Annotated in this window: 57 protein-coding genes and 1 riboswitch (1 of these 58 only partly in view); of the genes, 44 read left to right on the top strand and 13 right to left on the bottom strand. The window is 50.2% G+C overall.

All coding sequences use genetic code 11. From position 1 onward, the window contains the following. Positions 1–143, bottom strand: partial view of a hypothetical protein gene (locus CLFS41_RS07145; protein WP_045091873.1) — the 5' portion only. It extends 400 nt beyond the left edge of the window; 143 of the gene's 543 nt are visible here — the first part of the coding sequence; its start codon is at positions 141–143; its stop codon lies beyond the left edge, outside the window. Between the two features lie 370 nt (positions 144–513). Between CLFS41_RS07145 and CLFS41_RS07140 the strand changes: the two genes are divergently transcribed. Then, the gene (locus tag CLFS41_RS07140) at positions 514–1350 is read left to right on the top strand and encodes an Mrp/NBP35 family ATP-binding protein (protein WP_007859850.1); all 837 of its coding nucleotides are present in this window, start codon (positions 514–516) and stop codon (positions 1348–1350) included. A gap of 62 nt (positions 1351–1412) precedes the next feature. Further along, complete coding sequence (locus tag CLFS41_RS07135) at positions 1413–2126, top strand: GTP pyrophosphokinase family protein (protein ID WP_040415560.1); 714 nt, start codon at positions 1413–1415, stop codon at positions 2124–2126. A gap of 10 nt (positions 2127–2136) precedes the next feature. Here the strand turns inward: CLFS41_RS07135 and CLFS41_RS07130 are convergent, their stop codons facing one another. After that, complete coding sequence (locus CLFS41_RS07130; RefSeq protein ID WP_045091872.1) at positions 2137–2958, bottom strand: N-acetyltransferase; 822 nt, start codon at positions 2956–2958, stop codon at positions 2137–2139. A gap of 186 nt (positions 2959–3144) precedes the next feature. Between CLFS41_RS07130 and CLFS41_RS07125 the strand changes: the two genes are divergently transcribed. The 4 genes from CLFS41_RS07125 (at position 3145) to CLFS41_RS07110 (ending at position 7538) form a co-directional block, all read left to right on the top strand. Then, complete coding sequence (locus CLFS41_RS07125) at positions 3145–3507, top strand: CidA/LrgA family protein (protein ID WP_007859844.1); 363 nt, start codon at positions 3145–3147, stop codon at positions 3505–3507. A 1-nt stretch (position 3508) separates the two neighbouring features. After that, complete coding sequence (locus tag CLFS41_RS07120; RefSeq protein WP_007859840.1) at positions 3509–4213, top strand: LrgB family protein; 705 nt, start codon at positions 3509–3511, stop codon at positions 4211–4213. Between the two features lie 67 nt (positions 4214–4280). Beyond that, a complete protein-coding gene (pepF, locus tag CLFS41_RS07115; RefSeq protein ID WP_045091871.1) occupies positions 4281–6071 on the top strand; it encodes an oligoendopeptidase F in 1791 nt (596 codons plus the stop codon). 75 nt (positions 6072–6146) lie between these two features. Continuing rightward, the gene (locus CLFS41_RS07110) at positions 6147–7538 is read left to right on the top strand and encodes an MATE family efflux transporter (RefSeq protein ID WP_045091870.1); all 1392 of its coding nucleotides are present in this window, start codon (positions 6147–6149) and stop codon (positions 7536–7538) included. A gap of 1 nt (position 7539) precedes the next feature. Here CLFS41_RS07110 and CLFS41_RS07105 read toward each other — a convergent pair whose 3' ends face one another. Beyond that, positions 7540–9024, bottom strand: a complete 1485-nt coding sequence (locus CLFS41_RS07105) for a phospholipase D family protein (protein ID WP_007859834.1) — start codon at positions 9022–9024, stop codon at positions 7540–7542. Positions 9025–9149: 125 nt separating this feature from the next. On the opposite strand from CLFS41_RS07105, the gene CLFS41_RS07100 reads away from it, so the two are divergent. Further along, a complete protein-coding gene (locus tag CLFS41_RS07100; RefSeq protein ID WP_007859831.1) occupies positions 9150–10790 on the top strand; it encodes an amidohydrolase in 1641 nt (546 codons plus the stop codon). Positions 10791–10891: 101 nt separating this feature from the next. On the opposite strand, the gene CLFS41_RS07095 is transcribed toward CLFS41_RS07100, so the two are convergent. The 3 genes from CLFS41_RS07095 to CLFS41_RS07085 form a co-directional block, all read right to left on the bottom strand. Further along, the gene (locus tag CLFS41_RS07095; protein WP_347467890.1) at positions 10892–11332 is read right to left on the bottom strand and encodes an Hsp20/alpha crystallin family protein; all 441 of its coding nucleotides are present in this window, start codon (positions 11330–11332) and stop codon (positions 10892–10894) included. A gap of 109 nt (positions 11333–11441) precedes the next feature. Continuing rightward, positions 11442–12260, bottom strand: a complete 819-nt coding sequence (locus CLFS41_RS07090; protein ID WP_007859826.1) for a nucleoside phosphorylase — start codon at positions 12258–12260, stop codon at positions 11442–11444. A gap of 3 nt (positions 12261–12263) precedes the next feature. Beyond that, positions 12264–12851: a TetR/AcrR family transcriptional regulator gene (locus CLFS41_RS07085; protein ID WP_252208099.1), complete on the bottom strand. Its 588-nt coding sequence runs from the start codon at positions 12849–12851 to the stop codon at positions 12264–12266. 276 nt (positions 12852–13127) lie between these two features. On the opposite strand from CLFS41_RS07085, the gene CLFS41_RS07080 reads away from it, so the two are divergent. The 5 genes from CLFS41_RS07080 (at position 13128) to CLFS41_RS07060 (ending at position 18248) form a co-directional block, all read left to right on the top strand. After that, on the top strand, positions 13128–14369 hold the full coding sequence (locus CLFS41_RS07080) for a molybdopterin-binding protein (RefSeq protein WP_052665655.1): 1242 nt from the start codon (positions 13128–13130) through the stop codon (positions 14367–14369). A 15-nt stretch (positions 14370–14384) separates the two neighbouring features. Further along, positions 14385–15035 carry a class I SAM-dependent methyltransferase gene (locus CLFS41_RS07075; protein ID WP_045091867.1) on the top strand — a complete coding sequence of 217 codons (651 nt, stop codon included), beginning with the start codon at positions 14385–14387 and terminating at the stop codon, positions 15033–15035. Positions 15036–15147: 112 nt separating this feature from the next. Beyond that, on the top strand, positions 15148–16173 hold the full coding sequence (locus CLFS41_RS07070) for an iron ABC transporter permease (RefSeq protein WP_045091866.1): 1026 nt from the start codon (positions 15148–15150) through the stop codon (positions 16171–16173). Further along, complete coding sequence (locus tag CLFS41_RS07065; protein WP_045091865.1) at positions 16170–16952, top strand: ABC transporter ATP-binding protein; 783 nt, start codon at positions 16170–16172, stop codon at positions 16950–16952. The genes CLFS41_RS07070 and CLFS41_RS07065 overlap by 4 nt, the downstream gene beginning before the upstream one ends. 84 nt (positions 16953–17036) lie before the next feature. Continuing rightward, positions 17037–18248: an ABC transporter substrate-binding protein gene (locus CLFS41_RS07060; protein ID WP_052665648.1), complete on the top strand. Its 1212-nt coding sequence runs from the start codon at positions 17037–17039 to the stop codon at positions 18246–18248. 83 nt (positions 18249–18331) lie between these two features. Here the strand turns inward: CLFS41_RS07060 and CLFS41_RS07055 are convergent, their stop codons facing one another. Then, positions 18332–19246, bottom strand: a complete 915-nt coding sequence (locus tag CLFS41_RS07055) for a class I SAM-dependent methyltransferase (protein ID WP_007859824.1) — start codon at positions 19244–19246, stop codon at positions 18332–18334. Between the two features lie 278 nt (positions 19247–19524). Between CLFS41_RS07055 and pyrF the strand changes: the two genes are divergently transcribed. The 8 genes from pyrF to CLFS41_RS07015 all read left to right on the top strand — a co-directional run bounded on the left by pyrF (position 19525) and on the right by CLFS41_RS07015 (position 26071). Next, a complete protein-coding gene (gene pyrF, locus CLFS41_RS07050) occupies positions 19525–20442 on the top strand; it encodes an orotidine-5'-phosphate decarboxylase (RefSeq protein ID WP_045091864.1) in 918 nt (305 codons plus the stop codon). A gap of 77 nt (positions 20443–20519) precedes the next feature. After that, positions 20520–21335: a dihydroorotate dehydrogenase electron transfer subunit gene (locus tag CLFS41_RS07045; protein ID WP_007859820.1), complete on the top strand. Its 816-nt coding sequence runs from the start codon at positions 20520–20522 to the stop codon at positions 21333–21335. Between the two features lie 15 nt (positions 21336–21350). Continuing rightward, positions 21351–22253 carry a dihydroorotate dehydrogenase gene (locus CLFS41_RS07040; RefSeq protein ID WP_007859818.1) on the top strand — a complete coding sequence of 301 codons (903 nt, stop codon included), beginning with the start codon at positions 21351–21353 and terminating at the stop codon, positions 22251–22253. Between the two features lie 24 nt (positions 22254–22277). Continuing rightward, on the top strand, positions 22278–22958 hold the full coding sequence (pyrE, locus tag CLFS41_RS07035; RefSeq protein WP_045091863.1) for an orotate phosphoribosyltransferase: 681 nt from the start codon (positions 22278–22280) through the stop codon (positions 22956–22958). 32 nt (positions 22959–22990) lie between these two features. Further along, entirely contained in the window at positions 22991–23140 is a 150-nt protein-coding gene (locus tag CLFS41_RS30400) for a hypothetical protein (protein ID WP_040415522.1), read from the top strand. 15 nt (positions 23141–23155) lie between these two features. Further along, positions 23156–23629: a VanZ family protein gene (locus tag CLFS41_RS07025; protein ID WP_007859473.1), complete on the top strand. Its 474-nt coding sequence runs from the start codon at positions 23156–23158 to the stop codon at positions 23627–23629. Further along, a complete protein-coding gene (locus CLFS41_RS07020; protein WP_007859471.1) occupies positions 23626–23949 on the top strand; it encodes a DUF6142 family protein in 324 nt (107 codons plus the stop codon). The genes CLFS41_RS07025 and CLFS41_RS07020 overlap by 4 nt, the downstream gene beginning before the upstream one ends. A gap of 16 nt (positions 23950–23965) precedes the next feature. Then, positions 23966–26071 (top strand): aminopeptidase, encoded by a 2106-nt coding sequence (locus tag CLFS41_RS07015; protein ID WP_007859469.1) that lies wholly within the window; start codon positions 23966–23968, stop codon positions 26069–26071. A gap of 30 nt (positions 26072–26101) precedes the next feature. Here CLFS41_RS07015 and CLFS41_RS07010 read toward each other — a convergent pair whose 3' ends face one another. Then, positions 26102–27064 (bottom strand): LysR family transcriptional regulator, encoded by a 963-nt coding sequence (locus CLFS41_RS07010; protein ID WP_007859467.1) that lies wholly within the window; start codon positions 27062–27064, stop codon positions 26102–26104. Positions 27065–27239: 175 nt separating this feature from the next. On the opposite strand from CLFS41_RS07010, the gene CLFS41_RS07005 reads away from it, so the two are divergent. The 7 genes from CLFS41_RS07005 to CLFS41_RS06970 all read left to right on the top strand — a co-directional run bounded on the left by CLFS41_RS07005 (position 27240) and on the right by CLFS41_RS06970 (position 35590). Next, positions 27240–28250: a uroporphyrinogen decarboxylase family protein gene (locus CLFS41_RS07005; RefSeq protein WP_152649021.1), complete on the top strand. Its 1011-nt coding sequence runs from the start codon at positions 27240–27242 to the stop codon at positions 28248–28250. A 44-nt stretch (positions 28251–28294) separates the two neighbouring features. Then, positions 28295–29479 carry a hypothetical protein gene (locus CLFS41_RS07000; RefSeq protein WP_045091950.1) on the top strand — a complete coding sequence of 395 codons (1185 nt, stop codon included), beginning with the start codon at positions 28295–28297 and terminating at the stop codon, positions 29477–29479. A 457-nt stretch (positions 29480–29936) separates the two neighbouring features. Then, positions 29937–30668, top strand: coding sequence for a sigma-70 family RNA polymerase sigma factor (locus CLFS41_RS06990; protein WP_045091862.1), 732 nt, complete (start codon positions 29937–29939; stop codon positions 30666–30668). Then, positions 30665–31651, top strand: a complete 987-nt coding sequence (locus CLFS41_RS06985) for a hypothetical protein (RefSeq protein WP_045091861.1) — start codon at positions 30665–30667, stop codon at positions 31649–31651. The genes CLFS41_RS06990 and CLFS41_RS06985 overlap by 4 nt, the downstream gene beginning before the upstream one ends. Before the next feature lie 345 nt (positions 31652–31996). Then, the gene (locus CLFS41_RS06980) at positions 31997–32836 is read left to right on the top strand and encodes a PepSY domain-containing protein (RefSeq protein ID WP_045091860.1); all 840 of its coding nucleotides are present in this window, start codon (positions 31997–31999) and stop codon (positions 32834–32836) included. Between the two features lie 358 nt (positions 32837–33194). Continuing rightward, the gene (locus CLFS41_RS06975) at positions 33195–34673 is read left to right on the top strand and encodes a hypothetical protein (protein ID WP_045091859.1); all 1479 of its coding nucleotides are present in this window, start codon (positions 33195–33197) and stop codon (positions 34671–34673) included. Then, positions 34670–35590, top strand: coding sequence for a DUF4261 domain-containing protein (locus CLFS41_RS06970; RefSeq protein WP_052665645.1), 921 nt, complete (start codon positions 34670–34672; stop codon positions 35588–35590). The genes CLFS41_RS06975 and CLFS41_RS06970 overlap by 4 nt, the downstream gene beginning before the upstream one ends. A 76-nt stretch (positions 35591–35666) precedes the next feature. Here the strand turns inward: CLFS41_RS06970 and CLFS41_RS06965 are convergent, their stop codons facing one another. The 4 genes from CLFS41_RS06965 to xdhA are packed head-to-tail and all read right to left on the bottom strand — an operon-like array spanning position 35667 to position 40848. Continuing rightward, positions 35667–37010, bottom strand: a complete 1344-nt coding sequence (locus CLFS41_RS06965; RefSeq protein WP_007859456.1) for a nucleobase:cation symporter-2 family protein — start codon at positions 37008–37010, stop codon at positions 35667–35669. A 23-nt stretch (positions 37011–37033) separates the two neighbouring features. Continuing rightward, positions 37034–37528, bottom strand: coding sequence for a xanthine dehydrogenase subunit XdhC (gene xdhC, locus CLFS41_RS06960; protein WP_007859455.1), 495 nt, complete (start codon positions 37526–37528; stop codon positions 37034–37036). Beyond that, a complete protein-coding gene (gene xdhB / locus CLFS41_RS06955) occupies positions 37521–38411 on the bottom strand; it encodes a xanthine dehydrogenase subunit XdhB (RefSeq protein ID WP_007859454.1) in 891 nt (296 codons plus the stop codon). Before xdhB ends, xdhC begins: the two co-directional genes overlap by 8 nt. A gap of 10 nt (positions 38412–38421) precedes the next feature. Beyond that, the gene (gene xdhA / locus CLFS41_RS06950) at positions 38422–40848 is read right to left on the bottom strand and encodes a xanthine dehydrogenase subunit XdhA (protein ID WP_045091858.1); all 2427 of its coding nucleotides are present in this window, start codon (positions 40846–40848) and stop codon (positions 38422–38424) included. Positions 40849–40939: 91 nt separating this feature from the next. Next, positions 40940–41036: riboswitch (purine riboswitch) on the bottom strand. 199 nt (positions 41037–41235) lie between these two features. Here xdhA and CLFS41_RS06945 point away from each other — a divergent pair. The 14 genes from CLFS41_RS06945 to purD all read left to right on the top strand — a co-directional run bounded on the left by CLFS41_RS06945 (position 41236) and on the right by purD (position 53882). After that, the gene (locus CLFS41_RS06945; RefSeq protein ID WP_007859452.1) at positions 41236–41664 is read left to right on the top strand and encodes a transcriptional repressor; all 429 of its coding nucleotides are present in this window, start codon (positions 41236–41238) and stop codon (positions 41662–41664) included. A gap of 73 nt (positions 41665–41737) precedes the next feature. Further along, positions 41738–42049: a hypothetical protein gene (locus CLFS41_RS06940; RefSeq protein ID WP_007859451.1), complete on the top strand. Its 312-nt coding sequence runs from the start codon at positions 41738–41740 to the stop codon at positions 42047–42049. A 204-nt stretch (positions 42050–42253) separates the two neighbouring features. Further along, entirely contained in the window at positions 42254–43213 is a 960-nt protein-coding gene (locus CLFS41_RS06935; RefSeq protein WP_045091857.1) for a metal ABC transporter substrate-binding protein, read from the top strand. 72 nt (positions 43214–43285) lie between these two features. Beyond that, complete coding sequence (locus tag CLFS41_RS06930) at positions 43286–43993, top strand: metal ABC transporter ATP-binding protein (protein WP_045091856.1); 708 nt, start codon at positions 43286–43288, stop codon at positions 43991–43993. Further along, complete coding sequence (locus CLFS41_RS06925; protein ID WP_045091855.1) at positions 43980–44789, top strand: metal ABC transporter permease; 810 nt, start codon at positions 43980–43982, stop codon at positions 44787–44789. The genes CLFS41_RS06930 and CLFS41_RS06925 overlap by 14 nt, the downstream gene beginning before the upstream one ends. Positions 44790–44836: 47 nt before the next feature. Then, positions 44837–45889: a GTP-binding protein gene (locus CLFS41_RS06920; RefSeq protein ID WP_045091948.1), complete on the top strand. Its 1053-nt coding sequence runs from the start codon at positions 44837–44839 to the stop codon at positions 45887–45889. Continuing rightward, on the top strand, positions 45816–47438 hold the full coding sequence (locus CLFS41_RS06915; protein ID WP_045091854.1) for a permease: 1623 nt from the start codon (positions 45816–45818) through the stop codon (positions 47436–47438). The genes CLFS41_RS06920 and CLFS41_RS06915 overlap by 74 nt, the downstream gene beginning before the upstream one ends. Continuing rightward, on the top strand, positions 47429–48223 hold the full coding sequence (locus CLFS41_RS06910; protein ID WP_045091853.1) for a TIGR03943 family protein: 795 nt from the start codon (positions 47429–47431) through the stop codon (positions 48221–48223). Before CLFS41_RS06915 ends, CLFS41_RS06910 begins: the two co-directional genes overlap by 10 nt. Before the next feature lie 142 nt (positions 48224–48365). Further along, positions 48366–49232, top strand: a complete 867-nt coding sequence (locus tag CLFS41_RS06905) for a DMT family transporter (protein ID WP_007859441.1) — start codon at positions 48366–48368, stop codon at positions 49230–49232. A gap of 111 nt (positions 49233–49343) precedes the next feature. Continuing rightward, entirely contained in the window at positions 49344–50087 is a 744-nt protein-coding gene (locus CLFS41_RS06900; RefSeq protein WP_007859439.1) for a GntR family transcriptional regulator, read from the top strand. Positions 50088–50333: 246 nt separating this feature from the next. Then, the gene (purE, locus tag CLFS41_RS06895; protein WP_007859436.1) at positions 50334–50849 is read left to right on the top strand and encodes a 5-(carboxyamino)imidazole ribonucleotide mutase; all 516 of its coding nucleotides are present in this window, start codon (positions 50334–50336) and stop codon (positions 50847–50849) included. 53 nt (positions 50850–50902) lie between these two features. Then, entirely contained in the window at positions 50903–51934 is a 1032-nt protein-coding gene (gene purM, locus CLFS41_RS06890) for a phosphoribosylformylglycinamidine cyclo-ligase (RefSeq protein WP_040415519.1), read from the top strand. Then, positions 51928–52521, top strand: coding sequence for a phosphoribosylglycinamide formyltransferase (purN, locus tag CLFS41_RS06885; RefSeq protein ID WP_007859431.1), 594 nt, complete (start codon positions 51928–51930; stop codon positions 52519–52521). Before purM ends, purN begins: the two co-directional genes overlap by 7 nt. 86 nt (positions 52522–52607) lie before the next feature. Further along, positions 52608–53882, top strand: coding sequence for a phosphoribosylamine--glycine ligase (purD, locus tag CLFS41_RS06880; protein ID WP_045091852.1), 1275 nt, complete (start codon positions 52608–52610; stop codon positions 53880–53882). An 11-nt stretch (positions 53883–53893) separates the two neighbouring features. Here purD and CLFS41_RS06875 read toward each other — a convergent pair whose 3' ends face one another. Beyond that, positions 53894–54778 carry an AraC family transcriptional regulator gene (locus CLFS41_RS06875; protein WP_007859429.1) on the bottom strand — a complete coding sequence of 295 codons (885 nt, stop codon included), beginning with the start codon at positions 54776–54778 and terminating at the stop codon, positions 53894–53896. A gap of 129 nt (positions 54779–54907) precedes the next feature. On the opposite strand from CLFS41_RS06875, the gene CLFS41_RS06870 reads away from it, so the two are divergent. Genes CLFS41_RS06870 through CLFS41_RS06860 form a run of 3 tightly spaced genes read left to right on the top strand, consistent with a single transcriptional unit; the run spans position 54908 to position 56632 of the window. Further along, positions 54908–55546, top strand: coding sequence for a DNA-3-methyladenine glycosylase (locus tag CLFS41_RS06870; protein WP_007859428.1), 639 nt, complete (start codon positions 54908–54910; stop codon positions 55544–55546). 13 nt (positions 55547–55559) lie between these two features. Then, positions 55560–56093 (top strand): methylated-DNA--[protein]-cysteine S-methyltransferase, encoded by a 534-nt coding sequence (locus CLFS41_RS06865; protein WP_007859427.1) that lies wholly within the window; start codon positions 55560–55562, stop codon positions 56091–56093. A 17-nt stretch (positions 56094–56110) separates the two neighbouring features. Next, complete coding sequence (locus CLFS41_RS06860) at positions 56111–56632, top strand: GNAT family N-acetyltransferase (protein ID WP_045091851.1); 522 nt, start codon at positions 56111–56113, stop codon at positions 56630–56632. Positions 56633–56865 lie beyond the last annotated feature (233 nt).

Below are 56865 nucleotides of genomic sequence, written 5' to 3'. Positions count from 1 at the left end.
GTACGCTTATAAAAATCCATCATGCCGTTTATCCGTGTAAAGTTTTCCGCGGCCTTGATCCTGGTCAGTCCAGGGTTCTTTTCAGTATATTGCTCATAGGGGGAAGGTCCATGGCGAAGTGTTTTTGCGGTGGTAAGTTTCATATTGGCAGCACCTCCTGAATCATAGATATGTTCACAGAATCTTCACATACTCTTATTATTATATTAGCATTTAAGCACAAAAAAGTAAATAAAGAAGGGAATGACTTGTGAAGATTTCACAATTTTGTAAAATATTTACAGTCCAGGAAAGAGAATTGTCTATTAATATTTATTTTATTGTTTAAAGAATGGACAATAGATGAAAATGGTTTTATAATGGACATGATGTTAGGGCGTGTTTGGATCAATGATTCTATATGGTGGATTTCCTTTAAAGCGCGGGACGCGGCGGGCAGAAGACAGTGTGACGGCCGGCGTGCAGGCGCAATTTCCGGACACGCCCTGAGGAAAATTGGAAGGAGAACGAAAAATGAGTGAATGTAACCATGACTGTGGCTCCTGCAGTGCAAGCTGTGAGAGCCGTACCGTTGATAAAAGTGAGTTTCTGGAGGCACTGAATCCGGCCAGCTCCGTAAAAAAGGTGATCGGCGTAGTCAGCGGAAAGGGGGGCGTTGGAAAATCACTGGTGACCTCCATGATGGCTGTGAGTATGAACCGAAAGGGAAAGAAGACCGCTGTTCTGGATGCGGATATTACCGGACCGTCCATCCCCATGGCATTTGGTCTTCCTAATGACGGTGTAATGACCTCACCGGACGGCAAGCTGATGCTTCCTGCCAGATCCATGGAGGGAGTGGAGATCATGTCCGCCAACCTGCTTTTAGACAAGGATACGGATCCTGTGATCTGGAGAGGCCCTGTGATCGCCGGTGCAGTCAAGCAGTTCTGGTCTGAGACATTGTGGCAGGATATTGATTACATGTTTGTGGACATGCCTCCGGGCACAGGAGATGTGCCGCTGACCGTATTCCAGTCCCTGCCCGTGGATGGAATCATTATTGTAACCTCTCCCCAGGAACTGGTGAGTATGATCGTGGCCAAGGCAGTGAATATGGCTAAGAAAATGGATATCCCCATTGTGGGAATCGTGGAAAATATGAGTTACCTGGAATGTCCGGACTGCGGTAAGCGTATCAGTGTATTTGGAGAAGGACATGTGGAGGAGGTTGCGAAGGAGCACGGCATTCAGGTGCTTGCCCAGATCCCTATTGATCCAAAGATTGCCCAGATGGTGGATGCCGGACGTGTGGAATATATGGAGATGCCATGGTTTGAACATGCGGCTGAGGTAGTGGAAGCCCTGTGATACGGCGGGGTGGAGCAGATGTAAGAATATTACACGATTGATAATGAGGTGAACCGATGAACATGAATATTAACATGAATCCAAACAGCGAACTTCATCAGTCCATCGTCAATGTGCCGGATCTGGTACAGGTGCCTGAAGTCTGGATGAACCAGGCGCGGCAGTTTCAGCAGGCCATGATGCGTTATACCTGTGCGATCCGGGAAGTGAAGACAAAGCTGGAAGTGCTCAATGATGAATTGTCGGTTAAGAATCAGCGCAATCCAATTGAGATGATCAAGTCCAGGGTAAAGAAGCCCATGAGCATTGTGGAAAAGCTTCAGCGAAGAGGAATGGAGATCTCCCTGGAATCCATGGAGAAGAATCTGGATGATGTGGCAGGTATCCGCATCATATGTTCCTTTGTGGATGATATTTATGAGGTGGCGGATATGCTGGTACGTCAGGATGATGTCACGGTCATTGCCGTAAAGGATTATATTAAGAATCCCAAGCCCAATGGATACCGCAGCTATCACATGATTATTGAGATACCCGTCTTCTTTTCCGACAGCAAGAAACCGATCAGGGTGGAGGTACAGATCCGGACCATTGCCATGGATTTCTGGGCCAGCCTGGACCACCAGTTAAAGTATAAAAAATCCTTGATCGATGATGATGGAGAAATCAGTGAAGAGTTAAGAAAATGCGCCCATGTGATCGCTGAGACAGATCAGAAGATGCTTGCCATACGCAAAAAGATCGAGGCGCAGGGGGTTACGGTGCGCAGGGATTAGCAGACGCGCTCTAATACAAATAATAGGACAGGGTTTCCGTTATGCGGAACCCTGTTTTTCTGTAAAGCCTGAGAGCCGGTTCATTGGTGCCGGATACCTGCAGCCGCAGTTGTCTGCAGCCGTCCTTCTTTAACATGCCCATGATCCCCTGGACAAACATGGAACCCACGCCCTGACCGCGCAGATGGGGAGCGATCTCCAGGCTGTAGAGATAGGCGCTGTCCCCATGGATGGAGAGGCGGCAGGTGCCTGCCGGCGGCGCTGCAGACCCATCTTTTGCAATACGCAGGATCATGCCCCATTCCGGTCCCTCATCCTCCACGGTCATGGCAAGATCCAGGTCAAAGCCTGATGCTGAATCCAGGTCAAGGCCTGATGCTGAATCCAGTTTGCATTCCATCATATATTCATCATACCAGAACTCTGCTTCCAGATGTTTAAGGATCTCCTGTGCATCCCCGCAGCGGTTGTCCGTGACAAAGCACAGGTCCGGATCGCCTGCCTCCTGTCCCGCCGTGAGTACAGCCTCTAACAGTGCGGAAAAATATCCCCTACCGCGGGAGTCGGGCCTGGTAAAGGCATAACATTCCCAGCAGGAAGCGTCTGTTTTAAATACTGCAAAAAATGCTCTGATGGAGCTGGTTTCCGGATCACCTTCATACAAAAGCCAGAAATCATCCCCGTCATTTGGGCAGGAAAGGGAAATGCCATCCTGCTTCCGGCATAGGTTGGTGATATCATGTATTTCTTTTATCTGTTCACGGGATAATGATAAGGCGTTTACAATGTTCATAACAGGATTCCCTCCGGGCAGGTGTGTTTTTTTATCCATTTCATTTTCCTATTGTAGGACAGCAGGCAATATAATGCAATGGCGAAAGATTGTATTTCTTGTGTATTTATACATCTTCGGGTTGAATCTGCAAAAACAGGGTGGTAGAATAATAGCCGTGTTTGAAAAAACAAGCCAGTTATTACTCACCACCTGAAGATGTGTGAGTCTCAATCGGAGGAAAAGATGAAATACGTAAAACAGATAGGGATTATTCTGGGCATCACCATGGTGGGAGAGATCTTATACCAGGTGCTGCCCCTGCCTGTTCCGGCAGGCGTATACGGACTGTTTATCATGCTTGCAGCCCTTATGAGCAAAGCTGTGAAACTGGAAAGCGTGGAAGGGACCGGTAATTTCCTTATGGATACCATGACCATGATGTTCATACCCGCCACTGTGGGGATCGTGGAATGTATCGGGGAGGTAAAGGCGGTTCTGGTACCCTTTCTGCTGATCATAGCAGTGTCCACCATACTGGTGATGATCGTCACCGGGCGCATGGCCCAGTGGGTCATGCAGTCCAAGGAAGCAAAGGAGGAAAAGTAAGATGAGGGACAGTATCCGCGTGGTTTTAGAGCAGTCCCAATATTTTGGACTGGCGCTGAGCATTGGTGCATACCTGTTTGCCTGCTGGCTGAGGAATAAGACAGGTCTTGCCATCCTGAATCCTCTCCTGGTATCGGCCGCATTGATCATTGGCTGCATATTTGGAGTAGGAATGGATTATGAAACATATAATAAAGGTGCGTCATATCTGGGATGGCTTCTGACACCGGCCACCGTCTGTCTGGCAATCCCTCTGTATAAGCAGCTGCATTTGCTGAAAAAACACGGGGATGCGGTTGCCCTGGGCATTACTGCGGGTGTGGCCACAAGCGCGGTGAGCATTTTCCTCATGTGCAAGGTGCTGGGCCTGGCCCATACGCATTATGTGACCCTTCTTCCAAAGTCCATTACCACGGCCATTGGCATGGGGGTCAGCGAGGAGGCGGGGGGCATCGTCACCCTGACCGTTATGAGCATAGTACTTACCGGTGTCCTGGGAAATATGGCGGGGGAGGCGATTCTCAGGCTGGCCAGGGTACACCATCCCGTGGCCAAAGGACTGGCCCTTGGAACCAGCGCCCATGCGGTGGGAACTGCAAAGGCATTGGAACTGGGGGAGATAGAGGGAGCGATGAGCAGCCTTTCCATTGCAGTGGCAGGGCTTATGACCGTGATCGTAGTGCCGTTGATGGCAAACCTGATTTGACAAAAATGAGAATGGCGCCAGGCTTTTAAAGGATGGCCGGTGCCGGATGTGAAAGGAGCTGGTTCATATGAAGAAGCGCAGTGAGGTAGATGTTAAGGATACGTGGAAATTGGAGGACATGGTGCCCGGTGACAGCCAATGGGAAAAGCTGTTTGAGGAGGCGTCCCTGGAAGTAAAGCAGTATGCGGATTTTCGGGGAAAACTGGCAGAGTCCCCGGACAGCCTGTACCAGTGCCTGAAATTTGATGATGAGATGTCCAGGAAAATAGAACTTCTTTATGTATATGCCAGGATGCGCTCGGACCAGGACACGGCGCAGCAAGGGTATCAGGATATGTTTGCCAGGGCCCAGTCCCTCTCTTACAAGGCTTCGGAATATTCCTCTTTTATTGTTCCTGAGATCCTTTCCATACCGGAAGAAACACTGGACGATTTTATGAAGGCGGATAACGGCATCAGCCACTTTAAGCGTGCGCTGGAGATGATCCTTGATAAACGCCGGCACACCCTGTCCGGTGAGATGGAGGAGCTTCTGGCCCAGTCCTATGACGCCACACAGGGAGCCAGCCAGATATTTACCATGTTCAACAATGCGGATGTAAAGTTTCCTGTGATCACAGGGGAAAACGGCGAAGGGATCCAGATCACCCACGGCAACTATATTTCTCTGATGGAGAACAAGGACCGGAGGATCAGAAAGGACGCCTTTGAAGGGCTTTACAGCGTGTATGCACAGTATAGCAACACCCTGGCGGCCGCATTTTCTTCCAATGTAAAGCAGGCTGTATTTTACGCAAAGGCAAAAAAATATGAGTCCAGCAGACAATATTACCTGGCAGAGAACGAAGTGCCGGAGCTGGTCTATGACAATCTGGTGCAGGCCGTGAGAAAAAACCTTCCAAAGCTTCACCGTTACACGGCCTTGAGAAAGACGCGTTTGGGAGTGGATGAACTTCACATGTATGACCTTTACGTGCCCATGGTGTCGGAAGTGGACCGCCATTATACCTATGAGGAGGCAAAGGCCATTGTGAAGGAAGGTCTGGCGCCTCTGGGGGAGGAGTATCTGTCCGTGCTTCAGGAGGGCTTTGACAACCGCTGGATCGATGTCTATGAAAACGAGGGAAAAAGAAGCGGTGCCTATTCCTGGGGAACCTACGGCAGCCATCCCTATGTGCTTTTGAATTTCCACGGCACCTTAAATGATGTGTTTACCCTGGCCCATGAGATGGGGCATTCCATCCACAGCTGGTATTCCGATAAGAACCAGCCCTTCACCTATGCGGGGTATAAGATATTTGTGGCAGAAGTGGCGTCCACCTGCAATGAAGCGCTTCTGATCCGCCATCTGCTGGGAAAGACGGAGGACAAAAAGGAAAAGGCATATCTTCTGAACCATTTTCTGGAAAGCTTCCGGGGAACCTTGTTCCGTCAGACCATGTTTGCGGAGTTTGAGAACATGGCCCACAAAAAGGGAGCTGCAGGGGAAAGCCTGACCGCCCAGAACCTGTGCAGGGAATACCATCAGCTGAATGCGGATTATTTTGGCGGGGAAATGACGGTGGACCCCCAGATCGACTATGAGTGGGAGAGGATCCCTCATTTCTACACACCGTTTTACGTGTACCAGTACGCAACCGGTTTTTCCGCGGCAGTGGCCATCAGCAGCAGGATCATGAAAGGTGAGTCCGGTGCGCTGGAGGGTTATAAGAAGTTTTTAAGCGGCGGCTGCTCCATGACGCCCATCGACCTTTTGAAACTCTGCGGCGTGGATATGTCCACCACCAAACCGGTGGACGAGGCATTAAATTTCTTTGGAGAGCTGCTGGAGGAATTTGAGGAAATGGACCATAACTGATCGTAACTATAGGAACGATGATATCACAAGGGAATGATGATATCTGGGGATAATGATGATATTTGAGGGAAAACAATGAGTGGGGATACGGTGAGAGAAAATGCCGCAGGACGGCGGATAAAGAAACAGATTGACCTGACAGAGGGGAGCCCTGGAAAAAGCCTGCTTGTTTTTGCCCTGCCTCTGATCCTGGGAAACCTGTTCCAGCAGTTTTATAATATGGCTGATTCCATGATCGTGGGAAATTTTGTGGGCGAGGATGCATTGGCGGCAGTGGGGGCGTCCTATGCCCTGACCAATGTGTTTATCATGATCGCCATTGGAGGAGGAAACGGGGCTTCCGTGCTTACATCCCAATATCTGGGGGCTAAGCAGCATGGAAGGATGAAGACATCCATTTCCACGTCCCTGATCACCTTCCTGGCTGTAAGCCTGGTGCTGGGGGGCGTGGGATTTGCCATGAACGGGCGGATCCTTGAGGGCCTGAACACGCCGGAAAATATTATGGGCCAGGCCAGGCTGTATCTGGGAATCTATTTCCTGGGGCTGCCCTTCCTGTTCATGTATAATGTGCTGGCTGCCATATTCAATGCCATGGGGGATTCCAGGACGCCTTTGTACCTGCTCATATTCTCGTCCCTGCTGAATGTGGTTCTGGATATCATATCAGTTACCTGGCTGGGAATGGGGGTGGACGGCGTGGCCATTGCAACCGTAATGGCCCAGGGTGTATCCGCCCTTATCTCTTTTGCCCTTTTGTTGAAAAAATTAAGAGGGTATGCCCAGGGACCGGAAGATGAATTCCGCTTTTATGACACCAGGATGCTGGGATCAGGCACCAAGATCGCGGTTCCGTCCATCCTTCAGCAGTCCATTGTGTCCATCGGGATGCTGCTGGTGCAGTCCGTGGTCAATGGCTTTGGCTCCGCTGCCCTGGCCGGATACTCTGCGGGCAGCCGCATTGAGTCTATCTGCGTGGTGCCAATGATCGCCACAGGAAATGCAGTTGCAACCTTTACGGCCCAGAATATCGGCGCAGGTAAGCTGGAACGGGTGAAAAAGGGGTACAGGGCCAGTTACGGGATCATAATAGGCTTTTCAGTACTCATAGCAGTGGTGGTCTCCCTGACCAACGGCCCGATTATCGCCTCCTTCCTGGGAGGCAGCATGAGCCCTGACGCATACGCGGCAGGCACCGGGTATCTGTCCTTTATCGCATACTTCTTTGTGCTCATCGGGTTAAAAGCGTGTACGGACGGCCTTTTAAGAGGGTCCGGGGATGTGCTTGTGTTTACCATAGCAAACCTGGTGAACCTGGCGATCCGCGTGTTCGGCGCCTTCCATTTCGCACCGGTATGGGGTGTTGCTGCTGTCTGGTATGCGGTTCCCATGGGCTGGATGGCCAACTATGTGATCTCCTTTGCGCGGTATCTCACAGGGAAATGGAAGGATAAGAGGGTGATCTGATTCAGATCAGAAACCGGAAGGGCTGCATTACAAACCCTACCACCTTCCACGCGGCGCGTTTGTAGAGAGGAACGGATGCCACATTTACGTGGGCGGGGATTTTATAGGTGCCGTCTGACTGCAGGGTGCGGCAGTCCTGCTGATAGGAATCCATGTGCTCCTTCAGCTGGGCGGTGAGCGGCGGACTCTGGATGACCAGCATCAGCTCAGTGTCCATATAGGTGCTGCGCAGGTCAAAGTTATAGGAGCCAATGGCGCACAGTTCATCATCGATCACAAGGGATTTGCCGTGATAGGAGAGTCCGCCGTCATACTCCAGGATTTCCATGCCTGTGTTGATAAATTTCTTTTTGTGCAGGGGATAGTCGCTGGAGGCAAAAAAGTTATCTCCGTTTTCCACGGAATTGACCATCATGGTGACCGGGACCTGCTTTGTCACTTCTGACATGGTTTCATACATGGTATTGTTGAATACGGCATAGGGCGTGTGGATCACCACACGCTCTTTTGCCTGTTTCATCAGCTGGGTCAAGGTGTAGAATACCACCGGTTCTTTGGCATAGATGGTGGTGGGATTGGACACCAGGGTTATCTTTCCCGCGGGCACGGTATGGGTCTGATAATAGGTGAGGGGATCCGGCCCTTCCAGGATCGCCAGGTCATCCTCATTATCCGGGGCAAACAGCTCCGGATGGGCGGATGCCAACGAGTCATACCGCTCCCTGAGCACGGCAGCGGCATTTTTAACAGATGTTTTCTCACCCAGGGTTTCACTGTCATGGAACAGGGAGGATACCTCCAGGTTCCAGACCTGGTTAAAATATTCCTCTACCTGGTACAGGGAGCTTTTTGCACTGTCTTCTGTGCCGTGGGCCGTGTTGTACACCAGGACTTCCCTGTCGTGGCTGCGGGAGTTGGTGGGATAGGAACCGATAAAATAGTCAAAGGTATTCCTTCCCCCCAGTATATAGCCGTAATCGTCCGCGATCACATATTTGTCATGCATCCGGCCCTGGGTTGTCCAGGGCTGAAGCAGATTTATCTTGTTGTAGATCTTGATCTCTATATTGGGATGGCTGGACAGTGCATAGAAGTAATTGTTCCTCTCCATGCGCACCAGACCGGAAAAACCATCCACCAGTATCTGGACCTTTACCCCCTCATCCGCTTTGTGAAGCATTAGGGACATGATATCCCTGGGGCTTTCTCCGTCCCTGAAATCAAAGGTGGACAGAATGATCCGTTCCTTTGCCATCCCCATCAGGCGCATCCGTTCGTCCCAGGCGCTCTGGTTCGTCTCCAGGATCATGGCCCGGTCACAGCCCGGACCATCCTGATAAAAATCAGCGGCCGAAGTATTTTCTTTTGTTATTTGGGAAACAGGTTTATAATGATAAAAGGGCGCAGTGGCCCCCAGGACAAGATAGAGGAAAATGATCAGGAGGGCCGTCAAAGGTCTGTGTCTTTTTATCCATTTAAGAATCATAAGAAACTCCTTTTGTGTGCATACTCTAATGTGCGGCGGAAAGCCGGATTGATACGGGATCATACTATAGGGTACTATACTAATAATAGAATGGAAAGTCAAATAATTTGAAGGGAGAGCGCATCATGGGACAGATATTGTATTACAATGGAACGATCCTTACCATGGAGGACCAAAAGCCATGCGTGGAGGCCGTGCTTACGGAGAATGGGAGGATTACAGATGCCGGAACTTATAAAGACCTGCTGGAGCGGGCCGGTTCCCAGGTCCGTAAGGGGGATCTTCAGGGAAATGTAATGGTGCCGGGTTTCATCGATCCCCACAGCCATTTTACCGCGTGTGCCAGCAATACCATGGAGGTAAACCTGGACGGAGCGGAAAATTTTGATACCATTATTTCACGCATACAGGATTTTATCAGGCAGAGGAAGATACCGGAGGGCCAGTGGGTACAGGCGTCCGGGTATGACCATAACTGCCTGAAGGAGCACACCCATCCCAGGCGGATGGTGCTGGATCAGGCGGCGCCCCGCAATCCCCTGATCATGAAACACCAGTCAGGCCATATGGGTGTGCTGAATACCATGGCCCTGAACCAGCTTGGGATTACACCCGATACCGTATGTCCCCAGGGAGGCGTGATCGAGATAAAGGACAAAACCATCACCGGCTACATGGAAGAGGCAGCCTTTTTAAAGTACCAGAACCAGGTTCCCATGCCTGATAAGGAGGAGTTTTTGCAGGCGTATTCCAGGGCGCAGGAACTGTACGCCTCCCATGGGATCACCACGGTCCAGGAGGGGCTGCTGTCCCAACGTCTGCTTCCCCTGTACGGGCTGCTGGCCGGTTCCGGGCTTTTGAAACTGGATCTGGTGGCGTATGGGGATATCAGGGACAGCAAGACTGTCACTGAACAATTAAAGGATCACATCAGGATTTATAAAAACCATATCAAGCTGGGCGGATATAAAATGTTCCTGGATGGTTCGCCGCAGGGCAGGACAGCCTGGATGAGGGAACCCTATGAGGCGGATCAAGAGGGCGGACAGCCAAAGGATTACAGAGGATATGGTACGCTGCAGGATGAGGAAGTATACGCCCACATACTGAAAGCTGAAAGGGAGGGAATGCAGCTTCTGGCGCACTGTAACGGGGATATGGCCTGCGAACAGTATCTGAACCAGATGGAAGCTGTTTACGGATATCTGAAAAAAAATGAAGATCCGGACTGTCCCGCCTTTTATCCCGGAGATATACGCCCGGTGATGATACACGCCCAGCTTCTTGGACTGGATCAGCTAAAGCAGGTGAAGCGGCTGAAAGTGATTCCCTCCTTTTTCCTGGCCCATGTATACCACTGGGGGGACGTGCACATCAAAAATTTCGGAATGGAGCGGGCCGGCCGCATCAGTCCGGCCGCATCAGCTCTTAAGGAGGGCATTGTATTTACCTTACATCAGGACAGCCCGGTCATACGTCCCGATATGATGGAAACGCTGTGGTGCGCGGTAAACCGCAGGACAAAAGGAGGCGTGGTGCTTGGCGGTACGGAGCGGCTGCCGGTTTGGGAGGCATTAAAGGCCATCACGGTCAATGGGGCGTACCAATACTTTGAGGAAGATGAAAAAGGTTCGATTGTAAGCGGAAAAAAGGCTGATTTTGCAGTGCTGGACAAAAACCCACTGTCAACAGAGCCGGATGGAATCAGGGACATAAAGGTTCTTGCAACCATAAAAGAAGACCAGCTCATCTGGAAAAGACAATAGGAAAAATCCATAACAGCCAAAGGCAGACGGCGTGGGGGCGCTCCGTCTGCCTTTGGCTATGTGGTAAATGTATATTAAAAGAGGGTAAGAAAAGGGAGGGATTACAGTATGTCGATATATTTAGGGGTTTCTTCTACCTTGGGCGCATCCTTTGGCACCTGCAGTTTCAGGATGCCGTTTTCAAAGCCTGCCTTAATGTCTTCCTGTCTGGTATGTTCGCCTACAAAGAAGGTTCTCTTGCAGGAACTGGTGTAGCGCTCTCTGTGGATCACGGTTCCCTTATCATCCTTGCTCTCGCTGGAGGCGTCATGCTCAGCTGAAATGGTCAGGTATCCGTCCTTTAATTCTGCCTTGATGTCTTCCTTCTTAAATCCCGGAAGTTCAATTTCCATTATATAGTTGCCATCCTTTTCCGTAATATCGGTTCGCATCACGGGAAGCTTCCTGCTGTCGCTGTTTTTCTCAGTGGAGCCGGTAAAGAATGGATCATTAAAAAATTCATCAAATAAATTAAGTCCGTAGTTTCTTCTTGGTATTAACATCATCGTTGTATCCTCCTTGCTGATAGAACTGTTTGTTTTATTTGTTATACATGCATTATAACACAATTGTTAGCACTGTCAAGAGGTGAGTGCTAATTTTATATATTTTTTAGATTTCAGATAAAAGGTCTGGTTTTTTGGTTTCCGCAGATTTCACCGTTTCCCCTAAAACCAATGCAATTTCCAAGGCAATGGCAATATATTTATCACTTAAATGACGCCCGTAATCTGTCAGGTCCCTTGGCTCCCAGCGGTCCGAGTCAAGATGATCGGCTCCGAACAGGAAGGGGATGACCGGAACATTTCTGAATTTAGACACGGCCAGGGAAGCGGAGCATTCCATATCAACCGCAATACAGCCCTGTTTTTTGCGCTCCTCAATTAATCCGGTGGTCTCCCTGTAGATGGCGTCCGTGGTCCAGACCTTTCCGGCCACATAAGGAATCCCATGCTGTTCCAAGCATCTTGTTGTAAGATTGACTGAAGAACTGTCAGCGCTTATCTCTTCACTGCTGGGAATATAGTGATAGCTTGTGCCCTCATCCCTGACCGCTGACAATGGAATGATGATCTTGTTCTGAACAACCGACTGGTTCAACACTCCGCAGCACCCAAAAAGAACGATACCTTTTGCGCCTAAGGCTATTATTTCCTCAAGCCCGGCCACGCATGCCGGAGCGCCGACCCTGGAAAGGAATAAACCAAAGGTCATATCAGCATATTTGACGGCGTACACGGGGATGGCTCCGTTTGAAGAATACAAATGTGCAATTATGCGGGCTTCATTGGTTTCAATAAAATGATTGATAATGTTTTCTGAAAAAGTGGAGATACAGATTTGAGGGAACCCGCTTATCTCTTTTGTCAGGTCGCCTGGGTTTATAAAAGCATTGGTATCCTCCTGAAAATTGTTAAAAACAGCTGCCATTGTTTAATCCTCCCTTATTAATATTTTTTTGATCTCTTTTATGATGCCGGACGGTATCTGTTCATTGATTGGCATCAGTTTGCTGAACATGCGCACACCCTGATAAGAGAACACGATCAGATCAAATACTGCAGGAATATCCACATGGTTAAATTCATTTCTCTCAATCCCATATTGAATAAGCTTTTCCCAGCTGTTGGCGGACAGCATGTACTGTTGATACAGAGCGTTTTTCCGGTCCGGTCCGCCGCATAAACTGAAAAATTCATAGATTGCCAGGCTCAATGAGGCTCCGCTGTCAAGCATTTCCCTTTTATAAGTTTCCAACACTTCATTTAAAATTACAACGGCGGGTTGGCCCTGCTTTATTTTAAAATCAAATGTATCCTCCTGCCGGCTTAAGAGATCATCTATGATCTCTTGAAAAATTTGTGAAGTGCTTTCATAATGGCAGTATAAACCGCCCCGGCTTAGCTTTGCTGCTTCACATATGTCCTTCATTGTCACCTGCTTAAAACCTTTAGCAGCAAATAATGAATAAGCATTTCTTTTAATATGCCGTCTGGTTTCCTCACCACGCCGATTCACCATATCGTTTTTTCCTCCGGTTAAAACTCCCATCTTAAGAGATGGTGAGCTGTTACAAGTTCTGTTCACTCATTCTTTTACTTGTTTTTTAATTACCGACACATGTGTCTTAAAATATAATACGACACACATGTCGGAATGTCAAGGCCAGGAAATCATATCCAGATTTTCTTTTAATTGACAATACCTCATAATAGCGTTATACTTTTAAAAGAATAACGAAAAACTGTAATGTACAACAGGAAACAGCAATAAAAGGGGTTATATAGGAGGAAAAAGGTGACAAATCAATATGTTCCCACATTTGAAACACTTTTATCAAGGGAGGATATCATCAGGCGGATCATTGAGAACTGGCCTGTTAAGAGGCAGGAGGAGGAGGTTTTGGTTGAGGCCGCATTGGGCCGCATTCCGGTCTTAGATATCTGCTCACAGCTTACCCTTCCCGTGGTGCGGGCATCCTCAAGGGATGGTGTGGCGGTGGCTTCCTCCCGCTTTGCCCAGGGAATGCCGGACACATCCGGATGGGTACAGGGGGTGGACTTTGAAAGGGCTGACACGGGAGATGACTTTAGCGATACATATGATGCGGTGATCACTATTGAGGATGTGGAACTTTCCGGGGAAGGAAAACTAAGTATCCATGAGGGAGTGAATGTGGCGCCGGGCTGCAATGTGCGTTTGGCAGGTTCAACGGTGAGGGAAGGGGAAATGCTGGCAAAGGCCGGTCTGCCCCTTCGTCCCAGGGATCTGGCCGGACTGCAGATGGGCGGGATCACAAGGGTAACCGTCTGGAAAAAGCCTGTGGTTGCATTCATTCCATCGGGAAGCGAACTGATCGCTCCGGGAACGCCGCTTAGCAGGGGAAAGAATATTGACACCAACAGCCTGCTGATGCGTGAGACCTTAAAGGAGATGGGGGCCACCCCGCTGTGTCTGCCCATTGTCAGAGACGATGGGCAGGAGATGGCGGATGCCCTTAACCGGGCTATGCCCCAGGCGGATATCATAGTCATGGGCGGCGGTTCCTCCAAGGGGGAGGAAGATTATACGGCCACCCTGCTCCACCAACAGGGAAAGGTGCTTTGCCACGGTGCCCAGGCAGTGCCCGGGAAACCTTTATGTGCGGCAATCATTGACGGAAAGCCTGTCATCAATCTGCCGGGACCTTTTATGGCAGCTTATCACGGCTTGGAGTGGTGTATCAACGGACTGGTATCCCATTACCTGAACCGTCCTGCCAGAAAGAGGCAGACCATTGAGGCCGCTCTGACAAAGCCGCTTTTGGGCAGCGATATGGTATCCATGCTTGTGAATATGGAAGTAGTACAAAGGCGGGACGGGAAGGGATATCTGGCAACTCCCTGCAGTATCAGGGAGACGCCCATGAGCCGTTCCATCATGGCCAACGGACAGTATATGACAAAACTGAACCAGGACATACCGGCCGGAGGACTGATCGAAGTGGAACTGCTTCGCGGGCTGGAATTTATCCCCGTGGAAGAAGATAAAAACTTGTGAACAGGAGGTGGCCAAATGCCGGAATTGAAAGAGTGTCCCTCTGAAAGACCATGGGACAATGATGAATTTACATTTGATTACATTGCACAGAATATATTTTCCCCCATTTACCCGGTGATCGCCGAGGCCATTCTTAAAACCTGCGGCCGGCGGGAGGGGAGGATGATCGATCTGGGCTGCGGCGGAGGACACCTGGGTTTTGCTGTGATGGAACGGACCGGATATCAGGGGGTTTTTGTGGATATCAATGAAACCGCGCTCCGGATCGCCGGAAAAAGGGCCGGTGAGCGGGGGCTTTCCCAGCGCTCGGAGTTTTTAAACCGGGATGTGGAGCGCACAGGTCTGCCGGACCATTATGGGGATCTGATCATCAGCCGTGGATCTTACACTTTCTGGAATGACCTGGAAAAGGCCATATTGGAGATATACCGTATCCTGGCCCCGGGGGGCATGACCTACATTGGCGGAGGAATGGGGAACGCAGAGCTGGCAGAGGCCATACGCCCCAAGATGCAGGCGATTTGGCCGGACTGGCCCAGACGTATCATGGAACGGAGCAATCAGATATCCAATGAGATGCTGAGTGAGATGCTGGACCGGCATGGTATTTCCCATGAGATCATTGACAATGAGGACCAGGGGCGCTGGATCATCATGCGCAAATAACCTTCCTTAAATTGCCCCGGCTAACCTCTGAATAGGTCCGCCGGGAATATGAGATGAAGCAGATAAAATAAAGCAGATAAAATGAACAATATGAGATGAGGAATATTTGATAATGAACCGGAGAAAGAAGGCGTCTTCCAAATGGCCTGTCCTGCTGGTATTCCCGGCAGCTGCGTTTTTGTACTCATTCGCCATCGGCAGGTTTCCCATGTCCGTACCGGACTTATTGCATACATTGTACTACCATTTTGTAGACCCCACGCGGATCGCCAATCCTAATATGGAGACAACGCTTTTTAATATACGCCTGCCCAGGGTATTGGCAGCAATGCTGGTAGGGGGCGGATTATCCATTGCAGGGGCCGCCTACCAGGGAATGTTTAAGAATCCTATGGTGTCGCCCGACATCCTGGGGGCATCTGCGGGCGCTGCATTTGGGGCGTGTGTTGCCATGATGCTAAACATGCCCGCGGTTTATATCCAGCTCATGGGATTTGGAGGCGGGATCCTGGCTGTTTTTATTGCCGCCGCAGCCACCAGGCGTTTCAGCCGTGACACTGTTTTGGGACTGGTCCTGGGCGGAATGATGGTGAGCACCCTGTTCCAGTCCGGAACGTCCGCCATCAAACTTCTGGCAGATGACGACAATAAACTGCCCCAGATCACCTTCTGGCTCATGGGCAGCTTTAATACCATGAACAGGGCGCGTTTGTTCAGTATCCTGATCCCCATTGGAGCTGGTTTCCTGATCCTTTTTTTCATGCGGTGGCAGCTTAATGTGCTTTCCTTTGGGGAGGAGGAGGCCCGCAGCCTGGGGATCAAGACGCGCCGGGTGCAGAGCCTGGTGATCGTTGCTTCCACACTGATCACAGCATCCTGTGTGTCTGTGTGCGGCATGGTGGGCTGGGTGGGGCTGGTCATCCCCCACGTGGCACGGGCGCTGGCAGGACCCAATTTCAAACGCCTGATCCCTATCTGCGCCATATTGGGATCAACCTTTCTACTGCTGGTGGACAACATTGCACGGACTGCATTTACAGTGGAGCTTCCTATCGGGATCCTGACCTCTGTGATCGGAGTGCCCTTCTTTTTCTTTATATTCAGATATGGGAGCGGAAAGGGAGGAGGCAGGGAATGATACAGGCGGTAGATGTGCATTTCAGTTATGGAAAACACCAGGTGCTTTGCGGCGTATCCTTTGATATGAAAAAAGGGGAGTATGTGTGCATCCTGGGAGCGAACGGGTGCGGGAAAACCACCCTGCTGAAAACCATGCTGGGATTTCAAAAGCCTCAGAAGGGCCGCATTACCCTATATGGGGAGGATGTCCATGGTATGGATGAGAGAAGGATGGCCCGAAAGGTGGCTTATATCCCCCAGCACCATGAGCCGCCCTTCCCCTTTACCGTGGGGGATGTGGTACTGCTGGGCCGCACCCCCCATTTGAGCAGGACCTGCCGCCCCACGGCCAATGACAGGCGCATTGCCCGGGATGCCATGGAGCGATTGGGAATAGGGCAGTATGCCGACCAATGCTATACGGAGCTTTCCGGCGGACAGAGACAGATGGTCATCATTGCCCGGGCATTGGCCCAGCAGCCGGATCTGCTGATCATGGATGAGCCCACGGCCAGCCTGGATTATGGAAACCAGTACCTGGTGCTGGCCCAGATGAGAAAACTCTCCCATGAAGGGATGGGGGTACTGATGGTGACCCACGATCCGGACCATGCCCTGTACTGCGCGGACCGCATTGTGGCTATGAGGGACGGAAGGATCGTTTCCATGGGAGGAGCCCGTGAGGTGGTAAGGGAGGATATCATGAAAAAGATATATGGAATGACCATCAAGGTAAGGGATGTGGGACTGAGTGCCGGAAAGAATGCAACCGTATGCATACCGGTGCCGGATATGTGATTGCAAAGGAACCTTTGGAATGATATGGACATGATACCGGAGGCCTTTCAAAATAGAATGTATAATTAAAGGAGAAGATGAGTAATGAGAAAATATGTATGGAAACAATGGCTGTGTGCAGCGGCCCTGACGGCTTTTGTGCTGTCCGGGTGCGGTCAGAAGGCATCGGCGGCAGGAAATATCCCGGATACCGCAATGACCACGGAACCTGTTGAGGACACTGCCGGGGCCGACATGACAAAGGGCAAGGCTGATGGGCCGGAGGATCAGGCGGATGTGCAGTCTTCTGCGTCCATGGTGGAGATAAAAGATATGGGAGGGCGGAGCATTACCATTCCTGCCCCGGACAAGCTGGAGCGCATGTACCCGGATGGTTCCACCTCCCTGCTGCTATTGTATACCCTTGCGCCGGACCGGATGACCTCGGCTCCCAGCAACACAGGCAATGCGTTCAGCGAGGAACAGCGGCCCTTCATCCTTCCTGAGGTTTGCGATCTGCCAAGCTATGGCACACGTTCGGGAAAAGGAAACCTGAACCTGGAGGAGATCAAGAATGCGGATATGCAGGTAATCCTGTCCATGGGCACGGGGAAGATCAGTGAGAAAGATATCTCGGAGGCGGATGAACTCCAGGCCCAGCTGGATATCCCCGTGATCCTGTTCAGCGGGGATATGGAAGATTATCAGGAGGCGTACAGGCTTTTGGGAAAGGTGATCGGCAGGGAGGCGGACGCTGAAACACTTATTGAATACACATCCAAAATTGTGGCGGATATTGACAAGGCAGTGGCACAGATCCCGGAAAAGGACAGGATAACCCTCTACTACGCGGAGGGGGATGACGGGCTTGCAACGGAACCTGCCAGTTCCAACCGGTCCTATGTGTTTAATGCCTCCGGAGCGGTCAATGTGGCTGTTGTGGACGCGGCCGCAGGTTATGGACAGTCGGCCGTGTCCATGGAGCAGGTGCTGGACTGGAATCCCCAGGTCATCATCACCCAGGGTACAACCCATGCATATGAGACGATCTTAAGCGATCCAAACTGGGCGACCATTGACGCTGTAAAGAACGGAAGGGTATATAAAATGCCCAGCAATCCGTTCAGCTGGGCCGACCGTCCGCCCTCTGTCAACCGCTTTATCGGGCTGCATTGGGTGACAAACCTGTTATATCCGGATTTATATGATGTGGATATTGTGGATCTGGCCATTGACTACTATAAAGTTATGTACCATGTGGATGTGGCCAGGGAGGACATGGAGGGGCTCCTGGTGGATTCCGTTCCCCGGAAATAAGACTCTGAATCTGAAAAACTGCTGCAAAAGGGAAAATGCTCATCCCTTCCGTGGCAGTTTTTTGCTGTCTCTAATAGCAGTTCTTAATGGCTGTTCTCCACAGACCGCCGTGTCTGGGTCCGTTTGCCCTTTAAATTCCACAGCAGCCGTCCATATGTAAATTCCGAGCTCTCATAGAGATTGCCGTCCTCGTCCGCGTGTTCCGCCATCCAGCGGTATATTTTCTCAATCCGATCCGTGGTCCTCTCACCGGGCGGCAGGATAATGGAACCGGATATCTCTGCAAACTCCCTGTCCGCTGTCCGGTAATTTTCCTTGGTCTGGGTATAATAGCTGGTGACCGGCAGGTACCCGGTAAGGAAAAGAGTATTGAAACTGGTGTAAAAATGCCGTCCGTTCCAGCTGTTTAGGGTATCCCTGTGAAACACCTCCCTGGCAATGCGCTCGTGGAGTTGGTGGCGGCCGGATACAATGGCGTTCATGCAGCACCAGGACCTGCTCAACTCCATGAATTTTTCAAGGCCCTCAAGGCCGGAAACAGCCGGGGACAGGGAACAGAAGGCAAGATCAAAGGCATGGTAAAGTCCTTCAGCCTCAAGGTCCATGCTGCAGAAATCACGGACCAGGAACCGGGTGTTGTCCCGTCCCTGCTCACGGGTAAACAGTTGGGCATATTCAATGGTGCGGGTGGAAATGTCAATGCCCACCACTCGGCGCGCGGTGGAGGCAAATTCGGATACAAAACGTCCCGGCCCGCATCCGATATCCACCACATCCGTATCCGGTCCAAGGACTCCGTTGACTCTCAGATAATCAGCAGTTTCCATGATCCGGTCCATGGCTTTTCCCTTTTTCAGGTTTTGATTCCAGAAGTTCTGCTTCCAGTTCTTTACACGCCGGTCCCACATGTCCGCTTTAAGATCTGCCCGGCCGTCATGGGCCTCCTCCTGAAGCTTCAGTATATGTGACAGTTCACTGGATCGATTAAATTCGCTCATATTGGTTTCTCCCGCCCCTGCTCTCAGAGGAAAAGGAAATACACCATAGTCGTCCCTGCCCACTGAGGATATTTATAAAAGTAGCATACAACAAAATTTACCAGGAGTAAATAGATCCGGGAGCAAATAGATTCATGGGCAAATCGTTTTCCGGGTACACGGTTCAAAAAAACACGACAAAATATTTTTTAATACTGGAATATCATTCCTTGAAACAAGGTACTTTATATGTTAGAATGGGGAAAGAGTTTTCAGTACTCATACATAAGGAGGACGCTATGATTAGTCAGTTGATTGAAAAGATAAAGAAGACAAACGCCCCGATCTGTGTCGGACTGGATCCGATGCTGTCCTATGTGCCCGGACATGTGGTTAAGAAATCCTTTGATGTATACGGAGAGACCCTGGAGGGGGCTGCGGACGCTATCTGGCAGTTTAATAAGGAAATCATTGACCATACATGTGATCTGATCCCGGCAGTTAAGCCGCAGATCGCCATGTATGAACAGTTTGGCATAGAAGGGCTTATTGCATATAAGAAAACAGTGGAATACTGCCACGAAAAGGGCCTGACCGTTATTGGAGACGCCAAGCGGGGGGATATTGGTTCCACTTCCGCGGCATATGCCACCGGCCATTTGGGCGCGGTCCAGGTGGGAAGCAATGCATACAGAGGATTTGACGTGGATATGCTTACGGTCAATCCATATCTTGGAACAGACGGAGTAAAGCCCTTTGTAGATGTGTGCAACACTGATGATAAGGGACTGTTTGTCCTGGTTAAGACATCCAACCCCAGCAGCGGCGAATTTCAGGACCGCTTGATCGATGGAAGACCCTTATACGAATGGGTGGCCCAGAAGGTGATGGAGTGGGGAGCTGCTTCCATGGACGGTGCATACAGCAATGTGGGAGCCGTGGTGGGCGCCACCTACCCGGAGATGAGCAGGATCCTCCGCAAGCTGATGCCCGCAACCTATTTCCTGGTGCCGGGATACGGTGCACAGGGCGGTACGGCGGATGACCTAAAGCACTGTTTTAATGAGGATGGACTTGGGGCCATTGTGAACTCATCCAGGGGCATCATAGCTGCTTACAAGCAGGATAAGTATAAACAGTTCGGTCCGGAGCATTTTGGCGAAGCCTCCAGACAGGCCGTACTGGATATGGTTGCTGATATCAACAGCGTACTGTAACGGACTGCAGCACCGGCAGATTATTGCCGGTGCTGTAAGAACATAATGTGGCGGCACAATAAAGATGGAGATTTTTTATGGCAAAGATAAAAATGACAGCGGTTATCACAAAACAGGACCGGCTGACTGAGGATATATATGATATGAGGATCAAGGCCCCCCAGATCGCGGGGGAAGCAGTTCCGGGACAGTTTTTGTCCCTGTACTCAAAGGACGGATCAAAGATGCTTCCAAGGCCCATCAGCCTGTGCGGCATTGACCGGGAAAAGGGAGAACTGCGCCTGGTTTACCGCATTGCAGGCGCCGGCACAAAGGAGTTTTCCTGCCTGAAGGAAGGGGATACCATTGATGTGCTGGGACCTCTGGGCAACGGCTTTCCGTTAAAGCCTGAGAAGAGAGCGTTTCTGATCGGAGGAGGCATCGGAATCCCTCCCCTGCTGGAACTGGCCAAAGCCCTTCAGGCGGAACAAGAGTCCGGCCGGGAGAGCGGAGCTGACAGCGGCCGGGGAATGGTCCGGTCAGTGCTGGGATACAGGGACAGCCAGATGTTCCTGAAGGAGGAGTTTGAGGCGTACGGACCGGTCTATGCGGCCACCGAGGACGGAAGTGCGGGAACAAAAGGCAATGTACTGGATGCCATACGTGAACAGGGGTTAAAGGCCGATATCATTTATGCCTGCGGTCCCACCCCCATGCTCCGTGCCCTGAAGGCTTATGCCGCTGAGCAGGGAATGGAGTGCTGGCTGTCACTGGAAGAAAAGATGGCCTGCGGCGTGGGAGCCTGTCTGGCCTGCGTGTGCCAGTCAAAGGATATTGACCGCCATTCACAGGTACACAATAAGCGCATCTGTAAGGACGGACCCGTATTCCTGGCAGATGAGATCGAACTATAACGGAGGTGCCCAGTGATGAATATGAGTGTAAATATTGCCGGCGTGGAATTTAAGAATCCGGTGATGGAAGCATCGGGGACATTTGGCTCCGGTATGGAATACAGTGAATTTGTGGATTTAAACCGCCTGGGAGCAGTGGTCACCAAGGGCGTGGCCAATGTTGCGTGGCCTGGTAACCCAACCCCCAGGATCGCGGAAACATACGGCGGCATGATCAATGCCATCGGCCTTCAGAATCCCGGCATAGAAGTTTTTGCCAAAAGGGATATTCCCTTTTTAAAACAGTATGACACCAGGATCATTGTCAATGTCTGCGGAAGGACCACAGAGGACTATGTAGAGGTGGTGGAGCGTCTGGGTGACGAACCGGTGGACATGTTGGAGATCAACATATCCTGCCCCAATGTAAAGGAAGGGGGCATTGCCTTTGGCCAGGATCCCAAGGCGGTGGAGGCCATTACCAGGGAGGTAAAGGCCCATGCAAAACAGCCCATTATCATGAAGCTGAGCCCCAATGTGACGGATATTACCGTCATGGCCAAGGCGGCGGAGGCCGGGGGTACGGATGCCGTTTCCCTGATCAACACCCTGACCGGCATGAAGATCGATATACACAAAAGGGCGTTTGCCCTGGCCAACAGGACCGGCGGGCTTTCAGGACCGGCCATTAAGCCGGTGGCTGTGCGTATGGTGTACCAGGTGGCCCAGGCAGTGAAGGTGCCCATTATCGGAATGGGCGGGATCCGGAATGGGGATGATGCCCTGGAATTCATTCTGGCAGGAGCCAGCGCGGTGGCCATCGGCACCGCTAATTTCCACAACCCTTATGCTACTGTGGAGACAGTGGAGGGGATCCGGGCCTATATGGAGCGGTATGGGATCGAGGATATCAACCAGCTCATTGGAGCAGTAAGATAAAAACCGAAAGTGAGGATATAATATATGGAGAGCTATAAGCAGGACTTTATTGAATTTATGGTGGAAAGCAAGGTACTTAAGTTTGGTGATTTCACACTGAAGAGCGGACGCAAGTCTCCGTTTTTTATGAACGCGGGAAGTTATGTTACAGGTACCCAGTTAAAGAAGCTGGGTGAGTACTATGCAAAGGCCATCCATGACAATTTCGGACTGGATTTTGACGTGCTCTTCGGGCCGGCCTACAAAGGAATCCCCTTAAGTGTTGCAACCACCATGGCCATCAGCGATCTGTATGGAAAGGATATCCGCTACTGCTCCAACCGCAAGGAAGTGAAGGACCATGGGGATACGGGGATCCTTCTTGGAAGTCCGGTAAAAGACGGGGACCGGGTGATGATCATCGAGGATGTGACCACTTCTGGAAAATCCATTGAGGAGACCTTCCCTATCCTGAAAGCACAGGGGGATGTTGAGATCAAGGGACTGATCGTGTCCCTGGACCGCTGTGAGCGGGGCAAGGGAACAAAGAGCGCCCTGGCTGAGATCAAGGATCTATACGGATTCCCCACAGCAGCCATCGTATCCATGAAGGATGTGGTAGAACACCTTTACAACAGAGAGTGTGAGGGAAGCATAGTCATCAACGATCAGATAAAGGCAGCCATTGATGCTTATTATCAGCAATATGGTGCACAGGCAGAATAACTGGCAATCAACATGTTGGAAAGGCGATGAATATGGAGAGAGTTTATAAGACAATGCGCAATACGGGAGCCGGATGCATTGCGATCGGAGTCATCATAGCAGTGACCGGACTGACCGTGGGAATTATTTCCATTATAAACGGCGCGCTGCTTCTGAAACGTAAATCAGAGATTGAATTCTAGTAAGCGGGGCTGCCAATGATCAGAAATACAACAAAGCGCCAGAAGCTGGGATGGGTGCTGTTCATATTGTACCTGTGCCTGCTGGCCTATTTTATGTTTTTTTCGGAGAGCTTTGGCCGGACGGATACCAACAGGGGCTACCAGTACAATCTGGTGCCCTTTAAAGAGATATCCAGGTATTTCAGGTATTATAATACCATTGGTCCTTTGCTTTTCCTTATTAATATGGTTGGAAATGTGGCGGCATTCTTACCCTTTGGCTTTTTCCTGCCCATTATCAGCAGGAGGAGCAAGAAATGGTACAACACAGTCATGCTGGGATTTGGTTTCAGCCTGATGCTGGAAACCCTGCAGCTCATCTTCCGTGTGGGAAGCTTTGATGTGGACGATATGCAGCTCAATACCCTGGGAGCTGCTCTTGGTTATGTGATATACCGTTTTGTGCAGTATACACGTGTTAAGATAAGACACAGGAGGTTGACAAAGTGAAGTATGTTGGGGATAAGGTATCTTATGTGAGAAACCCCTTTGCAAGGAACAGCTATTACTGTCTGGTGCTTGCTGTCTTGAGCCTTGCCCTGGCCGGCACCAGTATGTATCTGTCGGTGTCCCAGGCGGGACAGGGCGGCCTGAACACAGGGGCGTTGGGTTTTGCCAGCATTATGGCGGCCCTGATGGGCCTGTGGTACGGGCTGCTGTCATTCCGTGAAAAAGAACGTAATTACATACTGGCAAAGATTGGTATCAGTATTGGCCTGGTGCTGCTGATCATATGGGTAGTTATCATCATTACCGGGCTTATGAGATAGATAGGAGTTGATGCAGATGGATTACAGAATATTATTACAGGAAGAAAATGATGCCGTAAGGGAACGCTACCAGCTTTCCATGGAGCGAATCAGGTCCATGGAAACGGAGGAGATGAGGCTGCCTTACGGCAGTTATTTTAAGAAAACCGCTGCTTTTATAGACCAGATCGGGAAGCTGGTGGAGGGCAGGATGCAGGGGGGCCGGGACAGTATGAGCCTGGAGCAGCTTCAGGCTGAGAACCGGGCCTTGTATCAGGATATCCTGCCCGGATCCTATGGGGAGAGCTATGCGAACCCGGACTATGCCGTGGAGCAGCTGGGGGATGGAGTAGGGCAGCTGCTGTCATTTCTCTATACGGAGATCAGGGCGGATATCGTGTATGCCTATGAGATGCGGCTGACCAATATCACGATCTTAAGTGAGCTGTTCCTGGAGGTATACAACCTGTTTTCCCTTGCCTGGGAGGATGGGGCGGATATTCCGGATAAACAGGCCGTCCAGGACGCGCTGTACTGGTTTGTCAGCGATTACTCGGACCTTACCGTAACATGGCGGGTGAGGGAGGGAGTGGACCCGGGGCTTTCCTTTGCAGCTGACATTATCATGGAAAGTAATCTGAGCGACCTGCGTTACCTTTACAGGTACGGGGAGTATGTGGCGGACAGTGACCTTAAGCTGGCTTCCTTTATGAATACCCTTCCACAGGAGACCATTGACCGGATGGCGGATACCTATACGGAAGGGTATCGCAAGGGATTTGAGGTCATGGGCAGGGACCTGAAGAAGAAAAAGACCGTGGTGGTGGAATTCCAGCTGGGATTTGAGCGCATGATCCGAAGGGCGGCGGCTAGTTTTAAGGCCATGGGCCTGGAGGTGGTTTTCTACCGGGCAGCGGTGGAATCCGTGAACCGGCGGGCCAACGGAAAGCGGGGCTATTACGGCACACCTGCCAACCGTCAGTATGATTACGACCACCGCTACGACAGCGCTTTATATATGGGCAATGCATTTAAGGAGCGCAAGCTCGCCGTGCTGAAAGCAGCCTATGAGGAGTTCCGGGAAGAAGCGTCCTGGTGTGCCGGCCCTGCTTTGGTGGAGACCTTTGGGGAGGAAGGCTTTGCGCCCGTGAACAAGAAGACAGCCCTGAAGCTTAACGCCCATCAGGAGGAGCTGATGGTGGCTTACGCCAATGAATCCAGGCGGATCGTGAACCAGTATATGCCCGGGGACGAAACCAGTTTTACCATCATCGCATTCCCTAAGCCGGATATCGGCCCTGACTTTGAGGAGATCTTCCGGGAGACCATAGAGCTTAACACTCTGGATTATGGGAAATACCAGCGGATCCAGCAGTGCATCATCGATGCCCTGGACGAGGCCGTCCATGTGCTGATCACGGGCAGGGGAGACAATGAGACCTGTATGAAGGTGGTGCTCCATCCTCTGGGGGACAGGAAAAGGGAGAGCAACTTTGAAAACTGCGTATCCGATGTGAACATCCCATTGGGTGAGGTATTTACATCCCCCCTGCTCACAGGCACAGAAGGGCTGCTTCATGTGAGCAATGTCTATGTGGGAGATTACCAGTTTAAAAACCTGCGCATCCGGTTTGAGGATGGGAAGGTTACGGATTATTCCTGCGGCAATTTCACCCGGGAAGGGGAAGATGCCCGGGAGGAGGCTCAGGGCAGGGCGCTTGTAAAGCAGGTGATCATGCAGGGGCATGAGTGGCTGCCCCTGGGAGAATTTGCCATCGGCACCAACACGGTGGCGTATGCCATGGCGCAGAAATTCGGCATTGGTGATAAGCTGCCCATTCTGATCGCTGAAAAGATGGGCCCCCATTTTGCAGTGGGGGATACCTGCTACAGCTTTGCGGAGGATTCACCCATGTACAACCCGGACGGCAAGGAAGTGATTGCCAGGGATAATGAGATATCCCTTCTGCGCAGGGAGGATATGTCAAAGGCTTACTTCAGCTGCCATACGGATATTACCATCCCATACTCTGAACTGGGAGACATAAAGGCAGTGAGGGAGGACGGCAGCGAGATTTCTATTATCTGCCAGGGGCGGTTTGTACTGCCAGGAACACAGGAACTGAACGAGGCATTGGATTAAGACTGTTAAAAGGGATTCAATAGTTCTGCGTCAGAACCGGCTCCTGTGTTCCTCCATAAACCGGGCTGACGCATCCGTTATGGTTTTAATCAATTCTCTCAGAACCGGGTACTGATGATACGCCTGCTTTTCGTAAAACAGACATATGTTAACCTTTGCCTCATAGCCTTGTAAGGGGATGTAGATCAGATCTCCGCTGGCTACGCCGGCATAGCGGTTACAGGCCGGATAACAGGCGATTACGTACCCTTCCGGGTATTTCTGAAGCAGTTCTATCACATTGGACACGGTTTCCACCTGAACCATCTTGTGGGAGGAAATCGTGTTAACGGTGTCTTGAAGCACGGTTGACATAAATCCCGGCTTTTCGACCATTTCCTGAAGATTTGGGGCAATGAAATAATAATGGGTCTTTAACTCCTCCAGCGCAATGGACCGGCGTTTGGCAAGGGGGCCGTTTTTATTGACAAGACATCCATATTCTCCCTGCAGCAGCGGGAGCTGCTCGTATCCCTTCCCACCTATATTCTGGTGTGCTTTGCACGTTTCCCCTTCCTCGCAGATCGCCAGGGCGATTACCGGTTTCCGGATATCGTGGGACAGATATGCTTCCGGACATGGGACCGTGGTGTAATTAATGTTCAAATCTGAATATATTTCTTTAAAATGCAGAATGATGTCCGGAAAGAGAAAGCCCGAGAGGGATGTATGGGCATACACGTCTACTGTTCTTAAAAAATCCTGTTCCGCCAGATTCAGCCATCCATCGTAATATTCCATAATCTGTTTTGCCTCGGGCAGAATCTTTTTACCTGCTTCTGTGAGCGTAATGCCGGACTGAGCCCGGCAGAAGAGAGAAACACCGATTTCCTTCTCAAACAGCTGCAGTGCCTTTGTCAGGCTGGGCTGTGTAATATATAATTTCTGCGCTGCCTCGTTAATGGATTTTGCTTCCGCCAGAGTGATGAAATATTCCAGCACTTTTATTTTCATAATATCCCCTCCCTTGTTCTGTCGTCCATATTTTTTATATCCGATACCTTTATGTTTCTGTCATTATAGATTTTTTCATATGGCTGGATTTTTTATATATTATACAAAATCTTGTCTATATGATATTATATTTCTGACATATTTGTCAAATAAAATTGAAAAGAGGAGATATTTTATGACCAAACGTGAAAGATTCATGAACTTCTTGGAAAACAACCCCGTAGACCGCGTCCCCGTGGCGTTTTTCCATCATTTCTGTCCTCCTGGCGAGTGGGGCAAAGGCATGGAAAACCAGGAAGCCTTTGAGCGAAATATCATAGGGCACAAACTGGCCAGGGAGAAGTTTGACCCTGATGTGATCAAAATTATGAATGACACCCTGATGATTATGCCTGTAGATGTCTCCTTTGTAAAAACATCAGATGATTTACGTAAGGTTCAGGCGCCTGCTTCCGACTCAGCCTTTGCCATGAAATCCCTGGAGCTTACCAGACGGGTGCGGGCATTCTATGAGGACTCGGACGCTCCTGTATACGCCACTGGTTTTTCCCCATCCGTGGTGCTGCGCAACAGCCTGTGTATAGGAGGCATCCCCGGTGAAGGTGATGAGTCCAGAATGCTGAAGTTCATAGACGAAGACCCGGACGCTGTTGCCGCCGCAATGAAGAACCTGTGTGACGGAATCTCAGCCATCAATGAAATGCTGATCAGAGAGGGGGGCGTGGACGGTATCTACATGAGTGTCAATAACCAGTCCAACTTCTTTAATGATGACTTCTACCGTACCTATGTGGCGCCCTATGAAAAGGAAGTAATGAAAAGCGCCAACAAACTGAGCAAGATCAATCTGCTGCACATTTGCGGTTATCACGGCCGTGCCAACCACCTGGATCTGTTTACGGACTTTGAGGCAGCCGCTGTCAATATCGCCGTGTATGTGGAGGGAGTATCCCTCAGCGAGGGCAAAAAGCTGTTTGGCGGCAAACCTGTCTTCGGAGGCTTTGCACAGGACACTGTCATTTACAAGGGAACGGAACAGGATGTAAAGGAAGCGGCGTGGAAGATCTTAGATGAATGCGGACAGGTTGGCATTATGCTGGGCGCCGACTGCACGGTTCCCAATGACATTGACGATTCCCGCCTGGAATGGGTACGTCAGGCGGCCATTGAGTACGCGGCAAGATAAGGAGAGAGAAACTGAACAATCATGATTTTGTGAGGAGAATGATCATGCAACAGAAAGAAAAAAACGGTTTCGTAAAAACATTTTCTATTTGGTTTGGTCTTGGCGCTCTTATGTTTGGTACCTTCTGCGGCGCCAATATGGCCTCCGGTGTCTATGCCTCCACCTACATCGTTACACTGGGCGGAGGCTGGGCCCTGGTGTGGCTGCTCATGTTCTTTGCAGCCATGTCCTTTTTCTGCGGTGTTGGGCTGAACTTTGTCCGTGCTTATAAGATCACCAATTACAATGCCTATTATCTGGCCCTTTACGGCCTGCACAAACCTGATGCCAACCCGGTTTTAAAAGGCATTGTCACTGTATTCTTTGACCTTTATACCATGATGATGGGACTAGTGACCGTGGCGGCTACCGTTGCCCTTTTCTCCGAACTGATGAACGTCCTGCTTGGCATCCCTTCCGTGATCGCCAGTATCTTTGGCGTTCTGCTGTTCGCAGTACTGAGCATCTACGGCGCCGCGTTCCTTCGCAGATTCAACACGCTGATGACCGTATCCCTGATTATGTCACTGGTATCCATCCTGGTGGCTGTGATCAGCATCCGGGGGCCCGTGCTGATGGAGCGCATCGGAAATTTTGACATTGGTATGGATTGGACCGGCACGACTGTGACCACCCATTTTTCCATGTTCTTTTCCTATTGCATGACCTGCTCGTCCTGGGGATCCACTCTTAGCAACTACTCCGACCAGATCCGGGGCAAGAAGGATGCCATTGGCTCCGGCATCACCATCGGCCTGCTGGTTACGCTCCTGTTTGCCATGACCGGCGCCATTGTGCTTCCCTTTATGCCTGAAATCATATCGGGTACGCCCATCCTGCTGATCTGCCGGCAGTACCTGCCTGCCGTGCTTACCGCCATCTATTGGGTGGTTGTGGTACTGGCCGTGGTATCCACTGCCCCCAGCTTTACATACAACTTCTCCAACCGCTGGGCCGCTGTGTGGAAAACTGAAAGGTTCAGCCACAAGGCAAAATTCTTTATTCTGTCCATGGGCTTTTTGCTGACCTGCTGGCTGATATCCAGTGTGGGCCTGGTGGCCATTGTTCAGAAGGGATATGTGATGCTTGGCAACGTGGCCCTGTTCGCCGTGGTGATTCCTCTGCTTATCTCCATTTACCGCGTGTGGAAAAAGGACCGCGCCCATGAGGAAAATGGTTTAAATTCTTAATCTTTTTGTTTCAGGCACGTTGAAGATAAAAAGTTGACCTAAAAAATAACCTGCTGGCCCCTAAGGCCCGGAACAGTAGATCGTATATGTTCCAGGTCCTTCCCGGTTGGCAGGTTATCTTTATGTGTGTGGTCTGCCAATCCCCTGTTTACGTTACGCCAGGGGTTACAAGGGCGGAACATGAGCAGGTATTTTGCCGGTATAGCGGGAAGATCAATGGGTTTAATGCCGGCCGGGAAAAGAAGTATTTTATTAGCATTGCACCGGGAGCATTTTGTGTGGATGATCTGAATTTAGTGGGACCTCTTATAGCCGCGGGAATACCGTTCCTCCCTCTTTCCGCAAAAAAAGTGCCTGCTTCTTCGCTGTATCTGATATAATCAAAATAAGATATTTTACAGATTACCCCGAAAGTTAAAAGGTGGCTGCGTATACTACTGTAAATGGAGGTGGCAGTATGGGGGAGGAGCATGGGATCGTTCGTATGGTGCGGCAGGCAAAAAAGGATTCTAAGGCCGCAGATGAACTGATCGCCGCGTATATGAATTTTATACGGTCTGAGACAGCAAAGTTTAACCACAGCACACCCTCAGGCGGGAGGGATGATGAACTGAGCATTGCTATGTTTGCGTTCTATGAAGCGATCCAGGGGTATGAGAAGGGGAGGGGATCCTTTCTTTCCTATGCTGCCGCAGCGATCCGCAACCGGTTGATCGATTACTACCGGAAGGAGGAGCGCCACAAGGGGATTATTTCCTATGATACCCCCCTGGGGGAGGAGGATGGCCCGGCCCTTTCAGATAAGCTTGCAGATGAGGGGGATGCCATGGATGACTGGACCATAAGGGAGGCTACAAAGGAGGAACTGGAAGAATTTGGCAGGAATCTTTTGGAATACGGTCTGACCCTATCGGATGTGGCTGATAATTGTCCCAAACAGGACCGCACTCTCAGTGCCTGCCATAAGGTGCTTAAGGCGGCAAAGGGACAGCCCCATCTGTTGGACCGCCTGATGAAAAGTAAACGTCTTCCCATGGCTGAACTTGCGGCTGCTTCCGGGGTGCCCAGAAAGACGCTGGAGCGGCACCGGATTTATCTGGTAGCCATACTGCTTGCGTACACCAATGGATATGAGATGATCCGGGGACATCTCTGCCAGATTTCCGGAGGAAAGGAGGAACAGACATGATGTATCTTGTAATGGAATGCCATCCCGCTTATGCCATTGTACTGGACCAGGCCGGGCGTATGATCAAAGTTGCCAATATGGGATATGAAGCAGGGCAGAAGGTGGATCATGTGATCGCCCGGCGCACCCAGACCGTTCCTCTGCGCTTCAGACTGGCGCCTCTTATGATAGCGGCCTGTCTATGCGCGGCTATTCTTGGGGGAGGAACCTATGGAGCCTGCTTTATGACCTATGGAACCGTGGAACTCAGGATCAATCCGGATGTGATGATGTCGGTCAGCTATACGGACCGGGTGGTTGGCCTGGAGGGACTGAATGAGGATGGGATCCGGCTGATCGACCAGGTTTCTTATAAAGGAAAGAATTCAGAGGAAATGACACAGCTCCTGGTTGAGCGGGCTGTGGAAATGGGGTATCTAAAGGACGGAGGCACTGTGTCGGTCAAAGCCCAGGGCAGCGCCGGTTGGAAGGATAAAAGGGAAAACACCATCAGCTCCGGTCTCAGCCATATGCTGGAAGGGCGAATGCACGTGGAGATAAAGATTGGGGCAGCGGAGGAAGAAACCATACCGGAAACACCGGCCAGCCAGGCACCGGCCTCAACCGCGCACCATCCCACGCCATCCGTGCATCCGGTCGCCGCGCCGGTTGCAACGGAGAGCAGCCGTCAGGAGGAGCGGAATAAAAAATGTGATGATGACGGCCTGGATGACGATGACCGTGATGATGACGGCTATAACGATGGGGATGATGACCAAGACGATAGAGATGACGACCGTGATGATGGGGATGATGACCAAGACGATAGGGATGACGACCGTGACGATAGGGATGATGACCAAGACGATAGGGATGACGACCGTGACGATAGGGATGATGACCAAGACGATAGGGATGACGACCGTGACGATAGAGATGATGACCGGGCCGATAGAGACAATGGCCGGGACAATGAACATGAAGAAGACAATGATGATGATTAATTAATTTTCAGGAAGAGCAGCCGTGTACAGCAGCAGGAAGATATTTTACAGAGAAGATTTCAGACTTGTCCGGATTAACAGGGTGAGCGCGTATACGGGCAAAAAGAGAGTCATTGTACGTCAGGCAGTTGCCGGATGGAACAAAGACTCTTTTTTGGTATAAGCCGTCTGCGGATCAAAGCGGGAGAGGAATAAAATGGAGGTTTTGGCGGAATTTCAGCGCCAATTTAATTTTTCCCTAAAAAATATCATAAAAAGTTTCTGCTACCCCGTTTTTACAATTTCGTATCCGTAGTCTATGAATGTAAACAGAAATAAAGATCCGAACAAGGAGGAACGATGACTATGTTAGAGGTGAGATTGAAAAAAGCAGCAGTGTTTATGTGTACCGCCATTTTGGCGGCAGGGACCGTGGGAGCAGGAAATGTGGCAATGGGAGCAACATGGCATAAGGCGCAGACAAACCGGAAGGAGGTAAAAGGCCGTATTCTTGTAAGTGCAGGGCCTGATATATCCATTGCATATGACAGAGATGGAGATGTGCTGGAAATAAAAGGGATCGACCGGGCAGGGAAAGACTTTTTAGACGAGCAGGACGGCTATCTCGGTGAGGATTGCAAGGATGCTGTGAAGCGTCTGGTAAGGCGCCTGGATGAAAAGGGATGGTTTGACAGGGAGACAGCCTCCTCTAAGAACAGTCTGGTGATCAAGGCTGAAAAAGGATCCCGGTATCCGAATGATAATTTTATGAAGGAAATAGAAAAAGGGGTTCGGGATGTGGTGGAAAGCAGGGATATTGATGTGTATGTCAAGGTCGTTGGGCTCCATGCGCTGAATGATAAAGGATATATAGATAGGGAGACGGCTGAGAAGATGGTGCTGGAGCAGCTGGGGCTGACCGCAGGTGATCTGAAGATCAAGGAATATGAGCTGGATGACGGCGTGTATGAAATAGAAGTAGTGATAAACGGTGTGGCATATGAGGTTGATTTAAACGCTGTCACAGGAGAAATTGTGGATATGGACCGTGATGATGATGATGATGGCCGTTATGATGATGAAGATGATGACGACCATGATGATGAAGATGATGACCGTTATGATGACGACCATGATGATGACCATGATGATGAAGATGATGACGACCATGATGATGACGATCACAACGACCGTGATGATGACTGATCCCGCTGTAACGGAGCTCCCGTCTCAACGTATGGCACGATAAATGAAGGATATGATTGGATCAAAAGGTGTTAGCAGCAAGGATAGAGAAGGGGAGAGGCAGATCGATCTGCTTCTCCCCGGTTTTTTACTATCCTTTCCTTTGCCCCGGGTGTATAATGAGAGAAAGGTGTATTCTTGAAGTCTCCCCGTCACCCACCTTTGCGGCCGATTTCCCGCCAGCCGCACACAAATTGATTCAACGTACACATCGTGTACGCCTCATAAATTTACGCACAACTGACAAAAAATCATCTCGCAAATCTGAGTATCAGGAGACTTCGGGAGCACACAAAGAAAATACGGAGGTATAAAGACTATGAGCCCCATCAGAAGAGACCGCACCCAAGCTCCGTCTGCCTTTCAGGAGAAAATTAAAAAATGGCATGAGGAGGAGCAGTACCAGCAGATCATTGATGCAATTGAGGCCCTTCCCCAGACACAGCAGACGCCGGATCTGATCAGCCAGCTGGCCCGTGCCTATAATAATCTTGCATCGCCAGAGGACAGGGATCTGTTTGAAAAGGCGGCAGCACTTCTTAAATCAGTGGAAGATCAATTTGTGCAGGACCATGACTGGAATTTCAGAATGGGTTATGCCCTTTATTACCTGGACCAGGAGTTAAAGGCCAGATCCTACTTTGAGAAAGCACTGGAACTCAGGCCCGGGGATGAGGATACCCAGTCGCTGATCCAACAGTGTAGCAGGAGCCTTACCCTGCCCAATTCCATGAAGCCTTTCAGTGAGAGGACCCGGGAGGGATGGGAGTCATTCCTGGACGGGGAGGCAGGGCTGCGGGCAATGATAGATGACAGGAAGGATGGGGAGGCTGTGGCAGAACGGTGTCATCAGCTGCTTGCCCCTGCGTTTTACCGGCCGTTTTTTGAGATTGGTTTTAATGGGGACAAATATGACCTGATCCTGTCGCCGGATGGCGATAGGAGCCGGCTGTTTAAGCTGGTGTATTTTAAAAACCATGCACCTGAGAAAGTATTTGACCATTGGAATATCCTGATTGGACGGCAGCCTGCCAAGGGGTTTGAACTGAGGATGTATGACAGGACCATTGGGCTTTCCGATGCCCGGGTTTGGGTGGAGAAACTGAAGGACAAGCAGCTGGGTCTTTCCATATACTGTGAAAAGCTGCTTCCCCTTGTGAAAAAGAATGAGAACCAGGCATATGGTTTGATGACCGTGCTGCTGGACCAGGCCATAGGGGAGATTCCTGCCATCCGGTATATCGGATATATGGACTTGTTGGAGGAGCCGGGGCAGGGGGAGGAGTTCTGCCTGGACGAACTGATGGAGTATATAAGCAGGGACAGGGAACTGGTGACGGCTGATGAACTGTGCACATGGTACAGCGCTTATGAGATGACTCCCTCGGGGGAGGAGGACTGGTCTCTGCGGGAGGATGTGTTCGCAGGTGTCACGTCCTGCCTGCCTATTCCCAGAGCCTATTATCAGGGGGATGATGAGATCATGGAGGATTTTCATATGGATGGGGCGGTTCCTGGCTTTTTCTGGTATCCGCTGGATGGAATTGACAGGGATCAGATACTGGACCTTCGGGATGAGATGGAGCAGAAGATATCTGCCAAGGCAGGAGATGCAGTGACGTTTACAGGAGGGGCTACCGGCGTTTCCCTGGGTTATCTGGACTTTATTGCCTGGAATCTGGATCAAGTGCTTCAGGCAGCCCTGGAGGTATTGGGGAATGTCCCGGTCAAAGAGGCATTTTTCCATACATACCGCCGCAATGTGGGCAGTATCTGCCTGAAAAAGGAGGAGACATGAGCATACATGCTGCATTCAGCGCCAAGGCCAGGAAAAAAGAAGGGCTGATCAATGCGGTCAGGAAACAAGCATCGGATCAGGGACTGGAAGTTCAGGAAGGGGAGGAGGGCCTGAACCAGGACAGGGAGGAGGAAACAGGTTCCTTTGTTGGCTTTGTCCTGCTGGCCGGTCCCATGTGGGATCGATCCCAATTCAAGTCAGACATGGAGTCAATGTGGGGAATTGAATGCGTGGAAGAGGAGGACGCGGAGGAAGATGAGGCGGAGGATGACGCCGGAGGCAGCGATCACGCAGAGGACGTGATGCTCTTTAACGTCAGCAATATGCGGGTGATGGCAGCACTGATGGATGTCCCTGTTCCGGATAAGGAAGCGGAGATACATGCGGCCAACAACTATATGTGGCCGGAGGCAGTGGAGATTGTCAAAACACACCAGGCCCAGCTGATCGTTGCGATTATGGGGAAAGACGCCCCGGTACTGGAGCGGGGAAAGCTGTTTGTCAAGGTGCTTGCGGCCCTGTGCCGGCAGAAGAATGTGCTGGGCATCTATACCAGCGGCACTGTATTCCAGCCTCAATTCTATCTGGACGCATCGGAGATGCTCAGGGACGGAGGGCTTCCCATCCTTAACTGGATCTATTTCGGGCTGTACCAGACGGAGAAGGGATGGAACACATATACCTACGGTATGAAATCCTTTGGAAAAGATGAGATGGAAATTCTGGAGGCCGGGGCGGATCCCCGGGAACTGCGGGATTTCCTGCTGAATCTGGCCTGTTATGTGCTGGATGAGGATGTGGTCCTCCGGGACGGGGAGACCATTGGTTTTTCCGCCCAACAGAAACTTCCCATTGTCCGCAGCAAGGGCGTATCACTGGATGGCGATACGTTAAAGATCGCCTATCCAACCCCATGAAAAAACTCCTTTTATGCAGGCCGAACAACACTGCGTAAAAGGAGTTTTCTGCCGGTTTACTGCTCTTTCGGCATTTTTACTGTTCTTCCAGCATTTTTATGTCCATATCCTTGGGAAGCACAAGGCTTAAGAACACGGACACCACGAACACGACAGCTACCACGTTGGCTGAGAAGACAGACTGGACAAGCTCCGGGAAAATGTCCCAGATGCCGATCTCACTGGCGGTTGTGAACCCAATACCCACTGCCAGTGACAGGGAGACAATGGTGATGTTCCTCTGGGAAAATCCGGATTTTGCAATCATCTGGACACCGGATGTGAGGATGGATCCAAACATCATGATGGTACATCCGCCCAGCACTGCCTGAGGAAGGGAGGCAAAAAAGTTGCCCACGGGCGGAAGCAGGCCGGCCAGGATCATACAGGCCGCACCGGTCATGATGGTGAAGCGGTTCACCACCTTTGTCATGGCGATCAGGCCCACATTCTGTGAAAAGGATGTGACCGGAGGACATCCGAACAGGGTGGATACTGCGGAACAGTACCCGTCACAGGCCAGGGAGCCGGAGATCTCCTTGCCTGTGATCTCGCGGTTTAAGCCGCCTGATACGAGAGCCGAGGTGTCCCCGATGGTCTCAGCTGCCGACACCAGGAAAATAATACAGGCGGATATGATGGCGCCTGCATGGAACTCAGGCATAAAGGGGAGTATGGTTGGGAAAGCAATGATCCCGCCGGACATGATCAGGCTTAAGTCCACCTTTCCGAGGAAAATGGCGATCACATATCCCACGATCAGCCCTGCCAGGACGGAGAGCTGCTTTAAATACCCCTTTGCAAGAATATTCCATAAAAGACAGGTGAGCAGTGTGACGGTGCCTAACATCAGGTTTTCGGCAGAGCCGAAATCATCTGCATAGCCGCCGCCAAATGACCTGGCGCCCACGGTAAAAAGAGAAAATCCAATGGCTGTTACAACAGAAGCAGCAACAACAGGAGTGATGATCTTGCGCCAGTATTTTGCCAGAAGACCCAGTGTACCTTCAAAGAGGCCGCCTATGAGTACGGCGCCCACAACGGAAGGATATCCGTAATTGGCTGCAATGGTGCTCAACACAGTTACAAAGGTAAAGCTGACACCCATGACCACGGGAAGCTTGGAGCCGATCCGCCAGATGGGATAAAGCTGGACCAGGGTTGCGATACCTGCAACGAACATGGCGTTCTGGAGCAGGAGAGCGGTCTGGGCCTGGCTTAAGGCCGGCTGTGCTGCTCCGCATATGATGGTGATAGGCGCAAGGTTGGAAACGAACATGGCCAATATGTGCTGAAGCCCAAAGGGAATGGCCTTGCCAAGAGGCACCCGGCCCTCCAGTTTATAGATATTGTTGATGCTGCAATTTGCACTGTTGTTCATGATTTTGTTACCCCCTGTTTTTGTTAGGAATTTGTTTTATGGCTGATCTGATATACCTCTTCCACGATTCTCTCCATTGCATTAAGGATATTTTCATATCCCGTACATCTGCACAAATGCCCGGAAATCAATTTCTTTAATTCTTCCCTGTTATATTTTTTGCCTGTTCCCACGATCTCAACCGCGCTCATGATCAGGCCCGGCGTACAGAATCCGCACTGTACCGCGGCTTCCTCGATAAATGCCTTCTGGATAGGAGATAGTTCCCCGTTTGGCCCCTTTAATCCTTCCACTGTCATGACGCTTTTTCCTTCTGCCCACAGAGTCATATAGATACAGCTGTCAATGGCTTCCCCGTTGACCAGCACGGTACAGGCGCCGCATTCCCCGACTTCGCAGCCCTTTTTTACAGATGTGAGCCCCATGCGCTGGCGCAGGGTATCCAGCAGGGATTCACGCTCATCCACTGCCAGCTCCACATCCTTTCCATTTACTTTCATATGCACAATCTTAAGCATTGACCTTACCTCCTGCAATTTTTATAGCTTCCACCAGGGCGCGTTTTGACAGCTCCTCAATGAGCTGAAGCCTGAATTCCTTGGAAGCCCTCCATGAGGAACGTGGGTTTACCTCAGTGAGCGCATCTCTTCCAAATTCAAGGATTGCCTCGCTGTCAGTGACCTCACAGCCCTTTAGGGCTTCCTCGGCTTTCCTGCATCGCAGGGGCGTAGGGCCGGCTACGCCGTAACCCAGCCTCACATCCTCGATCCGTTTCTTATCCTCTGAAAGCTTTACCCTGACCGCACAGCCCAGGGTGGCGATCTCCATGGCCTTGCGCTTTCCGTATTTCATATAATGGCCGGTCCATCCCACATAGCTTTCAGGATGGATCAGAAAGCAGGTACAGACCTCGCACCGGTCGCGGACCGTTCTGCCCGGGCCTGTATAAAACTCACACACAGGCACGATCCTCCGGCCATCAGGGCCTTCCAGCACCACATCCGCTTCCAGGGTCCACATGGTGGAAGCAGAGTCGGCAGAGGTTGCTCCGTTGCAGATATTTCCCCCAATAGTTCCCGTGTTGCGGATCTGGGGACCGCCTACCATGTCCACGGCTTCCCCAAGCATGGGAATGTATCTCTGGATCAGGGGGTCATTGGTGATATGGGAAAATGAAGTGCCTGCCCCGATCCACAGATCGCCGTTCTCCAACAGCTTCACGCCCTTTAGTTCCTCTATATTATGGATGGATACCACGGACCGTCCCGCGTCCTTGCCTTCCCTTACGCGTATCAGCACATCGGTGCCCCCGCTGATGATTTCCGCATCAGGATCCTTCACAAGGGCATTGATGGCATCTTCCACACTCTTTGCCTCATAAAATGATTTAATGTCAAACATAGCTTTCTCCTTATATCAGACCTTTTTCTTTGAATTTCTCGATCAGCCTCTGGGCTGTCATGGGGTTTACATCCATGTGCACACCGGTTGCATTTAAGATCGCGTTCCGGATGGCGGGGGCCACCGGGATCGCGGGGGGTTCACCCAGGGATTTATTTCCGTAAGGTCCGGTGGGGTCTTCCAGCTGGATGAACTCCACGTTCAGGTCAGGTGTGTCCATGGCTGTGGGGATCTTATAATCCAGCAGGTTGTTGTTTAATGGTTTTCCGGTCTTTTCATCCACCAGAAGTTCTTCGGAAAGTCCGTACCCAAGCCCCATGCTCATGCCGCCGTGGACCTGTGCCCGGGCTGTCTGCGGGTTGATCAGAACGCCTGAATCATGGACATTGATGATATCCGTGACCGTCACAAGGCCCAGGGGGATATCCACCTCTATTTCCACAAAACAGCAGCCCGAGGAAAATGTATTCTGCTTGCACTGGTTTGTGACCTCTGCGGTGATATGTACGGAACGCTCCAGGGAATAAAATGCAGTGTCAGCCACCACGCCCACGTCAAAGAGCTCCGGCGCGCCGCCGCATACCACTACCTTACTGTTTACGATATCCAGCATATCCTCAGTGACTTCCTCGTCCTTATGAAGACCCAGCGCTTCCCTGAGCCGGCATCCGGCATCCTTTACGATCTGCGCGTACACGGTCTTTGACAGGTCGGTGATGTCGTGGTTCAGCATGTAAGCTGCATAGTCAAGGATCTTGTGCCTGAACTCCTCGGCGCATTTCTTTAATGCCATGCCGGACACATAGGTCTGGCGGGATGCGTAGGCGCCGGTGTCAAAGGGAGTGGTATCCGTATCCTGGGTGGATACAATGTATACCTGATCATAGGAGATGCCCGTGGTTTCAGATGCCATCTGTGTGAACACGGTATCGGCTCCCTGGCCGATCTCCGTGGCCCCCATGCACAGCTGGATGGAACCGTCCTGGTTTAATACCATACGTGCGGAAGCCGTTTCCAGGGAAATGGGGTGTACGCCTGTCTTATAACAGAAGATCGCCATGCCCACGCCCTTGCGGACCGGACCGGTCTGATTCCTGTACGCGTTCCATTTCTCATCCCAGCGGATATGCTTTCTTCCCGCCTCGATACATTTCTTCAAACCGTAGGAGTGGAAGGTGATACCGTTAGCCGGATCCACAAACCCATCCTCCATGCAGTTTTTTATCCTGAATTCACAGGGATCCATGCCGATGGCCCAGGCCATGTCATCCGCCAGACATTCCGCAAACCACGCTGCCTGCGGGATCCCGTAACCTCTCATGGCTCCCGCGGTGGGAGAGGAGGTATATACAGTGGAACAGTCGATCTCAGCTCCCAGCTCATCTCTGTACAGGTCCTTAAACACATTGCCGCAGTTGGCGCAGATCGCATGGCCATGGGAGGCATATCCTCCGTTGTTGGCATAGGCGTCCAGCTGTCTTGCCAGAACACGCCCTTCTTTTGTCAGGACCGCTTTGCACAGTCCCTTGATGGCGTGGCGGGTGCGGGTTCCGGAAATGGTCTCCTCACGGCTGATCTCCAGCCTCACCGGCCTGCCGCCCACGGAAAGTGAGAGGAACGCGTTCAGGGGTTCATAGAGCACATCCTGCTTGTTTCCAAATCCGCCGCCAATGTATGGCTTGATGATGCGCACTCTGCCGATGGGAACGCCCAGGGCCTGCGCCGTACAACGCCTGACAATGTGGGGGATCTGGGTGGAGGCTACAACGGTGATCTTGCCGTTGGTATCCACATAAGCCCAAGAGACAGGAAGCTCAATATGGCAGTGGGAAATACGGGGAGTGTCATACTCTGTCTCTATGGCAACGATCTGTTCCTGTCCGTAGGTTTCCTCCGCCTTTTTAAGCCCTTCCTTATATGTAAAGCCGCTGGCTCCCATGGTCATGTGGGAGTGGACGATCACATTGTCCTTTCTGAGATCAGGGTGCAGCGGGGGGGCTCCCTCAGCCATGGCTGCTTCTACGGTGACAATGGGCTCGTACTCCTCGTACTCCACCTTGACCAGACGCGCCGCCTGGGAAGCGGCAACCTCGTTTTCAGCCACAATGGCCGCAATATCATCCCCATACAGCCTGATGCGTTCATTTAAGAGCTTGCGGTCACAGATATCCTGATGTTTGGTCTCCACGCTCCATGGATGGCCAGCGGTGGGAAACTGGCAGTCAGGCACATCAAAACAGGTGACGATCTTAACAACTCCCGGCACTTTGTAAGCCTTGGTCAGATCAAAACTTTTAACCCGGCCATTGGCGATGGTAGAGTGCACGACCCTTCCGTGAAGAATGTCCCGGGGCTCCAGATCCGCCGTGTATTTGGCCTCTCCGGTCACCTTTCCGTAAGCATCAACACGTTTCATTTGCTGCCCTACAATATTCATTTTTAGATTTCCTCCTCGCATTGTATTTTGCCAATAGATATATCCTTAGTGAATAAAGGGATATGGATTCTTAACACAAATAGAAAAAAAGAGCTGACTACATAAGATATGTAGTCAACTCTTTTCGGTAGTTGGTAGAGACTCTGGGCCAATCCCCAGGATATACATAATGGCAAAAGATTTATTAAATTGTTATCATGGTATATATTATAATACCTAAAAAATTTTTAGTCTATAGGAAAAATCCTAAAAATTATTTAACATCTATTATGCATAATTGACAAAAATATATGGGCATAAATCGTATACTTTTGCCAAAAACTTGACATCATGGAAACAAGGAATATAATATAAAATAGAAATCAATTTCAAATTCAGAGGTGGATAATGGGAGAGAGAGGCAGATACAGGACAAAGCAGCAGATCACGATCTTAGATGTCTTAAAACAGCAGAAGTCATGGTTCCTTACCGTGGACCAGTTGATGGACCTCCTGCGGCAGGAAGGGGTACAGGTGGGGCAGACCACCGTATACCGGGCCCTGGAGCGTTTGGCTGAGGACGGGAAGGTGATGAAGCTTCCCATGGAGGATGGATCCAAGATACGGTACTGTTACGCCGGTGATGAAGAGTTGAGAAAACCGGGAAAGCTGGTGTGTTTAGGGTGCGGCCGGTTTATTCCACTGGAATGTTCTAAACTGGATGATTTTATGGAACATATCTGCAGGGAACACGGGTTTGAGCCGGATATACGCCGCTCGGTCCTGTTTGGCTATTGTGAGGGATGCAGGAGAACCGACCTGTGTAAAAGGGATTGACAGGATAAAAAAACTGTTATAATATGAAAATGATTTTAATTTCCAAATTAGAACCGGGAAAGGAGGAGAGAAAATGGCTCAGTTCAGAAAAAACAAACAGATTTATGCATTGCTCACAGCAATCCTTCTGACTGCAGTGCTGTTTCTCTCCGTTTTCTTTATTGCCACACATGCAAAACACCAGTGTACCGGTGAGGGATGTTATATCTGCGCAGAGATGGAAGCCTGCGCATCCACACTGCGTCTGCTGTCGGAAGCCGCAGGCGGGGGAACTGCTGTTATTTTTGCAAATATTGTGGTACAAAAATTCTTGATTTCTTATAGGACCGGACTTTATCTGCGCCCGGTTTCTTTGGTCAGCTTAAAAATCCGTTTAGATAATTGAATGTATTTGGCACCAGGACAGGATTCCATGACTTAATACCTCCCGGGAACCGGTCTGCCCCCATGGGGACGGACCATCAGGTGTCTGAGAGGGAATGGGGACAGGAGGCTGTCTTGTTTTTGTGCACCCATTTTTAGTCTGTCCCTGGGGCAGAGATAAAGTTCATTTTATCATATATTCAAATACAGTTGGGAGAATCAAATCATGAAGAAAATGAGAAATCGGATAATGGGCCCGCTGGCTGTGCCGGCTCTGGCCCTGGTACTCATGCTGTCCGGCTGTGCCGGTTTGGCCGCCGCTTCAGACAAACAGGCAGAACCAACCGCCGAAACAAAGGCACAGGAGGAGAACGGGAAGAAAATAAAGGTGATGGCAAGTTTTTACCCCATGTATGATTTTGCGGCAAAAATTGGCGGTGAACGGGCGGAGGTCACCAATATGGTTCCGGCCGGTACGGAACCCCATGACTGGGAACCGGCGGTCAGCGACATTAAAAACCTGGAGGAAGCGGACCTGTTTATTTACAGCGGGGCGGGAATGGAGCACTGGGCTGAGGATGTGCTTGCAGGCCTGGAAAATAAAAAGCTGATCTCAGTGGAAGCATCCAAAGATATTGTTCTTAGAGAGGGGCATGAGAGGGGGACATATGATCCCCATGTGTGGCTCAACCCCATGAATGCCAAAGTAGAGATGGAACACATCAGGGATGCGTTCATAGAGGCGGACCCGGAGCATCAGGAAACCTACAAGGCAAACTATGAGACTTATGCCGCCGGACTGGATGAACTGGACCTGAAGTTCAGGGAGAACCTGTCCGGACTGGAAAACAAGGATATTGTGGTATCCCATGAGGCATTTGGCTACCTATGCGATGCCTACGGTTTAAACCAGGTGGGAGTTGAAGGCCTGTCCCCGGATTCCGAGCCAAATCCGTCCAGGATGGCACAGGTGATTGATTTTATAAAAGAGAGGGGCGTGAGATCCATTTTCTTTGAGGAACTGGCAAGCCCCAAGGTCGCTGAAGCCATTGCAAAGGAAACAGGCGTTTCTGTACGGGTTTTAAATCCCCTGGAAGGTCTCAGCGATGAGGAACTGAAAGCAGGAGCGGATTATTTTTCCGTGATGGAGGATAATCTGGAGCAGCTAAAGGCAGCATGGGAGTAAACGACAGGTCAGGCAACAGGTAATATAACAGGTAATGTAACAGAAAAAGAAACAGGATAAAGGAGTAAGAACATGGATGCCATGACAGTCAGGGGGCTCAGCTTCTCTTATGGAAGCGTCCGGGTGTTGCATGAGATAAATATTGCCATTCCACAGGGAAGGTTTGCGGTACTGCTGGGCCGGAACGGGGCTGGAAAAAGCACGCTTTTGAAGCTGGCTCTGGGAGAACTATTTCCGGACAGCGCCCAGGGGCGGATAGAGATCCTGGGGCAGGATGTAAGGCAGTTTCACAACTGGCGGGAAGTGAGCTATGTTCCCCAGGGCGGCATGGCGTCCTATTACAGATTTCCCGTTTCCGTAAATGAGATCGTCCAGGCCAACCTGTACTCTCAGATCGGAAGATTCCGGTTTGCAGGAAAAAAGGAAAAAGAAAAGGTGCGCCAGGCCCTGGCACAGATTGGAATGGAAGAGTACGGAAAAGAGCTGATCGGACGGCTGTCCGGGGGCCAGAGACAGAAGGTCCTTTTGGCAAGGGCTCTGGTAAACCGGCCGCGCTTGCTGATATTAGATGAACCGACATCCGGTATGGATGAGAAAAGCACAGCTGACTTTTACCAGCTGTTGAGAAAGATCAACAGGGAAGAGCAGGCGGCGGTCCTGATGGTCACCCATGACCGGAAAGGGATCCTGCCGTATGCGGATGATCTGTGGCTCTTGGAGGATGGACGGGTCAAACGTATGGAGGAAGGCCGGGAGGAAAACAAAGATGGAAATATTTAATTATGCGTTTATGCACAGGGCCTTTATGGTTGGGATCTTATTGGCCGCGGTGATCCCCTGTATTGGGATCGTGATCGTATGCAAGCGCCTGTCCATGATAGGAGATGCCTTATCCCACTGTTCTCTTGCAGGGGTGGCTGCAGGGCTGATCCTGGGAGTGAATCCCGTGGTGGCTGCCGCTGCCGCCTGTGTGATCGCTGCCTTTGGCATAGAGGCGGTCCGCAGAAAGCTGCCGGTATTTTCAGAAATGTCCATTGCCGTCATTATGTCCGCAGGGATTGGCCTGGCAGGCGTATTATCTGGATTTGTAAAAAATGCCGCTAATTTTAACAGCTTTCTGTTTGGCAGCATTGTGGCGGTCGGCGATGGGGAGTTATACCTGGTGATGGGAGTCAGCGCTGCGGTCCTGCTGGTGTTTTTGCTTTTTTACAAGGAATTATTCTATGTTTCCCTGGATGAGCAGGGGGCCAGACTGGCAGGAGTGCCTGTGAAGACCGTGAATTTCCTGTTTACGATCCTCACTGCACTGACCATTTCCGTTGCTACCAGAACCGTGGGTGCCCTCATTGTTTCCTCCATGATGGTGGTGCCCGTGGCATGTGCCATGGAATTGGGGAGAAACTACCGCCAGACACTTTTGTGCGCTGTTGTACTGAATGTTGTTTTTATGGTAATAGGGCTGTTTGCCGCGTATTATCTGGGGTTAAAACCGGGAAGCGCCATTGTGCTGGTGGGAGTGGTCTGCCTGGTCCTGGTGCTGTCCGTAAAACGTCTTCTGAGAAAAAGTTGCAGCTAAAGGAAAGCATGTTCAAATATGCCCCAGGGCGGAAGAATGGAGTTTATATGACTGATATCTATATTATATCCGGGTTTTTGGGATCCGGAAAGACAACGCTGATTAAGACCATGGTCCGTTCCGTATTCAGGAACAAGGCGGTTATGGTGATTGAAAATGACTTTGGGGAAACAGGGATCGATGCCGGGCTCCTTCGGGAATATGACCTGAATGTGACCAGTTTAAGTGCAGGCTGTATCTGCTGCAGCCTTACAGGAGACTTTGCGGCGGCCCTGAATGGGATCTTAAAAGATTACTCGCCGGATGTGATCCTGGTGGAGCCCTCGGGCGTGGGCAGACTCTCTGACATACTTAAGATCTGCTTCCGGCAGGAGGACAAAGGCAGGCTTCACATTCGGAAAACAATCACGGTGGTGGATATCCGGACCTTTGATAAATATCTTAGAAACTACGGTGAATTTTTTGAAGATCAGATCATCTACGCAGACCTGGTCCTTCTGAGCCATCAGGAGGAGTGTCCGGATCGGATCAGAGCCATAGAGGAGAAAATACAAAGGATCAGCCCCGGGATCAGGATAGAAGCGGATTTCTGGGATTCCATCCCCTTGTCCGTGTTCCGGTTCGGTCCGCGAAACAGTAATGTGATCAAGATGGAGATGGAGGAGGCCGTGGCAATAAGGCCCGTGCGTATCCGGCGGAATGCGTGCGGGGAGGGTGGGCAGAAAATGAACTTTGTCCGCCGCTATTTTGCCAGGGATGTTTTTTCCTCCGTCACACTAAGGTGGGAGCCGCCCCTTACTGAGGAGCAGCTGGGGAAAAAGGTACTCCATGTGGTGAAGCATGCGGACGGTGAGATCCTGCGGGGGAAGGGGATCGTGCCTGGGGAGAACAGCGGTCTGGTCTTTCATTTTATTCCGGGAAGCCTGAGCATTGAACCCACAAGTGCGGCCGGAAACCAGATATGCTTTATCGGCACAGGACTGGACGAACGGCAGATACGGACATTATTCAGCGAGGAGGAAAAGGATGGGGATACCTGTATGGGTCATAACCGGTCTGCTGGATTCGGGAAAGACAACACTGATCAATCAGCTGATTGAACGGGAATTGGATGGGCTGGATCTTCTGGTGATCCAGTTTGAATCAGGAGAAGTAACATGCGCCCCGCAGCTGACCGGAAGCAGGTCGCATACACGGGGAAAACAGGCCGGCCGAGTGGAAAAATTGGTTTTTTCAAAAGGCCGGCTGGAGCAAAGCCCCTTTTTTATCGTTAACTCCATACGGAACTGTCTGAAACAGCGCGGTCCCGGCCAGGGGCCTGATCTGATCCTTATGGAGTGGAACGGTATGGAACATTTTCATAAACTGGAAGAAATGTTCCTGCAGTTTACTGCCAAAACAGCCATACATATCAAGAAAGTGGTCTACGTGACACAGGAAAGCGGTCTTACAACTGGAATTCCAAATGCGGGTGCGGCTGCATTTTCACAGATAGGGGCAAGCGACTGTGCCTTTATCAGCCGCAGGGGACGCCGCCATATGGGGAGGATGACCGGCATCCTGTCCGGCTGTAATCCCGGCATAAAGGTATTCCACCAAAGAAAATGGGACAGTTTTGTCTCGGAAATGTTCAGATCCCCCATTCCACCATGCTTCTGGTTTTTGACCGCAGCGGCTGCCGCAGGAATCTATGGAGGGATATGTTCCGGGCTGAATGGACTGGATTTTCCGGCGGGACGGTTTGTAAGCACATTTCTTGGAGTGTTTTTGCAGGCAGCCCCTTTTCTTGCCCTGGGCGCCCTTCTCTCATCCCTGATCCAGGTATATGTGCAGCCATCATGGATACGGAGAACGTTCCCGAAAACAGTTCTGGCCGGCCAGCTTTTTGCAGTGGCTGCCGGATTCTGCCTTCCGGTCTGCGACTGCGCATCCATACCTGTTTTTAAGGGTCTGGTAAAAAAGGGGGTTCCCCTGCCTGCTGCGGTTACATTTATGCTGGTATCCCCTGTCATCAATCCGGTGGTGATCCTGTCCACCTGGTATGCGTTTAACGGGAATTACCGGATCGTTGCGGCCAGGTGCGTCCTGGGGATCGTATGTGCCGTACTCTGCGGACTGACCTTTCTGATCAGGACGCCAGGGGACTGTCTGTGTGAAGATCCCGTGCCTGTACAGGCGGGCTGCGTGGATTACCGCATACCTGCATGGAAGGGAACAGGGCAGTCACGCCTCGGACTGGTGATCCGGCATGGGCAGAATGAATTTTTTTCAGTGGGTAAGTTCCTTCTCATAGGGATTTTTGTATCCTCACTGTTTCAGAAGATGGTCCCAGGAGGACTGCGGGCAGGGGAAGGGACGGATCCATGGATCGCCCTTCTTTTGATGATGGGAATGGCTTTTGTACTTTCCCTCTGTTCCTCCTCCGATGCGGTGGTGGCCGGGAGCATGGCCGGAAATCTGCCCATGGGAGCAATCCTTGGATTTTTAGTATTTGGCCCGATGATGGATATAAAAAATGCCGCCATGCTGCGGTCCGGCTGCCGGCCCGGATTTGTGGTGCGGCTGCTTTTCACCACATTCCTTGTGTGCTTTCTGGTGACGGCCCTGTTTATGGCGTGCCAAAAGGGAGGAGTGCCCATATGGATTTGAGAGGAAAAGGGCTTGACCTCCAGGCATTGGCGGAATGTGTCTGCTGCCTGCTCCTTGGCATCCTGCTGTTTTGCCTCACCTATTCGGGCAGGTATTTAAACTATGTGACACCTAAGATGAAGCCTTACCTTTACGGTTTTTCTCTTCTGCTGTTTCTGTGGGCAGGTATGCAGGCCAGATATTTACCCACACCCCGGTACCGGATCAGCCTGTCACGTTCTTTTGTAATGCTCATTCCCATCCTGATGCTGGCGATGCCTTTGCCTGCTTCTGAGGGGAGAGGCATTGCCCAAGATTATGGCAGTTCCGGCATTTCCAAAGTGCTTTCAGGCAATGAAAACGGGAACAAAAGTGAGAATGAAAGAGAAGACAATGGTGAGGATGAAAGGCCATGGTATGATCTGAAGGGACTGGATAAAGAAACAAAGACCATAACCATTGGGGATGAGGATTATTATACATGGATCTATGAACTGGGCAGTTTCTATGAAACCTATATTGGATACACTGTTGTGATGAAAGGGTTTGTTTACCGGGCTCCGGATATGGATGAAAAATGCGGTTTTGCCCTGGTCCGCCTTTCCATGTGGTGCTGCTCAGCTGACTTAAGTCCCCTGGGATTTCTGGTGGACTGCAATGGAGACCTGGACCTTCAGGATGGGGATTGGGTGGTTGTAAGGGGAATATTGGGAGTTACAGAAGACGGCGGCTCCCTGTTACTAAAGGCTCAGAGTATTGAGGCGGCTGAGAAACCGCAGGAGGAATATGTATATCCTTATTTTTAATCAGGTCATTGACGAAAAAGACATAATATTTGAAAAGAATGACATATTAAATATATCGTAACTGTTCAGGACATCCATTGTGAAAATGGGTGCAATCTATCACTCTAAGCTCAGATCAAGGATCATTCATATGGAGGAAACTATGCCTGTAACACAGAAACAAAAAGGAATCATATATATGATACTGTCGGCTCTATCCTTTGCAGCCATGCAGGTAGTGGTGCGCCTGACCAGGGAGATTCCCACCATGGAACAGATCTTTATGCGCAATCTGTTTATCCTGATTGCCGCATGTTATATGATCCATCGCAATGGGGGATCCTATTTTGGGGAACGGAAATATCAGGTGGGTCTGTTTGGACGTTCCGTTTCCGGTTTCCTCGGCCTTGTCACCCTGTTTTATGCGTCCAGCCATGCGGCGCAGGGGGATGTGACCATACTGAACAAGCTGTCGCCCATTTTTGTGACCCTTCTGGCAGTGGTCTTTATGAAAGAAAAGATGCTGCCCATACAGGTGCCCGCCCTGGCCCTGTCTGTTCTTGGGGCGAGTATTGTGTTCCGGCCCAGTTTCCAGTCAAATCCCCTGCCCCTTGTAATGGCGCTTTTGTCAGCCCTCACATCGGGGATCGCCTATACGCTGCTGGGATATCTGAAGGATAAAGTGGACGCTATGACGATCATCATGCACTTTTCCACCTTCAGCGTAGTGGGCTCCCTGCCGTTTATGATCGGTAATTTTGTAGTGCCCAGCCTGTCACAGCTCCTGTTTCTGATCCTGATCGGAGTGTTCGGTTCCCTGGGACAGGCGTTTATTACCTATGCGTACCGGTATGCTCCGGCTTCCGAGATCAGCATCTATAATTACTCCGGGATCCTGTTCAGTCTCCTCTTTGGACTCATTGTTTTAGGGGAGCCGGTCAAATTCACATCAATGATAGGGGGTGCATTGATAGCAGCCGCATCACTGATGGTTTTCGTTTACAGCAGCAGGATCGGTAAAAAAATATAATTGCCCTATAAAGAAAGCCATGCTATAATGTCGTTGATGGTGTGGTGACATAACACCTTGGCATTTTCCAGTGTCTGAATAAAAGGAAAGATAGGGAGAGAGGGGTAGTAAATGATAACTGAAGAAAATAATTCGTATGTTCCAAAATATGTTCAGATACAGAATTATATCCTGCAGAAGATTCAGGATGGTGTGTTTACCGTAGGGGACAGGATTCCATCGGAAGCAGAACTTTCCAGACAGTTCGATGTGAGCCGGATCACGGTGAACGCGGCCATCAAGGAACTGGCAAGCAGCAGGGTGGTGGAACGGATTCAGGGAAAAGGAACCTTTGTCCTGTCACCTGAAAAGGGCGCGGGCAGGCAGTCCATTGCTTTTGCCAGCGGTATAAAGATCGCTCCCTTTGAGTATTTTTCCAACAAGCCGCACAAACTGATTGAGCATGGGATCATACAGGCAGGTCCGGTGCTGTGCGCAAAACTGAATCTGGAGCAGGATTCCTATGTGTATAAAGTCGTACGCTGTGTCTGCGTGGACGGTCAGACCAATGAACTGGATTACAGTTATATACCGCTTTCTGTATGCAGCAATCATACCTTTGACTGCGAGGCCCTTGAGAAGATCTTTCTGCACGATTATGTCTGTAAATATTTCCAGGATAAGCCAACCCACCTTAAGATATTCATTAATACACAGATCACGGAAGATATGGATATCACATCTTTGAACATAGAAGACCAGGGAAATGTACTTACTTGGGATACCTTTGTATATAAGGAAGAGAAGGTTCTGGCCATTACCACCACGGTATGCGCATCACAGACCAATAAACCGTTTATTGCACTGGAGTTTTAAATTTTGATTTAATCATTTTAGCTGAAAAGGCAGGGGCCAGACAGGTACCTGCCGTTTTTCTGTCCTTTACACGTGGTTTGGGCATTTTTCTGTTCTATATAGGAAAATTTCAAGAATTATATTGACTACTCAAATATTTCCTAGTATTATAGTTATAAGTAAATAGCAAGCATAAAAAGATACTTATAAGAATAACTAATATTAATTATCCTCTGTGGTAATGAATTTGGAAAAGGAGATTGAACAATGGCAAAAGTAGGAATTGTAATGGGAAGCGACTCTGATATGCCGGTTATGGCAAAGGCGGCGGAGATCCTTGACAAGCTGGGGATCGATTATGAGATGACGATCATTTCCGCTCACAGGGAACCGGACATTTTCTTTGACTGGGCAAAGGCAGCTGAGGAAAAGGGCTTTAAGGTGATCATTGCCGGTGCGGGCAAGGCTGCCCATCTTCCGGGTATGTGTGCTGCTATTTTCCCCATGCCGGTGATCGGTATTCCCATGAAGACCTCTGATCTGGGCGGCGTGGATTCCCTGTATTCCATTGTTCAGATGCCAAGCGGTATCCCGGTGGCAACCGTGGCAATCAACGGCGGAGCCAATGCAGGCATTCTTGCTGCCAAGATCCTGGCAACCTCAGATGGGGCTTTGCTTGGCAGACTGAAGGAGTATTCAGAGGGCCTGAAAAATGATGTTGTAACAAAATCTGAGAAACTGGAGTCCATTGGCTACAAGGAATATCTGGCACAGATGAAATAAGGGTCCGGGAGTTGGGACCAGGTCTAAATAATGCGGAGGATGATAATACAATGATGGATTACAAGAAGGCCGGAGTTGATATTGAGGCGGGATATAAGTCGGTTGAACTGATGAAGGAATATGTAAAAGGAACCATGCGCCCTGAAGTGTTAGGGGGAATCGGCGGATTTTCAGGAGCATTTTCCATGGCCGCCTTTAAGGGGATGGAGGAGCCAACCCTGCTTTCAGGCACGGACGGTGTGGGCACCAAGCTGAAGCTGGCATTTCTCATGGACAAGCATGACACAGTGGGGATTGACTGTGTGGCCATGTGCGTCAATGATGTTGCATGCGCAGGCGGTGAGCCGCTGTTTTTCCTGGATTATATTGCCTGCGGCAAAAATGTTCCGGAAAAGATCGCAACCATTGTAAAAGGCGTGGCGGACGGATGTAACCAGTCCGGATCAGCCCTTATTGGCGGTGAGACCGCAGAGATGCCCGGATTTTATCCCGAGGACGAGTACGACCTGGCCGGTTTTGCGGTGGGTATTGTAGATAAGAAGGATCTGATAACAGGTGAGAACCTGGCGTCAGGGGATGTACTGATCGGTATGGCATCCTCCGGTGTGCACTCCAACGGTTTCTCACTGGTTCGCAAAGTATTTGAAAAGGAAATGACATCCCAGGGGCTGAACACCTATTATGAGGAACTGGGAACCACCCTTGGCGAGGCCCTGATCGCTCCCACCAAGATCTATGTGAAGGCGCTGCGAAGCGTCAAGGATGCGGGTGTGACCATCAAGGCGTGCAGCCATATCACGGGCGGCGGTTTCTATGAGAATGTCCCGCGTATGTTGAAGGACGGGGTCCGGGCAGTGATCAAAAAGGACAGCTACCCCATTCCTCCCATCTTCGGCCTGCTGGCAAAGAAGGGACAGATTGAAGAAAAGATGATGTACAATACCTATAATATGGGACTGGGAATGATCCTGGCCGTGCATCCCGATGACGTGGATAAGACCATGGAAGCCATCAGGGCGGCCGGCGAGGCGCCCTATGTGGTAGGTTCCGTTGAGAGCGGAGAGAAGGGCGTGGCCTTATGCTGAATGTGGGTGTGATGGTGTCGGGCGGCGGCACCAATCTTCAGGCAATACTGGATGCAGTGGACAACGGAGCCATTACCAATGCGCAGATCCGGGTGGTGATCAGCAACAATCCCGGCGCCTACGCTCTGGAACGGGCAAAGAACCATGGCATTGAGGCCGTGTGCATTTCCCCAAAGAGCTATGAGACAAGGGATGGGTTCAACGAAGCATTTCTCGCAAAGGTGGATGAATACGATCTGGACCTGATCGTTCTGGCCGGTTTCTTGGTAGCGATCCCGGAAGCCATGACAAGGAAGTACGAGGGAAAGATCATCAACATCCATCCGTCCCTGATCCCTTCCTTTTGCGGAAAAGGGTATTACGGCCTGAAGGTTCACGAGGCGGCTTTAAAGCGCGGCGTGAAGGTGACCGGGGCCACGGTGCATTTTGTGGACAGCGGTATGGATACCGGCCCTATCATCCTCCAGAAGGCAGTGGAAGTGCAGGCCGGCGATACGCCGGAAATGCTTCAGCGGCGGGTGATGGAAGAAGCGGAATGGGTGATCCTTCCCAAGGCCATCCATATGATTGCAAATCATCTGATATAAAAGCAAAGACAGGGAGGGGCCCCGCGGGGGTTCCGCCCTTTTAGGGTTATTAAGATAGTACACCAAGGGTAAAAGGAGGACATAGTATGAAGGTGTTGATAGTAGGCGGCGGCGGACGTGAACATGCCATTGCGTGGAAGGCGGTACAAAGTCCCAGGGTAGAGAAGCTGTACTGTGCTCCCGGCAATGCGGGGATCGCCCAGGTGGCGGAGTGTGTGGATATAGGCGTGATGGACTTTGACGCCCAGGTTGCATTTGCAAAGGAACATGGGATCGATCTGGTAATCGTGGGTCCTGACGACCCGCTGGCAGCAGGGGCGGTGGATGCATTTGAAGCAGCCGGGATCAGGGCGTTCGGGCCAAGGAAAAATGCGGCCATCCTGGAGGGATCCAAGGCGTTTTCCAAGGACCTGATGAAAAAATACAATATTCCCACGGCCGGATACGAGACATTTGACTCCCCTGAGAAAGCCCTTGCTTACATTGAACATGCGCCAATGCCCATTGTGCTCAAAGCGGACGGCCTTGCGCTGGGAAAGGGCGTATTGATATGCAATACCAGGGAAGAGGCAAAAGACGGCGTCAAGACCCTGATGCTGGATAAGCAGTTCGGCTCTGCAGGTGACCGGATCGTGGTGGAGGAATTTATGACAGGCCGGGAGGTGTCCGTGCTCTCCTTTGTGGACGGAAAAACCATCAAGATTATGACATCCGCCCAGGACCACAAGCGGGCAAAGGACGGCGACCAGGGCCTGAATACGGGCGGCATGGGAACATTTTCCCCAAGCCCCTTCTATACGGAGGAAGTGGATTCTTTTTGCAGGAACTATATCTACCAGCCCACAGTGGATGCCATGAGGGCAGAGGGACGGGAGTTTCAGGGGATCATTTTCTTTGGGCTGATGCTCACGGAGCAGGGCCCCAAGGTGTTGGAATACAACGCCAGGTTCGGTGATCCCGAAACCCAGGTGGTGCTGCCCAGGATGAAGAACGACATCATGGACGTGTTCGAGGCATGTGTGGACGGCACGCTGGATCAGGTGGAGCTGGAGTTTGAGGACAATGCGGCCGTATGCGTGGTCCTGGCGTCCGCCGGATATCCGGAGCACTACGAAAAGGGATACAAGATGACCGGGTTTGAGAACTTTAAGGACAAGGACGGCTATTATGTGTTCCATGCAGGGAGCAAGTTTGACGCCGAGGGCAATATTGTAACCAACGGCGGACGGGTGCTGGGAGTGACGGCCAAGGGGGCTACGCTCAAGGAAGCCAGGGAGAACGCATATAAGGCAACGGAGTGGATCGAGTTTGGGAATAAGTATATGAGGCATGATATTGGAAAGGCGATTGATGAGGCTTAAGCATAATAATGTTAATTATTTTTGGCTGCATTTCGATATTCTTTCGGTGTGCAGCCGGTTTTTTCTTTGAAGCATTTTCCAAACCGGCTCATTTGATGAAATCCAACATTGGAAGCAATGTTTCCTACGGACTCATTCGTCTGTCTCAACAGCAATGCTGCTCTCGAAAGACGATATTCCATCAGATATTTATAAGGTGTGATTTGCATACTGAGTTTGAAGCAGCGAATACATTCGGATTTGCTGACATTGGCGCTTTGCGCCAGGCTCTCCAGCGTGACATCATCCCCATAGTGTTGTTCAATATAATGTAAAAATATTCTCATTCGCAATGCTATAGTATCATCGGGTTTCACCTGTGAAAGAACATGGTTTTTTCGCGTCAGCAGCACAAGTGTGAAAAGCCGAATCATCACTTCGCACACATAAAACTCGTTTTTTTTCTTTTCCAATGTGGTAAGTTCCTGCATTATGAACAGTATCTGCTCACACCATGTTTGACGTTTGGAAAAATAACAAAAAGGAATGCACTCTTGTCCGATCAGGTTTTCCACCAGCGAATTGGCTGGGCATCCGGCATAAAATTTTAAAATATATTCGGGAAATACAAAACTCATATAATGACAATTGTTTGTCTGTTTTACAAGATGAACTACATTTCTGTTGATGAATATACCTTCGCTGCTTTGAAGTTCCACTTCATTGTTCAGCGTTTGAACGTGAACGGTGCCTTCCAAAACATAGATGAATTGCACGTCTTCGTGCCAATGCATTACACGAAAACCAGGATTGAGTGGATAACTGTGTCCGTTGACAACTTCAAGAACGAGATATGGGAAGTCTGCATCAGTATTTAAGTTGATTGAATTAATATAATTTTGCTGCCCTTTTTCCACGTTGAATTCTCCTGACTGCTGAAACTGCAATATTTTAATAATATTTGGAACTTTAATTATATTTTTTTATAAATATATACGATATAATCATAATACAAATGAGAATGTTATGTCAAGTCAGGAGGTTTCATGTTTTTTCAGTATGGGGCGGAGGAAACAGAATATTTAAAAAAGAAAGACAAAATCCTTGGGCAGATTATTGACCAGATCGGTCATATTGAACGGGAGGTCCGACCTGACCTGTTTTCAGCAGTGGTCTATTCCATTATCGGTCAGCAAATTTCTACAAAAGCGCATAATACCATCTGGCTCAAGATGCAAATGGAACTTGGTGAAATTAATACGGAAAGCATCCTTGCCGCAGGCCGTGACAGGCTGCAGCAATTTGGCACCACTTATCATAAGGTAGACTATATTTTAGACTTTGCCCGAAAAGTCAAATCCGGAGCAGTGAATCTAAACCATCTGTCACAGCTGCCGGATGAGGAATTGATCGCTGAGTTATCTCAACTGAAAGGAATCGGTGTTTGGACGTCCGAAATGATTTTACTTTTTTGTCTTCAACGGCCGGATGTATTCAGCTATGGAGATCTCGCTATTTTACGTGGTATTCGTATGGCCTATCATCATAAAGAAATCAGCAGGGAGCGTTTTCAAAAGTACCGACAGCGTTTCAGCCCTTATTGCAGTGTTGCGAGCTTATACTTTTGGGCGGTTGCCGGCGGAGCTATTCCGGAAATGAAGGACTATGCACCAAAAAAACAGTAGGAGGATAACAGATATGGATTATACAATTCATTACGATTCACCTCTGGGCGGAATCACTTTAGGCAGTGATGGCAAAGCCCTGCTGGGCTTGTGGTTTGATGACCAGAAATATTTTGCCGATTCCCTTGCAAAGCAATATGAAGTAAAAGAACTCCCGGTTTTTGAAGAAACAAAACGATGGCTCGATATTTATTTTAGCGGTGGGATTCCTGATTTTACTCCTCCGCTTTTGATGAAATGTTCGGACTTTAGAAAATCTGTGTGGAAAATCATGTTGGGTATTCCCTACGGTCACACTATGACATACGGTGAAATTGCAGATAAAGTTGCAAAGGAACGTGGACTTGAGAATATGTCTGCGCAGGCCGTTGGCGGTGCTGTTGGGCATAATTCCATCTCGCTCATTATACCCTGCCACCGCGTAGTTGGATCAAGTGGCAGCCTGACTGGCTATGCGGGTGGCATTAACAAAAAGGTACAGCTGCTCACACTTGAAAAAGCAAATATGGAGCACTTTTTTGTGCCTAAAAAAGGAACGGCGTTATAAAAAAGGGAGACAAACAGATGGTTAACCTTAAAACAGAAAGACTTATTTTAAGAAATGAAAAGCTGGAAGATGCAGAAACGTTATATAAATTTCTTGGATGTGATGCGGAAATGTCAAAGTACACCGGATGGAATCCCTATATCACGTTAGATTCTGCTAAAAAAAAGATAGAACAAGATATTCAAAATTCCGAAGATAAGAATTTTTACAGTTGGGTTATTCAATTCAAGGATGAAATAATAGGAACGATCGGCGCCTATGATTATGAGCCACAAACCAACAGTATTGAAATAGGATACAGTATTTTTAGGAATGCGTGGGGAAAGGGATATGCAACGGAGGCACTTTCTGAAGTGATCAGATATCTATTTGAGGACAAATCCATTAGTAGAGTGCATGCATGGAGTCATATGGATAATACCGCTTCACAAAAGGTTTTAGAGAAAGCAGGAATGAAAAGGGAGGGTATTAAAAAGAATTTGGATGGAATTGCAATAGAGCAAATGATTTATGGAATCCTCCGAGATGATAGGAAATAATTTGAGTGTGCAAAAAATGAAAAGCGGATGCTGTAATATTCAATAGTAGGAGACGCTCAGAAAATGGGCGTCTTTCATATTGCAAACACTTGTTTGGAATGATAGAATGAATAAGTAGCTATCGGGGACACTTCTGATTAAAAACTTAAATGAAATTGTAAATTCCAGTTCACACCTTAATGCAAGAGTAAATTCTATATTTCTGGAAATTAATTTTGCACAGATATTCGCCC

Origin of the sequence: Clostridium sp. FS41 (assembly GCF_000954015.1) — a bacterium.
Classification (GTDB): Bacteria; Bacillota; Clostridia; order Lachnospirales; family Lachnospiraceae; genus Enterocloster; species Enterocloster citroniae.
The sequence above is the reverse complement of the archived record's forward strand: the minus strand, read 5'-3'. Positions and strand labels throughout refer to the sequence as shown.

What these genes read in the sequence shown, in the direction of transcription:
- CLFS41_RS07140 (WP_007859850.1), top strand. Translation starts at nt 514, where the DNA reads ATGAGTGAATGTAACCATGACTGTGGCTCCTGCAGTGCAAGCTGTGAG.
- CLFS41_RS07135 (WP_040415560.1), top strand. Translation starts at nt 1,413, where the DNA reads ATGAATATTAACATGAATCCAAACAGCGAACTTCATCAGTCCATCGTC.
- CLFS41_RS07130 (WP_045091872.1), bottom strand. Translation starts at nt 2,958, where the DNA reads ATGGATAAAAAAACACACCTGCCCGGAGGGAATCCTGTTATGAACATT.
- CLFS41_RS07125 (WP_007859844.1), top strand. Translation starts at nt 3,145, where the DNA reads ATGAAATACGTAAAACAGATAGGGATTATTCTGGGCATCACCATGGTG.
- CLFS41_RS07120 (WP_007859840.1), top strand. Translation starts at nt 3,509, where the DNA reads ATGAGGGACAGTATCCGCGTGGTTTTAGAGCAGTCCCAATATTTTGGA.
- pepF (WP_045091871.1), top strand. Translation starts at nt 4,281, where the DNA reads ATGAAGAAGCGCAGTGAGGTAGATGTTAAGGATACGTGGAAATTGGAG.
- CLFS41_RS07110 (WP_045091870.1), top strand. Translation starts at nt 6,147, where the DNA reads ATGAGTGGGGATACGGTGAGAGAAAATGCCGCAGGACGGCGGATAAAG.
- CLFS41_RS07105 (WP_007859834.1), bottom strand. Translation starts at nt 9,024, where the DNA reads ATGATTCTTAAATGGATAAAAAGACACAGACCTTTGACGGCCCTCCTG.
- CLFS41_RS07100 (WP_007859831.1), top strand. Translation starts at nt 9,150, where the DNA reads ATGGGACAGATATTGTATTACAATGGAACGATCCTTACCATGGAGGAC.
- CLFS41_RS07095 (WP_347467890.1), bottom strand. Translation starts at nt 11,332, where the DNA reads ATGTTAATACCAAGAAGAAACTACGGACTTAATTTATTTGATGAATTT.
- CLFS41_RS07090 (WP_007859826.1), bottom strand. Translation starts at nt 12,260, where the DNA reads ATGGCAGCTGTTTTTAACAATTTTCAGGAGGATACCAATGCTTTTATA.
- CLFS41_RS07085 (WP_252208099.1), bottom strand. Translation starts at nt 12,851, where the DNA reads ATGGTGAATCGGCGTGGTGAGGAAACCAGACGGCATATTAAAAGAAAT.
- CLFS41_RS07075 (WP_045091867.1), top strand. Translation starts at nt 14,385, where the DNA reads ATGCCGGAATTGAAAGAGTGTCCCTCTGAAAGACCATGGGACAATGAT.
- CLFS41_RS07070 (WP_045091866.1), top strand. Translation starts at nt 15,148, where the DNA reads ATGAACCGGAGAAAGAAGGCGTCTTCCAAATGGCCTGTCCTGCTGGTA.
- CLFS41_RS07065 (WP_045091865.1), top strand. Translation starts at nt 16,170, where the DNA reads ATGATACAGGCGGTAGATGTGCATTTCAGTTATGGAAAACACCAGGTG.
- CLFS41_RS07060 (WP_052665648.1), top strand. Translation starts at nt 17,037, where the DNA reads ATGAGAAAATATGTATGGAAACAATGGCTGTGTGCAGCGGCCCTGACG.
- CLFS41_RS07055 (WP_007859824.1), bottom strand. Translation starts at nt 19,246, where the DNA reads ATGAGCGAATTTAATCGATCCAGTGAACTGTCACATATACTGAAGCTT.
- pyrF (WP_045091864.1), top strand. Translation starts at nt 19,525, where the DNA reads ATGATTAGTCAGTTGATTGAAAAGATAAAGAAGACAAACGCCCCGATC.
- CLFS41_RS07045 (WP_007859820.1), top strand. Translation starts at nt 20,520, where the DNA reads ATGGCAAAGATAAAAATGACAGCGGTTATCACAAAACAGGACCGGCTG.
- CLFS41_RS07040 (WP_007859818.1), top strand. Translation starts at nt 21,351, where the DNA reads ATGAATATGAGTGTAAATATTGCCGGCGTGGAATTTAAGAATCCGGTG.
- pyrE (WP_045091863.1), top strand. Translation starts at nt 22,278, where the DNA reads ATGGAGAGCTATAAGCAGGACTTTATTGAATTTATGGTGGAAAGCAAG.
- CLFS41_RS30400 (WP_040415522.1), top strand. Translation starts at nt 22,991, where the DNA reads ATGGAGAGAGTTTATAAGACAATGCGCAATACGGGAGCCGGATGCATT.
- CLFS41_RS07025 (WP_007859473.1), top strand. Translation starts at nt 23,156, where the DNA reads ATGATCAGAAATACAACAAAGCGCCAGAAGCTGGGATGGGTGCTGTTC.
- CLFS41_RS07015 (WP_007859469.1), top strand. Translation starts at nt 23,966, where the DNA reads ATGGATTACAGAATATTATTACAGGAAGAAAATGATGCCGTAAGGGAA.
- CLFS41_RS07010 (WP_007859467.1), bottom strand. Translation starts at nt 27,064, where the DNA reads ATGAAAATAAAAGTGCTGGAATATTTCATCACTCTGGCGGAAGCAAAA.
- CLFS41_RS07005 (WP_152649021.1), top strand. Translation starts at nt 27,240, where the DNA reads ATGACCAAACGTGAAAGATTCATGAACTTCTTGGAAAACAACCCCGTA.
- CLFS41_RS07000 (WP_045091950.1), top strand. Translation starts at nt 28,295, where the DNA reads ATGCAACAGAAAGAAAAAAACGGTTTCGTAAAAACATTTTCTATTTGG.
- CLFS41_RS06990 (WP_045091862.1), top strand. Translation starts at nt 29,937, where the DNA reads ATGGGGGAGGAGCATGGGATCGTTCGTATGGTGCGGCAGGCAAAAAAG.
- CLFS41_RS06985 (WP_045091861.1), top strand. Translation starts at nt 30,665, where the DNA reads ATGATGTATCTTGTAATGGAATGCCATCCCGCTTATGCCATTGTACTG.
- CLFS41_RS06980 (WP_045091860.1), top strand. Translation starts at nt 31,997, where the DNA reads ATGTTAGAGGTGAGATTGAAAAAAGCAGCAGTGTTTATGTGTACCGCC.
- CLFS41_RS06975 (WP_045091859.1), top strand. Translation starts at nt 33,195, where the DNA reads ATGAGCCCCATCAGAAGAGACCGCACCCAAGCTCCGTCTGCCTTTCAG.
- CLFS41_RS06970 (WP_052665645.1), top strand. Translation starts at nt 34,670, where the DNA reads ATGAGCATACATGCTGCATTCAGCGCCAAGGCCAGGAAAAAAGAAGGG.
- CLFS41_RS06965 (WP_007859456.1), bottom strand. Translation starts at nt 37,010, where the DNA reads ATGAACAACAGTGCAAATTGCAGCATCAACAATATCTATAAACTGGAG.
- xdhC (WP_007859455.1), bottom strand. Translation starts at nt 37,528, where the DNA reads ATGCTTAAGATTGTGCATATGAAAGTAAATGGAAAGGATGTGGAGCTG.
- xdhB (WP_007859454.1), bottom strand. Translation starts at nt 38,411, where the DNA reads ATGTTTGACATTAAATCATTTTATGAGGCAAAGAGTGTGGAAGATGCC.
- xdhA (WP_045091858.1), bottom strand. Translation starts at nt 40,848, where the DNA reads ATGAATATTGTAGGGCAGCAAATGAAACGTGTTGATGCTTACGGAAAG.
- CLFS41_RS06945 (WP_007859452.1), top strand. Translation starts at nt 41,236, where the DNA reads ATGGGAGAGAGAGGCAGATACAGGACAAAGCAGCAGATCACGATCTTA.
- CLFS41_RS06940 (WP_007859451.1), top strand. Translation starts at nt 41,738, where the DNA reads ATGGCTCAGTTCAGAAAAAACAAACAGATTTATGCATTGCTCACAGCA.
- CLFS41_RS06935 (WP_045091857.1), top strand. Translation starts at nt 42,254, where the DNA reads ATGAAGAAAATGAGAAATCGGATAATGGGCCCGCTGGCTGTGCCGGCT.
- CLFS41_RS06930 (WP_045091856.1), top strand. Translation starts at nt 43,286, where the DNA reads ATGGATGCCATGACAGTCAGGGGGCTCAGCTTCTCTTATGGAAGCGTC.
- CLFS41_RS06925 (WP_045091855.1), top strand. Translation starts at nt 43,980, where the DNA reads ATGGAAATATTTAATTATGCGTTTATGCACAGGGCCTTTATGGTTGGG.
- CLFS41_RS06920 (WP_045091948.1), top strand. Translation starts at nt 44,837, where the DNA reads ATGACTGATATCTATATTATATCCGGGTTTTTGGGATCCGGAAAGACA.
- CLFS41_RS06915 (WP_045091854.1), top strand. Translation starts at nt 45,816, where the DNA reads ATGGGGATACCTGTATGGGTCATAACCGGTCTGCTGGATTCGGGAAAG.
- CLFS41_RS06910 (WP_045091853.1), top strand. Translation starts at nt 47,429, where the DNA reads ATGGATTTGAGAGGAAAAGGGCTTGACCTCCAGGCATTGGCGGAATGT.
- CLFS41_RS06905 (WP_007859441.1), top strand. Translation starts at nt 48,366, where the DNA reads ATGCCTGTAACACAGAAACAAAAAGGAATCATATATATGATACTGTCG.
- CLFS41_RS06900 (WP_007859439.1), top strand. Translation starts at nt 49,344, where the DNA reads ATGATAACTGAAGAAAATAATTCGTATGTTCCAAAATATGTTCAGATA.
- purE (WP_007859436.1), top strand. Translation starts at nt 50,334, where the DNA reads ATGGCAAAAGTAGGAATTGTAATGGGAAGCGACTCTGATATGCCGGTT.
- purM (WP_040415519.1), top strand. Translation starts at nt 50,903, where the DNA reads ATGGATTACAAGAAGGCCGGAGTTGATATTGAGGCGGGATATAAGTCG.
- purN (WP_007859431.1), top strand. Translation starts at nt 51,928, where the DNA reads ATGCTGAATGTGGGTGTGATGGTGTCGGGCGGCGGCACCAATCTTCAG.
- purD (WP_045091852.1), top strand. Translation starts at nt 52,608, where the DNA reads ATGAAGGTGTTGATAGTAGGCGGCGGCGGACGTGAACATGCCATTGCG.
- CLFS41_RS06870 (WP_007859428.1), top strand. Translation starts at nt 54,908, where the DNA reads ATGTTTTTTCAGTATGGGGCGGAGGAAACAGAATATTTAAAAAAGAAA.
- CLFS41_RS06865 (WP_007859427.1), top strand. Translation starts at nt 55,560, where the DNA reads ATGGATTATACAATTCATTACGATTCACCTCTGGGCGGAATCACTTTA.
- CLFS41_RS06860 (WP_045091851.1), top strand. Translation starts at nt 56,111, where the DNA reads ATGGTTAACCTTAAAACAGAAAGACTTATTTTAAGAAATGAAAAGCTG.